The 57,671-nt window shown below is 73.2% G+C and carries 48 protein-coding genes (1 of these 48 running past the window's edge); 28 read left to right on the top strand and 20 right to left on the bottom strand.

The window, feature by feature from the left end:
- Positions 1–699 carry the 3' portion of a hypothetical protein gene (locus NYZ98_RS06420; protein WP_262841608.1) on the top strand. Its footprint begins 510 nt before the window's first position, so the window shows 699 of its 1,209 coding nt (coding positions 511–1,209); its start codon lies beyond the left edge, outside the window; the stop codon is at positions 697–699.
- Between the two features lie 70 nt (positions 700–769).
- Here NYZ98_RS06420 and NYZ98_RS06415 read toward each other — a convergent pair whose 3' ends face one another.
- From NYZ98_RS06415 to NYZ98_RS06405, 3 genes are read right to left on the bottom strand one after another with little or no spacing between them, the layout of a single operon-like run.
- Entirely contained in the window at positions 770–1,546 is a 777-nt protein-coding gene (locus tag NYZ98_RS06415) for an ABC transporter permease subunit (RefSeq protein WP_262841607.1), read from the bottom strand.
- On the bottom strand, positions 1,543–3,111 hold the full coding sequence (locus NYZ98_RS06410) for a DUF1349 domain-containing protein (protein ID WP_262841606.1): 1,569 nt from the start codon (positions 3,109–3,111) through the stop codon (positions 1,543–1,545). The genes NYZ98_RS06415 and NYZ98_RS06410 overlap by 4 nt, the downstream gene beginning before the upstream one ends.
- Positions 3,108–4,037: an ATP-binding cassette domain-containing protein gene (locus tag NYZ98_RS06405; RefSeq protein WP_262841605.1), complete on the bottom strand. Its 930-nt coding sequence runs from the start codon at positions 4,035–4,037 to the stop codon at positions 3,108–3,110. Before NYZ98_RS06405 ends, NYZ98_RS06410 begins: the two co-directional genes overlap by 4 nt.
- A gap of 237 nt (positions 4,038–4,274) precedes the next feature.
- On the opposite strand from NYZ98_RS06405, the gene NYZ98_RS06400 reads away from it, so the two are divergent.
- Complete coding sequence (locus NYZ98_RS06400; protein WP_262841604.1) at positions 4,275–5,561, top strand: sensor histidine kinase; 1,287 nt, start codon at positions 4,275–4,277, stop codon at positions 5,559–5,561.
- Complete coding sequence (locus tag NYZ98_RS06395) at positions 5,558–6,250, top strand: response regulator (protein ID WP_262841603.1); 693 nt, start codon at positions 5,558–5,560, stop codon at positions 6,248–6,250. Before NYZ98_RS06400 ends, NYZ98_RS06395 begins: the two co-directional genes overlap by 4 nt.
- Positions 6,251–6,266: 16 nt before the next feature.
- Here the strand turns inward: NYZ98_RS06395 and NYZ98_RS06390 are convergent, their stop codons facing one another.
- The 5 genes from NYZ98_RS06390 to NYZ98_RS06370 all read right to left on the bottom strand — a co-directional run bounded on the left by NYZ98_RS06390 (position 6,267) and on the right by NYZ98_RS06370 (position 13,969).
- The gene (locus tag NYZ98_RS06390; protein ID WP_262841602.1) at positions 6,267–8,900 is read right to left on the bottom strand and encodes a LuxR C-terminal-related transcriptional regulator; all 2,634 of its coding nucleotides are present in this window, start codon (positions 8,898–8,900) and stop codon (positions 6,267–6,269) included.
- Between the two features lie 378 nt (positions 8,901–9,278).
- A complete protein-coding gene (locus tag NYZ98_RS06385) occupies positions 9,279–9,881 on the bottom strand; it encodes a GAF domain-containing protein (RefSeq protein WP_262841601.1) in 603 nt (200 codons plus the stop codon).
- Positions 9,871–10,761 (bottom strand): S8 family serine peptidase, encoded by an 891-nt coding sequence (locus tag NYZ98_RS06380; RefSeq protein ID WP_262841600.1) that lies wholly within the window; start codon positions 10,759–10,761, stop codon positions 9,871–9,873. Before NYZ98_RS06380 ends, NYZ98_RS06385 begins: the two co-directional genes overlap by 11 nt.
- Positions 10,752–13,772, bottom strand: a complete 3,021-nt coding sequence (locus NYZ98_RS06375; protein ID WP_262841599.1) for an AAA family ATPase — start codon at positions 13,770–13,772, stop codon at positions 10,752–10,754. Before NYZ98_RS06375 ends, NYZ98_RS06380 begins: the two co-directional genes overlap by 10 nt.
- Positions 13,769–13,969: an aroma-sacti cluster domain-containing protein gene (locus tag NYZ98_RS06370; protein WP_262841598.1), complete on the bottom strand. Its 201-nt coding sequence runs from the start codon at positions 13,967–13,969 to the stop codon at positions 13,769–13,771. Before NYZ98_RS06370 ends, NYZ98_RS06375 begins: the two co-directional genes overlap by 4 nt.
- Positions 13,970–14,238: 269 nt before the next feature.
- Here NYZ98_RS06370 and NYZ98_RS06365 point away from each other — a divergent pair, with 269 nt between their 5' ends.
- The 4 genes from NYZ98_RS06365 (at position 14,239) to NYZ98_RS06350 (ending at position 17,935) form a co-directional block, all read left to right on the top strand.
- Positions 14,239–14,511 carry a StsA-related sactipeptide RiPP gene (locus NYZ98_RS06365; RefSeq protein ID WP_262841597.1) on the top strand — a complete coding sequence of 91 codons (273 nt, stop codon included), beginning with the start codon at positions 14,239–14,241 and terminating at the stop codon, positions 14,509–14,511.
- A gap of 207 nt (positions 14,512–14,718) precedes the next feature.
- On the top strand, positions 14,719–16,179 hold the full coding sequence (stsB, locus tag NYZ98_RS06360) for a StsB family radical SAM/SPASM domain sactipeptide maturase (RefSeq protein ID WP_262841596.1): 1,461 nt from the start codon (positions 14,719–14,721) through the stop codon (positions 16,177–16,179).
- 12 nt (positions 16,180–16,191) lie between these two features.
- Complete coding sequence (locus tag NYZ98_RS06355; protein WP_262841595.1) at positions 16,192–16,470, top strand: PqqD family protein; 279 nt, start codon at positions 16,192–16,194, stop codon at positions 16,468–16,470.
- A 40-nt stretch (positions 16,471–16,510) separates the two neighbouring features.
- Positions 16,511–17,935 carry an NAD(P)/FAD-dependent oxidoreductase gene (locus tag NYZ98_RS06350; protein ID WP_262841594.1) on the top strand — a complete coding sequence of 475 codons (1,425 nt, stop codon included), beginning with the start codon at positions 16,511–16,513 and terminating at the stop codon, positions 17,933–17,935.
- Here NYZ98_RS06350 and NYZ98_RS06345 read toward each other — a convergent pair.
- The 7 genes from NYZ98_RS06345 to NYZ98_RS06315 all read right to left on the bottom strand — a co-directional run bounded on the left by NYZ98_RS06345 (position 17,892) and on the right by NYZ98_RS06315 (position 25,573).
- Positions 17,892–18,575 (bottom strand): response regulator transcription factor, encoded by a 684-nt coding sequence (locus NYZ98_RS06345; protein ID WP_262841593.1) that lies wholly within the window; start codon positions 18,573–18,575, stop codon positions 17,892–17,894. The two genes, NYZ98_RS06350 and NYZ98_RS06345, sit on opposite strands and share 44 nt — an antisense overlap.
- 195 nt (positions 18,576–18,770) lie before the next feature.
- The gene (locus NYZ98_RS06340) at positions 18,771–19,805 is read right to left on the bottom strand and encodes an acetylserotonin O-methyltransferase (RefSeq protein WP_262841592.1); all 1,035 of its coding nucleotides are present in this window, start codon (positions 19,803–19,805) and stop codon (positions 18,771–18,773) included.
- Complete coding sequence (locus NYZ98_RS06335; RefSeq protein ID WP_262841591.1) at positions 19,802–21,178, bottom strand: cytochrome P450 family protein; 1,377 nt, start codon at positions 21,176–21,178, stop codon at positions 19,802–19,804. Before NYZ98_RS06335 ends, NYZ98_RS06340 begins: the two co-directional genes overlap by 4 nt.
- 16 nt (positions 21,179–21,194) lie before the next feature.
- Entirely contained in the window at positions 21,195–22,637 is a 1,443-nt protein-coding gene (locus NYZ98_RS06330) for a TfuA-like protein (protein ID WP_262841590.1), read from the bottom strand.
- Entirely contained in the window at positions 22,637–23,767 is a 1,131-nt protein-coding gene (locus NYZ98_RS06325) for a YcaO-like family protein (RefSeq protein ID WP_262841589.1), read from the bottom strand. Before NYZ98_RS06325 ends, NYZ98_RS06330 begins: the two co-directional genes overlap by 1 nt.
- A gap of 49 nt (positions 23,768–23,816) precedes the next feature.
- Entirely contained in the window at positions 23,817–24,629 is an 813-nt protein-coding gene (locus tag NYZ98_RS06320; protein ID WP_262841588.1) for an ABC transporter permease, read from the bottom strand.
- A 2-nt stretch (positions 24,630–24,631) separates the two neighbouring features.
- A complete protein-coding gene (locus tag NYZ98_RS06315) occupies positions 24,632–25,573 on the bottom strand; it encodes an ABC transporter ATP-binding protein (RefSeq protein WP_262841587.1) in 942 nt (313 codons plus the stop codon).
- A 377-nt stretch (positions 25,574–25,950) separates the two neighbouring features.
- On the opposite strand from NYZ98_RS06315, the gene NYZ98_RS06310 reads away from it, so the two are divergent.
- The 5 genes from NYZ98_RS06310 (at position 25,951) to NYZ98_RS06290 (ending at position 31,699) form a co-directional block, all read left to right on the top strand.
- Positions 25,951–27,861, top strand: coding sequence for a BTAD domain-containing putative transcriptional regulator (locus NYZ98_RS06310; RefSeq protein ID WP_262841586.1), 1,911 nt, complete (start codon positions 25,951–25,953; stop codon positions 27,859–27,861).
- A 110-nt stretch (positions 27,862–27,971) separates the two neighbouring features.
- Positions 27,972–28,223, top strand: coding sequence for a LuxR C-terminal-related transcriptional regulator (locus NYZ98_RS06305; RefSeq protein ID WP_262841585.1), 252 nt, complete (start codon positions 27,972–27,974; stop codon positions 28,221–28,223).
- A gap of 81 nt (positions 28,224–28,304) precedes the next feature.
- A complete protein-coding gene (locus tag NYZ98_RS06300) occupies positions 28,305–29,492 on the top strand; it encodes an acyl-CoA dehydrogenase family protein (protein WP_262841584.1) in 1,188 nt (395 codons plus the stop codon).
- 7 nt (positions 29,493–29,499) lie between these two features.
- The gene (locus NYZ98_RS06295; protein ID WP_262841583.1) at positions 29,500–30,705 is read left to right on the top strand and encodes an acyl-CoA dehydrogenase family protein; all 1,206 of its coding nucleotides are present in this window, start codon (positions 29,500–29,502) and stop codon (positions 30,703–30,705) included.
- Between the two features lie 610 nt (positions 30,706–31,315).
- Positions 31,316–31,699: a hypothetical protein gene (locus tag NYZ98_RS06290; protein ID WP_262841582.1), complete on the top strand. Its 384-nt coding sequence runs from the start codon at positions 31,316–31,318 to the stop codon at positions 31,697–31,699.
- Positions 31,700–31,701: 2 nt separating this feature from the next.
- On the opposite strand, the gene NYZ98_RS06285 is transcribed toward NYZ98_RS06290, so the two are convergent.
- Positions 31,702–32,805: a glycosyltransferase family 4 protein gene (locus NYZ98_RS06285; protein ID WP_262841581.1), complete on the bottom strand. Its 1,104-nt coding sequence runs from the start codon at positions 32,803–32,805 to the stop codon at positions 31,702–31,704.
- Between the two features lie 190 nt (positions 32,806–32,995).
- Between NYZ98_RS06285 and NYZ98_RS06280 the strand changes: the two genes are divergently transcribed.
- The 3 genes from NYZ98_RS06280 to NYZ98_RS06270 all read left to right on the top strand — a co-directional run bounded on the left by NYZ98_RS06280 (position 32,996) and on the right by NYZ98_RS06270 (position 38,573).
- On the top strand, positions 32,996–33,820 hold the full coding sequence (locus tag NYZ98_RS06280; RefSeq protein WP_262841580.1) for a PIG-L deacetylase family protein: 825 nt from the start codon (positions 32,996–32,998) through the stop codon (positions 33,818–33,820).
- A gap of 163 nt (positions 33,821–33,983) precedes the next feature.
- Entirely contained in the window at positions 33,984–35,048 is a 1,065-nt protein-coding gene (locus NYZ98_RS06275) for a lysylphosphatidylglycerol synthase transmembrane domain-containing protein (protein WP_262841579.1), read from the top strand.
- 159 nt (positions 35,049–35,207) lie between these two features.
- Positions 35,208–38,573 carry an AfsR/SARP family transcriptional regulator gene (locus NYZ98_RS06270; protein WP_262841578.1) on the top strand — a complete coding sequence of 1,122 codons (3,366 nt, stop codon included), beginning with the start codon at positions 35,208–35,210 and terminating at the stop codon, positions 38,571–38,573.
- A 63-nt stretch (positions 38,574–38,636) separates the two neighbouring features.
- Here NYZ98_RS06270 and NYZ98_RS06265 read toward each other — a convergent pair whose 3' ends face one another.
- Positions 38,637–39,140, bottom strand: a complete 504-nt coding sequence (locus NYZ98_RS06265; protein WP_262841577.1) for a hypothetical protein — start codon at positions 39,138–39,140, stop codon at positions 38,637–38,639.
- 250 nt (positions 39,141–39,390) lie between these two features.
- Here NYZ98_RS06265 and NYZ98_RS06260 point away from each other — a divergent pair, with 250 nt between their 5' ends.
- The 5 genes from NYZ98_RS06260 (at position 39,391) to atzF (ending at position 45,105) form a co-directional block, all read left to right on the top strand.
- On the top strand, positions 39,391–40,230 hold the full coding sequence (locus tag NYZ98_RS06260; RefSeq protein WP_262841576.1) for a D-alanyl-D-alanine carboxypeptidase family protein: 840 nt from the start codon (positions 39,391–39,393) through the stop codon (positions 40,228–40,230).
- A gap of 35 nt (positions 40,231–40,265) precedes the next feature.
- Complete coding sequence (locus NYZ98_RS06255) at positions 40,266–40,916, top strand: GntR family transcriptional regulator (protein ID WP_262841575.1); 651 nt, start codon at positions 40,266–40,268, stop codon at positions 40,914–40,916.
- A gap of 116 nt (positions 40,917–41,032) precedes the next feature.
- Positions 41,033–41,713, top strand: coding sequence for a cysteine hydrolase family protein (locus NYZ98_RS06250; RefSeq protein ID WP_262841574.1), 681 nt, complete (start codon positions 41,033–41,035; stop codon positions 41,711–41,713).
- Between the two features lie 3 nt (positions 41,714–41,716).
- Positions 41,717–43,309 carry a SulP family inorganic anion transporter gene (locus NYZ98_RS06245; protein WP_262841573.1) on the top strand — a complete coding sequence of 531 codons (1,593 nt, stop codon included), beginning with the start codon at positions 41,717–41,719 and terminating at the stop codon, positions 43,307–43,309.
- Positions 43,306–45,105 (top strand): allophanate hydrolase, encoded by a 1,800-nt coding sequence (gene atzF / locus NYZ98_RS06240; protein WP_262841572.1) that lies wholly within the window; start codon positions 43,306–43,308, stop codon positions 45,103–45,105. Before NYZ98_RS06245 ends, atzF begins: the two co-directional genes overlap by 4 nt.
- On the opposite strand, the gene NYZ98_RS06235 is transcribed toward atzF, so the two are convergent.
- The 3 genes from NYZ98_RS06235 to NYZ98_RS06225 all read right to left on the bottom strand — a co-directional run bounded on the left by NYZ98_RS06235 (position 45,026) and on the right by NYZ98_RS06225 (position 47,220).
- A complete protein-coding gene (locus tag NYZ98_RS06235) occupies positions 45,026–45,895 on the bottom strand; it encodes a TrmH family RNA methyltransferase (protein WP_262841571.1) in 870 nt (289 codons plus the stop codon). The two genes, atzF and NYZ98_RS06235, sit on opposite strands and share 80 nt — an antisense overlap.
- The gene (locus NYZ98_RS06230) at positions 45,888–46,673 is read right to left on the bottom strand and encodes a DUF4184 family protein (RefSeq protein WP_262841570.1); all 786 of its coding nucleotides are present in this window, start codon (positions 46,671–46,673) and stop codon (positions 45,888–45,890) included. Before NYZ98_RS06230 ends, NYZ98_RS06235 begins: the two co-directional genes overlap by 8 nt.
- A 133-nt stretch (positions 46,674–46,806) precedes the next feature.
- Complete coding sequence (locus NYZ98_RS06225; protein ID WP_262841569.1) at positions 46,807–47,220, bottom strand: hypothetical protein; 414 nt, start codon at positions 47,218–47,220, stop codon at positions 46,807–46,809.
- Between the two features lie 275 nt (positions 47,221–47,495).
- Here NYZ98_RS06225 and NYZ98_RS06220 point away from each other — a divergent pair, with 275 nt between their 5' ends.
- The 8 genes from NYZ98_RS06220 (at position 47,496) to NYZ98_RS06185 (ending at position 57,535) form a co-directional block, all read left to right on the top strand.
- The gene (locus tag NYZ98_RS06220; RefSeq protein ID WP_262841568.1) at positions 47,496–49,301 is read left to right on the top strand and encodes a substrate-binding and VWA domain-containing protein; all 1,806 of its coding nucleotides are present in this window, start codon (positions 47,496–47,498) and stop codon (positions 49,299–49,301) included.
- 377 nt (positions 49,302–49,678) lie between these two features.
- On the top strand, positions 49,679–51,586 hold the full coding sequence (locus NYZ98_RS06215; RefSeq protein WP_262841567.1) for an RNA polymerase sigma factor: 1,908 nt from the start codon (positions 49,679–49,681) through the stop codon (positions 51,584–51,586).
- Positions 51,587–51,845: 259 nt separating this feature from the next.
- Complete coding sequence (locus tag NYZ98_RS06210) at positions 51,846–52,217, top strand: hypothetical protein (protein ID WP_262841566.1); 372 nt, start codon at positions 51,846–51,848, stop codon at positions 52,215–52,217.
- A complete protein-coding gene (locus tag NYZ98_RS06205) occupies positions 52,214–53,332 on the top strand; it encodes a GNAT family N-acetyltransferase (RefSeq protein WP_262841565.1) in 1,119 nt (372 codons plus the stop codon). Before NYZ98_RS06210 ends, NYZ98_RS06205 begins: the two co-directional genes overlap by 4 nt.
- A gap of 196 nt (positions 53,333–53,528) precedes the next feature.
- On the top strand, positions 53,529–54,296 hold the full coding sequence (locus NYZ98_RS06200) for a glycosyltransferase family 2 protein (protein WP_262841564.1): 768 nt from the start codon (positions 53,529–53,531) through the stop codon (positions 54,294–54,296).
- Between the two features lie 5 nt (positions 54,297–54,301).
- Positions 54,302–55,288 (top strand): glycosyltransferase family 2 protein, encoded by a 987-nt coding sequence (locus NYZ98_RS06195; RefSeq protein ID WP_262841563.1) that lies wholly within the window; start codon positions 54,302–54,304, stop codon positions 55,286–55,288.
- A 5-nt stretch (positions 55,289–55,293) separates the two neighbouring features.
- Entirely contained in the window at positions 55,294–56,094 is an 801-nt protein-coding gene (locus tag NYZ98_RS06190; protein ID WP_262841562.1) for a polysaccharide deacetylase family protein, read from the top strand.
- Positions 56,095–56,143: 49 nt separating this feature from the next.
- Positions 56,144–57,535, top strand: coding sequence for a lipopolysaccharide biosynthesis protein (locus NYZ98_RS06185; protein WP_262841561.1), 1,392 nt, complete (start codon positions 56,144–56,146; stop codon positions 57,533–57,535).
- Positions 57,536–57,671 lie beyond the last annotated feature (136 nt).

The raw sequence follows: 57,671 nt of genomic DNA, 5'->3' as shown, positions 1-57,671 counted from the left end.
ACCACGGGGGGCCACGCCTGGCTCGTCGGCCGCAACGCCTCCCAGGGGATGATCACCGAATGGCGGGGCGGCGGGTTCCGCAACGCGCTGCGCGCCGACGGCTACTTCACGGCGGTCACCGCCGGGCGCGGCCACGTATGGGCGGTGGGCACCGACGCCCCGGCCGGTTCCGGGAAGCGCGGCACCCCGATGATCTGGCACGGCAGCGCCGTCTCCGGGCCGGACGTCCAGTCGTGGGAGCGGGGACGCACGCCGGAGATCGCGGGCGGGGTGCTGCGCAAGGTCTGGATGGTCTCGCCGTCGGACGTGTGGGCGGTGGGCGGGGTGACGGCGTCCGGCGACTCGGCCGAGGCGCCGCTCGTGCTCCACTGGGACGGCGCCGCCTGGAGGCGGGTGCCGGTCCCGGTGCCGCGCGGCCGGCTCGACGGGCTGACGGCCCTGGCGGCGGACGACGTGTGGGTCAGCGGCGTCGACGCCGACCATTCCGGCCAGGTCCTGTTCCTGCACTACGACGGCCAGGGCTTCACCCCCTCCTACGGCCCGCTGCTGCGGCGTGAGGAGGAGGGCCAGCAGTACCCCGAGTCCGACGACATCGGCAGGACCGGCATCGCCCGGGTGCCCGGCACCTCCCGGCTGTGGGCGGTGGGCTCGGTGGGCTGGGGCGACGCCGAGGCCCCCTTCGTCCTCCGCCACGACTGACCCGCCCTCCCGGATCGGCCCGCCCGGGGTCCCGGACGGCTCCCCCGACCGCCCGCCCGCGCCGGGGCGGTCAGGCGTCGCGGGCCCGGAGCATCAGGCCGCCGCACAGCAGCGCCCCCGCGGCCCAGGCGGCCAGGACGCCGAGGCCCGTCCACGGCCCGATGGGCAGCTCGCGCAGGCCGGTGGTCACCTGGACGGTGAGCCCGGCGGTCGACGGCCCGATCGCGTACAGCAGGTGCCGCCAGCCCTCGTCGGCGAACATGCCGATGACGATCGGGAACAGGTAGAGCAGGCCGAGCACGACCCCGATGGCCACCGCGGACTCCCGCACGGCGGTGGCGACGCCGAGGCCGAGCAGCGCGACCAGGGCGAGGTAGAGCACCGACCCGGCCGCCGCGCGGAGCGTGGGCCCGTCGCCCAGCGACAGGAGCGCCTGCCCGGGCGCGGGCACGAACCCGTTGCCGGGCAGGATGAGCCGCCCGGCGAGCATGCTCGCGAGCACGGCGGCGGTCCCGGCGGCCAGCGTCGCGCCGGTGAGCACCGCCGCCTTGGCGGCGAGGACGGCGGCCCGGCGGGGCATCGCGGTGAGGGTGGTGCGGATCATGCCGGTGCCGTACTCGCCCCCGATCACCAGGACGGCGAGGATCGCGACGACCGCCTGGCCGAGCTGGACGCCGACGAGGCCGAGCTTGGGGACGTCGTAGGCGCAGCCGGCCGGCGGGCAGGTCACGGTCGCGGCCACCCCCGCGCTTGCGGCCGCCGTCAGCGCGACGACCGCGAGCAGCAGCCACCCGGGGGCCGCGACGGTGCGCAGCTTGGTCCACTCGGCGTGCAGTTCCCGCCTCACGCGTCCCTCCGCCGCAGCCGGGTCACGGCCAGCCCGAGGGCGAGCGCGGCGTACAGGCACAGCACGGCCATGCCCGCCCACGGCGCCAGGGGGTAGTAGCCGTCCGACGGCGTGTAGTGGCCGGTGACGTGCGCGTACTCCGGGATGCTCTGCAGGATCGCGAAGCCGGCCGCCGGGCTGAGCCGCGTCAGCCACTCCGACGCGGCATCGGGCAGGACCGAGGCGGTCGCGATGACGTAGGGGACGACGAGCAGCACGATGCCGGTGGTCACCGCCGCGACGCTCCGCCGGTACAGGGCGCCGAGGGCGACGGCGAGCACGGCGGTGGCGGCGAACAGCGCGGCGACCCCGGCCACGACGCGCACCTCGGTGAGCGGGGACACCGGGAGGACGTGGTTGCCGCCCGCGCGCAGGACCGCGACGCTGAGCGGGACCGCGACGGCCCCGGCGGTGAGCCCGGTGACGAAGGCGACCGCGCCGGCCACGGCGGCCTTCGCCGCCAGGACCCGGCCGCGTCGGGGTTCGGCGAGCAGGGTGGTGCGGATCAGGCCGCGCCGGTACTCGGCGGTGACGAACATGACCGCCACGACGATCACCAGGATCAGCCCGAGCACCACGCCGGTGAGGGTGCTCTCGACGCGCACGCCGTCCCTGCTCGGCGCGATGTCGCCGCTTCCGGTCACGGTGAGGGTGCCGCCGGCCTGGAGGAGCCCGCTCGGGCGGTGGTACCGCTCCCAGTCGGTCTTTCCCCCGTCGTCCCCCACGTCGTCGCCGCGCCAGGCGCCGGACGCCCGGCCTCGCACCTCGACCCGGTCGAAGACGGCGCTGGCCTGGGTGAAGCGTGCTTGGACGATGCTCCCGCCCATGGTGTTCGCCTTCACCGTCATGTCGCTGGGCGATGTGACGAACAGCCCGGCCCGCACCGTAGCCGGCAGAGCGGCCGGCCGGGCGGTGCCGATCTCGGTCCACCGCGTGCCGTCGGGCGACTCGTACCCGGTGAGCGTGCCGCCGGAGCGGGTCAGCCGCAGCCAGCGCGGGGCGGCGGCCGTGACGCCGCCCGGGCGGCCCGCGGTGTCGTGGGTGAAGTCGTCCTGCATCCGCACCCCGTGCCGGCCGGTGAGCGTCACCGCCGCGTACGACGACCCCGGCGCGGCGCTCGCCTTGATCATGATCCCGGCCTTCGCCCACGGCACCAGGCCGGAGACGAGCTTGTCGTGGTCCGGCGGGGGGTAGGTGATGACGCCGGTCATGGAGGTCACCCGGGCGGTGATGGAGCCGTCCCCGGTCAGCGTCTGGTTCGCGAAGAAGAACCGGTCCTGCACCGCCTCGCCGCCCGGACCGAGCGGCACCGCCGGGCAGGCGACCTCGACCGGGCCCACGCTGCACGAGGTCCGGCTGCCGACCGCGAACAGCAACCCGAGCAGCATGGTGACCAGCGCCGCGGCAACCGTGGTGATCATCCAGCCGCGTACCGTCCTGAACTTGGTCCATTCGGCGCGCAGCGTGCGCGTGATGCCGTCCCGGCCGGCGGGCAGGGCGGAGCGGTAGGGGGCGGTGACGGTCATCGCGCCGCCTCCTGACCGGCGGCGCGGAAATCGACCGCGTCCCGCGTGAGGTCCATGTAGGCCTCCTCCAGGGTGGCGCGGTGCGCCGCCACCTCCGAGAACGGCACCGCGTCCTCCGCCAGGAGCGTCACGACCCGTTCGGCCGGCAGCCCGGAGACGGTGAGGGTGTCGCTGCCGGTGGCGGCCACGGTGGCGCCAGCGCGGGCCAGCGCCGTCATCGCCTCAGGCCGCGCCGTGGTGCGCAGCGTGACCCGCCCGCCGGACGCGGTCTCGATCAGGTCGGCCACACTGGTGTCGGCGACGACCCGGCCCCGGCCGACGACCACCAGGTGGCCCGCGGTGTCCTGGAGCTCGCTCATCAGGTGGCTGGACACCAGGACGGCGCGCCCCTCGGCGGCCAGCGAGCGCAGCAGGCCGCGGATCCACACGATGCCCTCGGGGTCGAGGCCGTTGGACGGCTCGTCCAGCATGAGGATCGGCGGGTCGCCGATCAGGGCCGCGGCGATCCCGAGCCGCTGGCGCATGCCGAGGGAGAAGCCGCCCGCCTTCCGCCGGGCCACCGACCGCAGGCCGACCAGTTCGATCACCTCGTCGACCCGCCTGGCCGTCAGGCCCTGGGAGTGGGCCAGCCACAGCAGGTGGTCACGCGCCTTGCGGCTCGGCTGCAGGGCGGCGGCGTCCAGCAGGGCGCCGACGTGGCCGAGCGGGTTGCGCAGGCTCGCGTACGGACGGCCGCCGACCAGGGCGGTGCCCTCGTCGGCCATGTCCAGGCCGAGGATCACCCGCATCGTGGTGGACTTGCCCGCGCCGTTGGGGCCGACGAAGCCGGTCACCCGCCCCGGCGTGACGGTGAACGTCATCCCGTCCAGGGCCGTGGTCCGGCCGAACCGCTTGCGCAGCCCGTCGACTTCGATGATTGCTTCCATGCCAGGCACAGTAGGCAGCGGCCCGGGGCGTGGTCGTCACGGCGTGGAGCCATCTTGGCCGTCACCGGCGCGGGGGACGCCCGCGGCCGGCCGTCCCTCACGTGAGGGACGGCCGAATCACGGGGCCGGGGGATGCCGGGGCCTCGACCAGCGACGACAATGACCCGTGTGAACCGAGCGGACGACCGGCGCGACAGATGGACACGACGCACCCCGGCGCCTCCGCACGGCTCCTTGTTGTCCGCCCCTTCGCCGGGGCTGCTGGTGGCCGCCGCGGCGCCCGCCCTGTTCGCGGTGGCCGAGTCGCTGGGGCGGTCCGCGGGTGTCCCGGCCGTGGCGGGGCCGGGCAGGGGGCCGCTGATGCTGGTGCTGGCCCTGGTCGCCCTGGCCACCACGCTGCCGTTCGCCCTGCTGTGGGCGCAGCCGGCCGTGGCCGCCGTGGTCGTCACCGCCGCGAGCGTGCTGTCCCTCACGGCCTTCGAGACGCTGACCGTCGCCGGCGTGGGCGTCCAGCTCGCCGTGGGGTACCGGCTCGGCCGCGCCGGCTCGCAACGGCTGGCCGTGCTCCTCGCCGTGCCGTTCCCCGTGCTGGCGCTGGCGGGGACGCCCGCCGGCGAGACCCGGGTCCTCACGCTGCTGCTGGCCTCCCTGGCCCCGGCCTGCGCCCTGGCCGGGATCGCGCGGCGGGCGCGCGGCGAGGCGATGGAGAGCGGCGCCGCCCGGCGGGTCGTGGACGGGACCCTGCTGGAGTACACGGCGCGCGGCGAGCGGGCGCGCATCGCCCGCGAGCTGCACGACGTCGTGGCCCACCACATCTCCATGGTCGCGGTGCAGGCGGAGACGGCCCGGCTGACCACCCCGGGGATGCCGGCCGCGGGCGCGGAGCGGCTGTCGGCCATCGGCGACACCGCGCGGGCGGCGCTGACCGAGATGCGGCGCCTACTCGGCGTGCTGCGGGAGGACGCGCGGGCGGAGCCGGCGGACCGGCGGCCCCAGCCGGGCCTGAGCCTGCGGGAGCTGAACGAGCTGCTGGACGAGTCACGGGACGCGTCCGGGACGGGCACCCGCCTGATCCTCAGGGGCCCGCCGGTCGCGCTCGGCCCCGGCGTGGAGCTCGCGGCGTACCGCATCGTCCAGGAGGCCCTCACCAACGCCCGCCGGCACGCGCCCGGCGCCGCCGTCGACGTGGAACTGCACTACACCGAGGACGCCCTGACACTCCTGATCCGCGACAACGGCCCCGGCACGCCCCCACCGGCGGCCCCGGACCGGGAACGCCCGCCCGCCTCGGCACCGCGTGAGAGAGGCTGTCCGGGCGCCTCGGCACCGCGTGAGAGAGGCGGGCCGGGCGCTTCGGCACCGCCGGAAGGGCCGGACGCCTGGTCGCCGGCCGGAGGGCATGGTCTGGCCGGGATGCGGGAGCGTGCCTCAGCCGTCGGCGGACGGCTGCGCGCCGGACCCGGCGCCGGCGGCGGCTTCCTCGTCGAGGCCCGCCTGCCGGGGAAGGACGAGGCGGCCGGATGAGCTCCCCGCCCCCGGCGATCAGGATCGTCGTCGCCGACGACCACCCCGTGGTGCGTACGGGGTTCGCCGAGCTGCTCGGCACCCAGCCGGACTTCACCGTCGTCGGCACGGCCTCCGACGGCGCCGAGGCCGTACGCGCCTGCCGTGAGCTGTCCCCCGACGTCGTCCTGATGGACGTCCGCATGCCGGGCATGGACGGCATTGAGGCCACCCGGCGCCTCGCCGGCGCGGCGGGCACCGGGCCGCGCGTCCTGATCCTGACGACGTTCGACCTGGACGAGTACATCTACGACGCGCTGCGCGCCGGGGCCAGCGGGTTCCTGCTCAAGGACGTCACCGCCGAGCGGCTCTTCGACGCGGTCCGCGTGATCGCCGCCGGGGAGGCGCTGCTGGCCCCGGCGGTCACCCGCCGGCTGATCAGCGAGTTCGCCCTGCTGCGCCCGAGGCCCGGCGCCCCGGCCGCGCCGGCGCTCGCCACGCTCACCCCGCGCGAGACCCAGGTCCTGCGCCTGGTGGCGGAAGGCCTGTCCAACCCCGAGATCGCGGCCCGGCTGACGGTCACCGAGGAGACCGTCAAGACGCACGTCAGTCGGGTACTCGGCAAGCTGGGCCTGCGCGACCGCACCCAGGCGGTCGTCACCGCCTACGAGTCCGGCCTGGTCACCCCCCGCTCCCACGGCCCCGCCTAGCGGTGGTGGCGCGTGCTCAGCCCTTCGCCTGTGCGGGCGCGCGGTCCAGGACCTGGGCGAGGGTGTGGCGGCCGGAGACGCCGAGCTTGGTGTACACGCGGCCGAGGTGGTTGTTGACGGTGCGGAGCGAGAGGCCGAGGCGGTTGGCGACGGCGCGTCCGGACAGCCCGGTCGCGATCAGCTTCGCCACCTGCAGTTCCCTGGGGGTCAGCGACGCCTCGCTGCCGGTCAGGTCCGTCAGCGGCGTGCGCGCGCCGCCGCACTCGGCCAGCAGCTCACGGGCGAACACGAGCGCGTTCTTGGCCGAGGTGTGCCGGCCCGCCCCGGCGTGCAGGCGGTAGGCGGTCGCGGCCGCCTCGGCGGCGAACAGCAGGTGGCCCATGGTGTGCAGCGTCTCGGCCGCCTCCGCCAGCAGCTGGGCGTCGTCGGTGGCGAGCGCGGTGGCCGCCAGGGCGAACGCCCGCGTCGCGGGGGTGGCGGTGTCCCTGGCGAGCTCGCCCAGCCGGTCGCGCACCTCCTTGGCGGCGCCGAACCTCGCGGCGTCGGACAGCGCCAGTGCCTCGACCAGCGGCGCTCCGGCCTCGCGGGCGACCTTCGCGGCCCCGGTGGCCAGGCACGCCGCGAGGGGAAGGTCCAGCGCGGCGGCGGCGGCCCAGGCGCGGTTGCGCTCGATCAGCGGGTCGAACAGCGCCCCCGGCGTCGCGGGAGAGGCGTCCATCCGGCCGAGCCACGCGTCCGCCTGGACGGTGTCCCCCGCCATCGCGTGCGCGCCGGCCAGCTCGGCCAGGTAGACGCGCCGCAACCGGAGCGGGTCGTGCCCCTCCAGCAGCACGACCGCCTCCAGCAGCGCCTGCTGTGCCGGCCGTACCCGCCCCTGGGCCTTGGCCACGATGCCCCGCGCGGCGGTCCACACGCCGACCAGGGGGGCCATCTGGGTCTCGACGACCTCGCGGTACATGTCCTCCGCGGTCTCGGACGCGGCGGTGAGCGCCCCGCCCAGCAGGTCGGCGAGGCACCTGGCGCCGCGGACCTGGGTCCGCGCCCAGGGCAGCGCCGCGCGGTGCTCCGAGGCGACCGCCAGGCCCGTGGCGCTGCGCCGCCCGACCAGAGCGAGGTCCCCGGCGAGGCCGGCGGCGACCGTGACGGCGGTGGTCGCGCAGATCGCCGCCCGCGCGGGCAGCGTGCACGGCCGGGCCAGCAGCGCCTCGCCGGCCGTGAGGGTCTCCGTGACGTGCCCGGCGAGCAGCGTCGTCCAGGTCCGCACGGCCGCCGCGGCCCGATCGCCCGCCGGTCGCCGCCGGGCGGGCGCGGCGTCGTGGTGCCAGTGGCCGATGCGCTCGGTGAGCATCGCCCGCCGGTCGGCGCGTTCCTGGCCGTCGCACTCCTCCGGGGCCGGGAGCGTGCCGGCCGCGTCGACGTAACGCCCCTGCCAGGCCAGCACCTCGGCCAGGGTCAGCTCGGCGTCCACCCCGCCCTGGGCGTCACGGGAGGCGACCGCCAGCCGCTCGGCCAGGTCGAGCTCCAGCCGTTCGGCGGCGCGCCGGGCGGCGGCCAGCAGCTCCTGCGCCGACGAGCCGAGCCCCGCCTCCAGCCGCCACACGGCCAGTTCGAGCGCGTCGTCCGCGCGGCGGCGCGGCGACCCGGCGAGGGACTCGGCGAGCCGCTCCCAGATCGCGAGGGCACGCGCGCGCGGCATCCGGGCCCTGACCACCTCCCCGTACGCGGGGATCGCGAGCCGTGCCTGGTCGCGCGATCCGGATCGTTCCACCACGACCAGGCCGCGCCGTTCCGCCTGCACGACGGCGGCGTGGCCGGTGATGCGTTCGAGCACGAGCCGGCAGAGGGGTTCCTTGCAGGCGAGCACCTCCAGCACGGCCAGCACGCCCGGGTCGTCGACCTGCATCTGCGCCTCGATCAGGTCACCGAGCCTCGGGGTGATCTGCAGCCGGCCGACCAGGTGCCACAGGCCGTCGACGCGGCGCAGCGCCGATCCCTCCAGCCCCGACCGCACGAGCTCGCGCAGCACCAGCGGGTTGCCGACGGACAGGCGGCGCAGCGTGCGGCGGGTGACGGCGTCCAGCGGGCTGTCCAGGCCGCGTTCGAGCAGCGTGTCGACGTCGCCGTCGCTCAGCGGCTGCAGGTCGACGCGCCGGGCCACCCGTTCCTTCCACAGCGCCGTCACCGCGTCGGGCGCGGGGTGGCCCTGGCGTGCCGTGAGGAGCACGAAGGTCCTGGTGTGCACGGCGAGCCGGTGGACGAGCGCGGCCGAGGCGCTGTCGAGCAGGTGGGCGTCGTCCACGACGAGCACCGGCCGCCTGCCGCCGGGAACGCTGAACCGTTCCACGATCTTGGCGAAGGTGTGCCCCGCCACGAGGACCGGCGAGTCGCCCGGGGGGACCAGGTGGAGCAGCGCGCCCAGCGCCATCGTCCCGGCGGCGCGGGTCCCGGTCGCCCAGGCCGTCGGGTGGCCCGCCGCGGCGAGCCGCGCGACCGCCTCCTCGGCCAGGCGCGTCCTGCCCACTCCCGGCGGTCCCGCGATCACCACGCCGTGGGCGTCGGCCAGCGTCACGGCCTCGGTGATGGTGCGCAGCGCGGCGGCGCGGCCGACGAGCGGCCATGAGTCGCCGGGGCGCGGACCGCTCTCTGCCATGTCACCCCTTCAGGAAATCGGCGACCACGGCGCCGCGCGCTCCCCGGCCGCGCGACTCTCCTTGGTCCACTGTTCTGCCCAATGCCAAGAATCGAACCTCATTCGATGATTGTCGAGTCGCAGGCGGGACATCGCCTCACTCCGGCCCTTATGGCGGCCGGGGCGAAACCGCGACCCGCACCCGCGCCCAGCAGGCGCCCATGGTTTATAAACCTCGTTGTCCCGTCGAATGGACCGTCCTTTTCCCGATTCCGGGTGCGGGCCACCGGGGCGCCGCATTCGATCGGCCGGCCATAAAGCGGGCCGGCCGCATAAAGGAATTCCCGCCGGGCGGCCCGTTCAGGGGCGCGAGGAGCCGTCGGCGATCGGGCGGCCCGTTCAGGGGGCGAGGAGCTCGTCGGCGATGGCGAGCAGGCGGACGGCCGCCGTGTCCGACGGACGGGCCCGGCCCGGCAGCCGCTCGGCGATCCGCCGCAGGAGCGCCTGCGGGTCGTGGGCCGGCTCCCTGCCCTCGCCCCGCCGCAGCCTGAGCAGGAACTCCAGGCCGCACGCGGCCTGCATGGCGAACAGCCCCAGGAGCTCGATGTCGTCCAGCTCGCTGCGGGAGGCGGTGCGGTCCAGCACCTCAAGGACGCCGATGCACTCCTCGAACCGGATCAGCGGCGCGGCCATGATGACGCGCGGGACGTAGCCGGTGGACTCGGCGGCGTGCTGGGCGAACTGCTCCACGGTCGACACGTCGTCGGCGACCATCGGCTGCCCGCTCGCCGCGACCCAGCCGACGATCCCGGTCCCCGCGGGGAAGCGGCTCCCGACGAGTTCCTTCTCCCCCTCGCCCGAGACGGCTTCGAAGACCAGCTCACCGGTGTCGGGGTCCACCAGGAAGATGGAGGATGCGGCGGCGCCGAACATGTGGCGCGCCACCTCGACGATGGACTGCAGCAACCTGTGCTCGGTGCCGTCGAAGTCGTCAGGGGCCATGTACCTCTCCGTTCTGCGTCGTGGTGTTGTCCGCGGCCAGATAGAGGACCGTCTTGAGCTGGAACGGCGTGAGCCAGGGGTGCTTGCTCAGGATGAGCGCGCAGATGCCGGTGATGTGCGGTGCCGCGAAGCTGTTGCCGGTGCTGCGGATCTCCCGGCCGCCGGGCCAGGCGACCGACACCTTCACCCCGCGCGCGTGGAACTCCGCGGGCGGCGCGGGGTTGTAGTAGTACCTCATCGGGTCGGCCTCGTCGTGGGCGGCCACCGACACCACCGAGGAGAACGTCCACGGGAAGCTGAGCACGGGCATGTTGTGCGCGGCGGCGACCAGCAGGCAGCGCCGGAAGTACGCGCGGTCGGCGAGCTCCTGCAAGGACTGCCGGAAGTCCGACCTCGTGGTGGAGAGGCTGAGGTTGACCAGGTCGAAGCCCGCGTCGATGGCCCAGGCCAGCCCGGTCATGAGGGCGTCGCCCGAGCCGGTCTTCCCGTCGGTGAGCACCCGCAGCGAGGTGAGCGACACCCCCGGGGCGATCGACCTGATCACCCCGGCGCAGGCCGTGCCGTGCCCGGCCGGGTCGACCGGGTCGCACGAGGCCACCGCCAGCCCGCCCCCCTCCACGCTGACGACGCCGAAGGACCGTTCGAGGGCGCCGACCCTCGGGTGCGCCGCGTCCACGCCGGTGTCCACCACGCACACGCGCACACCCGTGCCGTCGGCGCCGCCCCACGCCCACTCCTTGGTCACCTCCGCCAGCGGGCTGACCTGGAAGCGCTCCGGGGCCTGCCGCGTGGTGGCCAGCCCCCACGCGGGCACCCCGGGGAAGTGGGCGCGTTTCTCCCGCCGCCAGGGTGGCGGCGTGTTCGCGGGCGTCAGGGACACGGCTCCCCCATCCAGTCACGTACTCCGCGCGCGAGCAGGCTCGCGCCCTTGCTCAGGTAGGCGTCGGCCGCGCGCCGCGCGGCGTCGGCCGGGTCGCGTCCGGCGGCCCGGTGGACCTCGGCGATGGCGAAGAGGATGTCGCCTCGCAGGCACGGGTCGTCGGTCGACTCGATCAGCTCGGCCGCGCGCACGGCGGCGCCCAGCGCCTCGGCGTGCTCGCCGTCGGACGACGCGATCGCGGCCCGTACCGCGATGGCGGCCAGCTCGCCGCGGAACTGGCGCGGCGTGGCCTCGTCCCGCGCCAGCTCCAGGTCCGCCTGCCGGACGTCTCCCTGCCGGAGCGTCTCGCGGGCCGCGTAGACCTCCAGCGTGGCGGCGGGCGCTCCGTGCCCCACGGTGCGGAGCGCGGCGGCGGCCCGGCGGAACAGGGTCTTCGCGGCCTGGTGGTCCCCGGCCAGGGACTCCACCAGTCCGCGCACCTGGACGACCACGATCGCCGACAGCTCGAGGTGCAGTTCCTCCGCGTAGCGGGCGGCCGTGTCGAGCGACCTGCGGGCGGTGGCGAGGTCGCCGGACAGCGCCAGCAGGCGGGCCCGGGTGACGAGCACCGGCACCAGCAGGGCGCGGTCGCCGGCGAACCGGGCCAGCAGGTCGGCGCAGAGCGCGAGCCCGTCCGCCACCGGGGTGAGCGACCACTGCACCAGCTCGCACAGCCCGCCCAGCAGGCGGTCCTCCTCGTAGCGGTCGCCCATCGACCTGGCCCGGTCGAGCCCGTCACGGAACGCCAGGTCGGCGGCGCCGAACCGGCCGCCGTCGATGTGGATCCAGGCTTCGAGCTGGTGGAACCGGCACCAGCCGAGGTCGTCACGCGGGTCGGCCGCCAGCCGTTCCCGCAGGGGTCCGAGCGCCGGGCCCCTGGCGCCCGACCGCAGGTCGAGGACCTCCCGCTGGATCGCGCAGGTGAGCAGGTTGCGCGGGTCGGCCGGCAGCAGCTCCTCGGCGTGGTCCAGCGCGGCCACCGCACGCGCGCCCTCCCCCCGTGCCAGCTCCGCGTCACTGATGCGGACGGCCAGCCAGCGGTGCTCGCCCCTGCCCGCCGGGAGCAGCTCCCGCCCCAGCTCCAGCAGCGCGATCGCGGCCGGCAGGTCCTTGCGGTGCAACGCCTCGCCGCCGTCCCGCATGAGCGACGCGGCGGCCCGGTCGGTCAGCTCGCGCAGGAGTGGGTCGCCGGGGCGCACCTCACGGGTGAGCCGGCAGGCCGCGAGCAGGTGCCGGCTGACGTCCCCCGACGACGACCCCGCGAACGGGGCGTCGTCCGAGGCGCCGGCGGCCCGGTCGCCGAACCAGTCGGCCAGCGTCCGGTGCCAGTCCGCGCGCAGCTCCTTGCTCGTCAGCGCGTAGACGGTCTCGCGGGTGAGGGTCTGGGTGAACTCGAACGACCCGGGAAGCGCGCCGCGCCGGATCAGGCGGTCGCGCTGGAGCCGCCGCAGCGGCGCCACCGGCTCGGGGGCGCCGGCGGTGAGCAGGGCCGCCACCTGTTCCACCGTGAAGGCCTGCCCGACGGTCGCGGCCCTTTCGAGCACCTCGCGCTCGGCCTCGCCCAGCCGGTCCAGCCGGGCGCCCAGCAGCGCCTGGATGGTGGGCGGCAGGGTGGCGGCCCCCTCGGCGAGGGTCTCCAGCAGCAGCTCGGCGAACAGCGGGTTGCCGTCCGAGCCGTAGGCGACCCTGCGGTACAGGGTGTCGTCGTCGTGGGCGACGACGTCGGCACGCGCGGCGCACAGCTCGGCGACCAGCCGTGCCATGTTCGGCCGGCTCAGCGGGCCGAGCTCCAGCGACATGGCGCAGGCCATGCCCCCTCCCCACGAGGGACGGATCTCGTACAGTTCCGGCCGGGCCACGCAGACCAGGAGCACGGGCACGTCGGCGAGCCACGCCGCGCAGTCCTCGATCAGGTCCAGCAGGGTCGGCTCGGCCCACTGCAGGTTGTCCAGCACCACCACCAGCGGCCGGCGCTGGGCGACCACCTCGAAGAACGACCGCACGGCCTGCGCGATCTCCGCGATCCCCGGGGCCTCGGCGTCGTCCGCCGCGGCCGGGCCCGCCAGCCCGCGCAACGCCCGCTCGCTCTCGGGACCGAGTGCCTCGGCGATGGCGGGCCAGTCCCCGTTGACGGCCTCCAGCATCTCCGCGATGGGCCGGTAGGTGGCGCCGATGCCGTAGGAGGGGCACCGGCCGGTGAGCACGGCCACCTCGGCGGGCAGGTCGTTCAGGAACTCCCTGACCAGCCGGGACTTGCCGATGCCGGGGACGCCGAGAAGCGTCGCCATGCCGCACTGGCGGTGGCGCAGGGCCCGGTCGTGGATCTGGGTGAGCTGGCGCAGCTCCTCGGATCTGCCGATCAGCGGGATCGTGCCGGTCTCCGGCTCGTCCCGGTCCGGCTTCACGCCGACCAGCAGCCACGCGCGCACCGGGTCCTTCTTGCCCTTGAGCCGGAGCGGGGGGACCTCCTCCAGCACCGCGCGGTGCCGGACCAGCCGGGCGACCTCGCCGCCCAGCAGGATCTCGCCGGCCGCCGCCGCGGACTGCAGGCGGCTCGCGGTGTTGACCGTGTCCCCGATCACGCGCACGTCCGGGCCGGGCGCGCCGACGACCATCACCTCACCGAAGGCGATGCCGCAGTGGGCGTCCAGCCGGACCCCGTGGGTCGGGGCCAGTTCGGCGCCCAGCCGGTGGACGGCCGACATCGCCGCGTGCGCGGTGAGGACCGCACGCAGCGCGTCGTCCTCCCGGGCGGCGGGCACGCCGAAAACCGCCATGATCGCGTCGCCGATGTACTTCTCCACGACGCCGCCGTGCTCGGAGATCTCCGTCCGGCAGGCTGCGTAGTAGCGCTCCAGGATGTGCAGCAGCAGCTCAGGGTCGAGGCGCTCGGCGAGTTCGGTGGACCCGACGATGTCGATGAACAGGACCACGATGTGACGACGGGCGGGTCTCGGGCCCTTGCCGGTCATACGAGCTTGAGCTCCTGTCCTTCCACTTCGCCCGCCGTGTCGTCCAGGCGCTTCTTGATCGAGTTCAGCAGCGCGACCTCGGTCTCGGAGAGCTCGGCGAAGACCCTTCGCTGCCGCTCGTCGAGCAGGTCGATGGGGTGCCCCGCCGCGCGCAGCTTGGCCAGGGCGTCGAACGTGCCCGATCCGGTTCTGTTCATCGACTCTCCCTTTCGTCGGCGACCGGTCCGGGGCGCGGGAAACCTGCCGTTTGGATTTCGTCCTGCGCGATAAGCCTGAAACGGCCGATCGGCGACCACAAGTGGTCCGGGCACCCACGTTCGTGTGGTTGCCGTCCGGCCTTTCACGCGTTTCCGCATCGCTTTTGAAAATGCCGATGGCGAGCCCACGTTTGTGGGGTTGTGCCACCTTGTCGCCGTCGGCCCATACTCGACCTGCAACGCATCTCACCAGATAGAGAGGTGAAGGCATGGCCTTCGATCCGAGGCAAACTCTGCGCGATGCCGGAGTCCTGAGCAGCTCGACCCGCCCGGAGATCGAGGAGGCGTTCGCCACCTTGACCCGCGAGGAGACCGACCTGCTCGTCTCCCTGAAGTCCCGGCTTCCCGCCGTCCTGCCTGAGGTGATGGCGCACTCCGGGGACGGGCAGTGGACCACCCCCGAGGTCGAGGCGCACGACCTCGACGCGGCGGCGTCCTGCCTGTGTGGAGCCTGGTCCGGATCCGGATCGGGAGCTAACTAGTCCGAACGGCTCGCAGGCGCGGGGCCCGCCCCGGGCCCCCCCCCCCCCCCCCCGGGCCCCGACCGCCCCCGGGGCGGGGGGGGGCCCCGGGGCCGTATCGGGATCGGGAGCTAACGCGTCCGAACGGCTCGCAGGCGCGGCCCCGGCCGCGTGCCCCCCGGCAACGGTCCGGGGCCGCGCCTGCCGCTGGAGCGTGAAGGGGAACGGATGCCTGGGAAGCTGGCCGGAAACCGCGCGTTGTTCGACGTGCCCGAAGGCCTCACCTACTTCGTGCACGACGACGACCACCTGGTGGTCAATCCGCATGTGGGCGGTCGGTGCGTCCTCAATCCGCGTGAGTTCGGCGTCCTTTCCGCCCTGGCCCGGCCGCGGGCCGGCGGGGAGCCGGCGCCGCTGGAGCAGACCGACGAGACCGAACGGGCGCTCGCCAAACTCATTCTGAGCTGGATCGTCTATTACAACGGGAAACACCCGACGGTACGGATAAAGGAGCCGCCGCTCCGCCAGGTCTACTACGCCATCACCGACGGCTGTAACCTCCGTTGCCCCTACTGCTACGCCTCGTCGGAGAAATGCCTGCCGGGTGAGCTCAATACCGCGGAATCGCTCGACCTGGTCTCCCAGATCGCCGACTTCGGGGCCGAGATCCTGGTGTTCACCGGCGGCGAGCCGATGCTCAGAAAAGATTTGTTCCAGATCGTGGAGTACTCCGATTCCCGGGGCCTGAAGTCGAACATCGTCACCAACGCCACGATGATCAGGAAGCCGGAGGTGGCACAGCGGTTCGCCGAGCTGTTCAACTCCGTGACGGTGAGCGTCGACGGCGGCACGGCCGAGACGCACGACCGCACCCGGGGCGCCGGCTCGTTCGACAAGACCTACCGCGCCCTCCAGCTCCTCAACGAGGCCGGCGTCGTACCGAAGATCAACCACATCGTCACCTCGGACAACATCGACGAGCTCGAGGACTTCGCGACGTTCATCGAGGGGCTCGACGTCCACAGCATCCGGCTGATGTACCACAACAACCTGGGCCGGGGGGTGAGCGACGAGTACGACTTCGGCTGGCAGGACCACATGCGGATCCAGGAGATCGCCTGGACCTCGCCCGCCGCCGGCAAGCTGAGCCCCGACGGCCCCAAGGCGATGTCGCCGTGCTCGGTGCGGGCCAACTGCGGGATGGGCGGCAACGAGATCTACATCAACTCGCTGGGCGACGTCTACCCGTGCAAGCTCGTCACCGGCCGGCCGCACCACGCGGGCAACCTGCGGCGGCAGTCGCTGGCCGAGACCTTCGCCAGCCCGGTCCTGCGTGACATGCGCAACAGCTCGGTGTTCGGCGGCGACTTCCACGCCGACTGCGCCAAGTGCTACATCAAGTCGTCCTGCGGCGGCGGGTGCCGCGCCGCCCACATGGCGGAGTCGGGCGACCTGCGGCGCAACAGCCGGCACCAGTGCAGGATCCTGCGGCACGGCCTGGCCACGCAGCTCTGGCTGGAGGCGGGGATCAGCCCCGCCGAGCTCGCCAAGAAGAACGTCGAGATGACTACGCCCCTCCTGGTCGCCAACGGTGACGTGCACCCGGTCTTCGACGACTGGAAGACCTATGTCCCGCCCTCGCCGAACGTCGTCAAGCTCGGCGAACTGCTCCCCATAACGCCGGTATAGCGGAGGTGAAGTGTGTCGCTCCGAATCAACGACGCAGTGATATGGCAGGAGACCGCCGAAGGCATCTCGCTGTACCACACCGAGACCGGGGATTTCCGCACTCTGAACTCGACGGGCTCCCGCATCTGGATGCTCGTCGAGAGCGACGGGGAGCGTGAGCCGATCGTCTCGAAGCTGTCCCACGAGTTCGCCGGCAGCAACACCGCCGTGAGCAGGCGCATCCGGACGGACGTGCACGACTTCATCGGCACCATGATCGAGAGCGAGCTGATCGAAGAGCGCCCGGCATGAGGCGGTCACCTGCCCGGGACGCCCCGCCGTCCCCGCGTCCATGACCAGGGCGGTCGTCCTGGGCGGGGGGTTCGCGGGGGTGCTGGCCGCCGCCGTGCTCGCGAGGCACGCCGACGACGTCGTGCTGATCGAGAACGACCACTACCCGTCCGGCCCGCGTCCCCGGCGGGGGGTGCCCCAGTCGCACCACAACCACGTGCTGGTGACCGGCGGGGTGACGGCGCTGCGCGCGCTGCTTCCCGGCGCCGTCGAGGAGCTCTTCGCTCGGGGCGCGCAGCCGCGCGGTCTCCCCGGCGACGCGCTGATCCTCGCCCCCGAGGGATGGTTCCGGCGCCTGGACACCGGCGCCGGCCTCATCGCCTGCAGCCGGGGCCTGCTGGACCAGGTGGTGCGGACGCGCGCGCTGGGCGACGACACCATCTCCACGTGGCAGGGCGCGCGGGCGCTGGGGCTGACGGGGGACGCGACCCGGGTCACCGGGGTCCGCGTCGTCCGTGAGAACGGCCCGGTGGAGACGGTCGGGGCCGATCTGGTCGTCGACGCGACCGGGCGCAGGTCGAAGGCGCCACGGTGGCTGGCCGAGATCGGCGCGCCGGAGGTCGAGGAGGTGACCGTCTCCTCGGGGCTGGCCTACTCCACATGGGTCTACCAGGCGCCCGCGGAGCTCGCCGCCGACCTTCCGGCGATCATGCTGCACCCGCGTCCGTCCGGCGGGCGGCCGGGCCAGGGGGCGACGTTGTTCCCGATCGAGGACGGCCGGTGGATCGTCACCCTGACCGGCACGCGGGGTGGCGAGCCGCCGGCCGACGAGCGGGGCTTCCTGGACTTCGCGCGCTCGCTGCGCGACCCGATCGTGGCCGACCTCATGGCGGCGGCCACCCCGCTCGGCCGCATCCGGCCCTACCGCGACACCTCCAACCGGCGGCGGTTCTTCGAGCGGGCGGCCCTGCCTGACGGGTTCGTGGCGCTCGGCGACGCGGTCGTGGCGGTGAACCCCGTGTACTCGCACGGGATGTCGGTCGCCGCGCTGGGCGCGCTCCGCCTGGACCGGGAGCTGAGGCGGGGCGGGTACGCGCCGTCCCGTTCCTCCCGTCTGCGGGCGGCCATGGCGGCCGAGGCGGAGAGGTCGTGGCTGATGGCGATCCGGCAGGACGGCGGGCATCCGGAGGAGGGCCGGCGTGAGGTGTCCCCGGCCGAGCGCCAGGTCCGCACCCGGCTGACCCGGGCCGCGCTGAGCAATCGGGAGCTGGCCGCCGACCTGTTCCGCGCCCAGACGCTGATGGCCACCGACGCGGGGAAGGACCGTTCGGCGCTGTTCCTGGCGCTCTCGGGGAGGCCGGAGACCCTGCTGACGACGGAGGAGGCGGTCACGCAGTACCCCGCTCTGCACAAGTGGTGGCTCTCCGGGCCGCCCGCGCAGGTCAGGCCCGACCGGGAGCCCGAGGGTGGGGAGAGGCGCTCGTGATGTAGCCGGACTCGTAGGCGATGCCGACCGCGTGCGCGCGGTTGGTCGCCTGCAATTTGGTCAGGATGCGGGCCAGATGGGAACGGACCGTTCCAGTGCCGATGCCGAGTTTCTCGGCGATGCCGGCGTTCGACAGCCCGGTCGCGACCAGGGTCAGCACCTCGGCCTCGCGCCGGGTGAGCGCGGCGAGCTCGTGGTCGACCCCGGTGACCACGGCGGCGACGCGGTCGCGCAGCCGCGTGATCATGGAGCCGGAGATGAACGTGTGGCCGGCGGCGACCGTCCGGATCGCGTGCACGATCTCCTCGGACAGCGACTCCCGGTGCAGGAAGCCGCCGACGCCCTCGCGCAGCGCGCGGCCGAGCAGCTCCTCGTCCGGCGTCTCCGAGACCAGCAGCACCTGCGTCCTGTTCCTGGCCAGCGCCGCGACGATCGGCGCGAACTCGGCGCCGGCCGCCTGCCGCAGGGCCGCGTTCACCACCGCCACCCTCGGCCTGCGCCGGACGACCAGGTCGGTCAGCCGGTGCGTGCCGCTGGCCTCCCCCACCACGCACACGCCGGTGCCGACGTGCAGCACGCTCCTGAGCCGGGCACGCACGGCGCGGTCCGGCTCGCCGACGACGACCCGCACAGCGGGCATCACCTCACCTGTGGACCCCAATTCGCCCCGTTTTGTCACCTGGAAATCTCAATTGAGCGAGTTTGCGCCACCGGCACACTATGCGCGCCCGCCCACCGGACCACCAGAGCAGGGACGTTACTCAAGCCGCCCGGCCACGTGCGCGGGTACTCATCCGGGCCCGCGCCCGTGCTCAGACCGCGCCCGCGTCCGTGCTCAGACCGGGTCGGCGACCAGGATCCTGATCGCCGAGCCCGCCAGCGGCGGCGTGACGCCGGCCAGGTGGAACCCGCTCGCCGCGAACAGGTACCGGAACTCGTCCCCGCCGCGCTCCCGGCCGCCGGTGTAGACGAGCATGGCGATGTCGCTCATGACGACCCCGGACGCCTCGGGGGTGTCGAGCCGGGGCGGCAGCACCGGCTCCAGCACCAGCAGGCGCCCGCCGGGCGCGATCGACGCGCGGCAGCCGCGCAGCAGAGTGGCGCACCGCTCGTCGTCCCAGTCGTGCAGGACGCCCTTCACCACCAGCACGTCGCCCTCCGGCACGCCCTGGAAGAAGTCGCCCGTCTCGATCGAGCACCGGTCGGCCACCCCCGCCCGCCGGAACGTCCCGGCGGCGCCCGCCGCCCCCTCGGCGGTGTCGAACAGGATCCCCCGGGCGCCGGGCGCGGCCGACAGGATCGCGGCCAGCACCGTGCCGTTGCCGCCGCCGATGTCGACCACCGTGCGGGCGCCACCGAAGTCGTACGCCTTGGGCACCTCGGGCGCGATCTGCTCGGCGCCCTCGCGCATCGCCGTGTTGAAGATCTCCGACAGGCCGGGATGGCGGGCGAGATGGTCGAAGAGCGGCCGGCCGTGTACGTGGTCGAACGCCGCCTCGCCGGTCCGCACGCCGTGCGTCAGCGCCCCCCACGCCCCCCACGTGGCGGGGTCGCCGAGCAGCAGCACGCTGGAGCGGATCGACAGCGGGTGAACGGCGAGCAGCGGCCGGCCGAGTTCGGCCAGGGCGAAACCCCCGGCGCCGTCCTCCTCGGCCACGCCCAGCACGACCAGCGCGCGCAACAGCCGGCGCAGCGCCCCCGGGTCGCACCCGAGGGCGCGCGCCAGCTCCTCCACCGGCCGCGCGCCGGCGGCCAGCCCCTCCAGCACGCACAGGCGGACGGCCGCGTACAGGATCTGCGAGGTGGCGTACCCGAACGCCATTTGGGACAGCTTCGCGTACCCCTCGTGGCTCGTCACGTGGTCGGTCATCGGCGGGACCCTTTCACCGGGGGGCGCTGCCGGAGCAGCAGGGGCAGGCGGCGCACACCGTGCAGGAACAGGTCCGGCGTCCACTCAAGGCCGGCCGGGTCGGCGGCCAGGGCCATACCGGGGAAGCGGCGCACCAGCGCGCCGATCGCGGCCCTGGCCTGCAGCCGCGCCAGCGCCGCGCCGAGGCAGAAGTGAATCCCGTGGCCGAAGCCCAGGTGCCGGTTCGGGTCGCGGCCGATGTCGAAGACGTCCGGCCGGGGGAACACCGCGGGGTCGCGGTTGGCCGCCAGCAGCACCGGCAGGACGATGTCGCCCCGGGGGATCACGGCGTCCCCGAACCGCACGTCGGCCAGCGCGTACAGCGGCCGGGAGTGCCCGACGGGCCCGTTGAACCGCATCGCCTCCTCGACCATGGAGCCGATCATCTCCGGCCGCGCGCGCAGCCGGTCGAGCTGGTCGGGGTGGCGCAGCAGTTCCAGCACGCCGTTGCCGATGAGGTTGACCGTCGTCTCGTCGCCGGCGAGCAGCAACTGGAACACACTGGACACCAGCTCCTCATGGCTGATCCCCGCACCGTCGCGCTCCGCCCGCACGAGCCGCGACAACAGGTCCTCGCCGGCCCCGCCAGGCCGCCCGTCGTCGTCCGTACCCGGCCCGGCCCGCCGTCCGTCCGCGTCCGGCCCGGCTTGCCGTTCACCGGTGTACGTGTCCGGGCGGGCCCGCCGTTCGTCGATCCGTTCGTTGACGTACGCGACGAACTCCAGCCCGGCGCGGCGCACCTGGGCCGCGTCCCGGCCGCGCAGCATGGCGTCGCTCCACCGGCGGAGCCGCGGCAGGTCGGCGGCGGGGAAGCCGACCAGCTCGGCGACGACCATGATCGGCAGCGGCAGGGCCAGCGCCTCGATCAGGTCGACCTCTACCTCGGCCTCGCCCCCGGTCTCGGCCCCGGTCTCGGCCCCGGCGGCCAGGCCGCCGGCCAGCTCGCCGACGACCTGGTGAACGCGCCGTTCGAGCGCCGCCACGGTACGCGGGCCGAACGCGGGCGCCATCAGCCGCCGCAGCCGGGTGTGGTCGGGTGGGTCGAGGTTGAACATGTTCCGCCTGACCATCGCCAGCGGGTCGCGGTCCCACCTGCGGTGCACCGCCGCGAGCTCGGGCGGCAGCCGGTCCAGTTCCCGCCCGAGGTCCGGGTGCAGGAGCGCCCGCTGCACGTCGGCGTACCGGGTCAGGTACCAGAACGCGCGTCCGGACGGGCTCACGTGCCGGTGGACCGGCGCCTGCTCGCGCATCCGGTGGAAGAGCGGATGCGGGTCGGGCCGATGCTCGGGCCCGGCCGGATCGAACACCCGGCCGACCGTGGTCGCGCTCGTCATGAGTGCGGGGCCATGTTCAGCGGGTCCTGGCGGCGCGGGCGTTCTGGACGTCCATGGCGAAGAACCTGGTCACGGTCCGGCCCAGGTCCTCCATGCCGAAGAACCCCCGCCGGGCCATCTCGACCTCCGCCGAGGTCCCGCCCCGCTTCCAGTGCCGCAGGAAGAGCTTCGCGCAGACCTCCGGTGGCGGGACGACCACCCGGCCGCGCGTCTTCTCCGCGACCTCGTCGGCGTGGGCGACCAGGCCCGTCCACTCGGCCCACCGGCTCGACTCCTTGACCCGCGCGAGGACGTCCGGCCGCCAGTCGGCCGACTGCCAGACCGGCCACACCCGCACCATGACCAGCCGCAGCCGCTCGGCGACCGGAAGCGTGGCCGCTTCGGCGCCGGTGAGCCAGGAGGCGAGGGCGGGCGGCAGATCGGGGTCCTCGCCGGCCCCGAGCCGGGCGCGGGCGTACGCGTCCACCTCCAGGCCCTGGGCCTCGGCGAAGCCCGCGAGGAGTCCGGTGAGGACCTCCTCGTGCAGCCGGGGGTAGTCCTCGCCGAACAGCCGCGCCGCGTTCAGCACGTCGAGGTCGGACATCCACCTGCCCGGCGCGTACTCGCGGGTCGACCGCCACCTGAGCGCCTCGTAGTGGATGACCCCCGTCAGCGCCTCGTCGGCGACCCACCCACCGGCTGGGGCCTCGTCAGCGGCCCACGCATCGGCCGGGGCCTCGTCAGCGGCCCGCGCATCGGCCGGGTCAGCGGCCCGCGTACCGGACACACCGTGCAGGACCTCGCCGCCCGCCCGCGTACCGGACACATCGGCCCGGCGGGTGGCGGTTCGCAGGGCCGACAGCGCGTCCAGGCGCTTCAGGTCCCACGCGCCCGTCCCGATCATCCGCTCCAGCGTGCGCAGCGCGTCGTGGTCGCCGCAGCCCAGCTCGCCCGCCAGCTCGTCCCACGTCCGGTGGGTGAACGGCCTGGCCTTGGCCACCTCGACGATGCGCTCACCGGCCGCCGCCGGGACCAGGTCCGTCCTGGCCCCCTCCTGGCAGCCGTAGCGGAGGTTGACCATGGCCACCGTGCCGGCGGGGTACCCCCGTTCGGCGGGCCCGTGCAGGATCGCGACCTCGTCGTCCCCGTCGACCTCGCCGGTCGCGTACATGCGGTACACCGACCCGACGCCGGTCATGCCGTAGGGGCTCAGCTCGGCAGCGCGGAGCGCGCCCATGCTCGCGGCGCCGATGACGTTCACGCCCGCGTCGAGCAGCCAGAGGATCTCCTTGTGGCCCACCGACAGCCGCTCGCGGTAGTAGCCGTCGATGATGACGGCGGTGTCGTCCCGGCCCCACTCCTCCTTGAGCAGGTCGCCCCGTGCGGCGGGCGGGCGCACCCGCGCCTGCGGGACCACGCCGAGCACCTCCTCGCGGGAGATCGTCGGCCCGGCGTACACGACCACCTTCGCGGGGCTCACTAGAACACCTCCGGGATGACGCGGCTGCCGGGCGCCACGACTCTGACGACGGGCACCCCGATGTCGTCCCTGGTCAGGTCGACGACGAGCGGGGCGTGGGAGAACGCGACGGCGGCGCGCTTGACCACGTCCTCCAGGTCGTCGACCAGGCTGCCGTGCGCTGGCGCCTCCTGGATCGCCTCGCCGTCCGCCGCCGGGACCGGCGCACGCCTCGGGCCCGGGTCCTTGTGGACCTCCGGCCGCAGGTCGTCACGCGCCCCGGAGACGTAGCCCAGCCTGGACTGCGCGGCCTCGGTGATCGCCCGGGTGAGCGCGATCTCGGAGCTGAGGTGGCAGCCGTAGCCGAGGAACGGCGGGGGGTAGTCCTCGCAGGTGATCCGGGCCAGGAAGCACGGCACCCCCGTGGCCGACGGCAGGGACCTGACCTCCAGGGCGACCCCGGCCCGCGCGAGCATCGCGCACAGCTCGTCGACGACCGGCGACCCCAGCGTGGCCGGTCCGACGCGGACGCCCCGGTCGCCGCCGGTGAGCGACGCCGTCACGGCGTCCCGCTCGATCACCTCGTAAAGGGCGTGCAGTATGCCCTCCACGAGCGTGTTCCCGCTGGCCAGGCCGTTGGTGGACTCGAAGAACACCGGCGGGTTCCAGCCCTGCCTGCGCGCGAGCGTGAACGCCACCGCGTCGCGGGGCACGAGCGTCTCGGCGCCGTCGACCAGCGACCAGCCGGCGACCCAGTCCAGCGGCAGCCCGTCGTGCAGCACGGTCGGCGTGGAGAGCGGCAGGTCGCGGACGTCGTACCCGAGGTGCCCCGCGACCTCGCGCGGGGAGGCCGTCGCGATCGCGGGCATGGGCTGCTCGGCGTGCCAGAGCTCGACGGCCTCCATCGTCGCCGACAGTTTCGCCAGCTCGGGGGTGACCCCCTTGCCCTGCGACACGGCCAGCGTCCTGGAGGTCGGTCTGATGGCCTGGTAGGTGGGGATGCCGATGGTGTCGAGCCTGGTGATGTCCGCGACCCGGGTGATGCCCACCTTCCGCGCGGCGCGGCGGGCCATCTCCGAGGTCGCCGCCGGGTCGCGGGCCCTGTCGGTGCCCGGCAGCCGGACCTTGGACTGGTCGGAGTCAGAGAGCATCCAGGAAAGAGAATTGTCTGTCCGCATCGTCCCTCGCCCTTGTACGGGATCAGATGTTGCGTGCGCGGTTGAGCAGGCCACGGCCGCCCACGGTGTAGCCCACGACCGCCATGACGACCAGCACGAGCATGTTCCCCCACGCGTCGGCGAAGCCGAACAGCGCGGCGTCCCGCATCCCGTTGATCGCGTACGTCAGCGGGTTGACCGCCGCCACCCACTGCAGCACCGTCGGCATGCTGTCGACGGTGTAGAGCGACGGGGCGCTGAAGACGAGCACGGGGATCGACACGTTCGACAGCACCATGAAGGCCTGGAAGTCGGTGATCGTGATCGCCACCGCCAGGTACAGGCCGTTGAAGGCCAGGGCGGCCAGCGTGAGCGCCGTCAGCAGGCCGAGCCAGCCTTCCAGGTCGAAGGGGAAGTCGAAGATGAGCACCGCCACGCCGAGGCCCAGCAGGCTCTGCGCCAGCACCAGCGACACCCCGGCGATAACCTTGCCGAGCAGGAACCGCGACCTGCGCAGCGGGTAGGACCACAGTTGCGTCGCCACCCCGCTCAGCTCCTCCTGGAACAGCGCCATGCTGGAGGTCCCCGCCGCGCTGACCACCGACATCGCCAGCGTCATGGGCAGCAGGAAGACCGCGAACCGCACCTCGACGCCCCGGTAGCCGACGACGGTGACGAGGTTGCTCAGCGAGGTGTTCACCAGCAGCAGGTACACCAGCATCGGCGTCAGGCCGAGGATGAGGTACACCCGGTTGCGGGCGAGCAGCGCGTACTCCCGGTAGAGCACCGCCGACAGATCGGCCGCCTTCGCGGTACCGGCCGGGGGGGCGTTGTCGAACCGCAGCGTCTCGGTCATGGTCACCCCTCGTTCTCGGTCATCCGGAGGAAGGCCCGTTCCAGCGAGTCCGAGGCGGTGGAGACCCCGCTGATCGCGACCCCGTGGTCCTGGCAGTGCCGCGACAGCTCCGGCAGCACGTCCCGCACCTTCGCGCCGTGGACGCGCACCTCGAACTCGGCGGCCGTGGCCGTCAGCCCGGCCTTCTCGGCCCAGGCCGCCACGACGCGCGCCGCCTCGGGGTCCTCGACGGTCACCAGCATGTGGGTGCTGCCGAACTCCTCGACGATCTCGCGCGGCTTGGCGAAGCGCAGCACGCGCCCCCGGTCGATGACCAGGACGCGCTGGCTGTTGCGCTCAAGCTCGTCGATGTGGTGGCTGGTCCACAGGATGGTCACCCCGTGCTCCTCGCGCAGCCAGGTCACGAAGCGCTCGACCTGGCGGCGCCCCGCCACGTCCAGCCCGGCGGACGGCTCGTCCAGGATCAGCAGCCGCGGGATGGTGAGCAGCGCCCGCACCAGTTGCAGCCGCTGCCGCTGGCCGCCGGAGAGCTGGAAGCACAGCCGCTGCAGCGCGTCGGTCAGGCCGAGGAAATCGGCCACCTCCAGCGCCCACGGCCGGGCGTCGCGCCACTTCAGGCCGCGGAAGCGGGCGGCGATCCGCAGGTTGTCGAGCGCGGGCAGCATCATGTCGAACGGGCCCGACTGGTGCATCGCCCCGATGCCGCTCTTGGCCTCGACCGGCTGGCGCACCGGGTCGGCGCCGAAGACGCGCACCTGGCCTGAGGTGGGGGCGGTGACCCCGCAGATCATCTTGATCAGGGTGGTCTTGCCGGCGCCGTTGGGCCCGAGGAGGCCGATGGTCTCCCCCTGCGCGATCTCGAACGAGACGTCGTCCACGGCCGGCCTGGCGCTTCGCCGATAGCGTTTGGTCAGCCCTTCGGCCGTCACCACGTCACCCGACACGGTCCCACCCTTCACTTCGCCGTCCGTCACGTCCCTGCCGGTCCACCGAGCGCCCGCCGATGGTCGAGTATCGCCTCGTGACAAGGAGGTGGCACAACCCCACGAACGTGGGCTACCGATCCCGATCGGGCGGAGATCGCGGGACGGCGCCTCTGCCGAACGACAGGTGGTTCATCTGCCGAACGACAGAGGGGCGATTGTGCGTCCCGGCCGGTCCGATGACCATCGGCGCATGGACGACGTCACCACGAGCGGCGGCTACGAGCCGCCGTCCCTCCCCGGCCCGCCCCTCGCCCCTGGTGCGCGCGTGGTTCGGAGCTGAGCCGCCGCCGAAGCGAGTCTGTATGGGATACCCGAGGCGAGGCGGTGGATTCTCAGTGAACTTCAATCGGGGACCCGGCGATGTTCCGTACACCCTGCGGATGCCGTCCGGCCCTCCCGGCGTGACCTGGCACCTTCCGGAGGAGATCGTCGACCCCACGGTCCCCCTGCCCTGCGTGGTCCTGGCGGATCGCGCGGGGCTCGCCGAGTTCGCCGTGCTCCAGCGGGGGCTGCGCACCCTCGGCGTGCCGAGCGTGCGGATCGACGCCGGGTCGGTCGCCGACCTGCGGATCCTCACCCTGCACGAGGACGGGTCGCTGACGGTGGACGGGCGGCGCGTCATCCCCACGGTCACCTGGGTACGGCACTTCTCGGCGCGGGCCATCCCCGAGGGGGACGGTTCGGCGCCGTCGCTGTTCCGGGCCGACTCCTGGTGCGCCCTGGTCGACCAGATCTCGTCGCTGTCGGCGGTCCGGCTGCCCGGCGGCGCCGACCCGGGACGGCTGGTCCAGCTCGACGGCGCGGCGCGGGCGGGGATCCGCACGCCGCGGACGATCGTCACGACCGACCCGGGGGCGGCGAGCGCGGCCCTGTCGAGCGACCGGATCATCGTCAAGGCGCTCAACCGGCACTTCGTGGAGACCGAGCCCGGCACCATGGAGGGGATCTTCCCGGAGATCATGGACGGCGCCCGGGCCAGGTACCTGGCCGTACGGGACACGCCGATGATCGTCCAGGAGTACGTGGACCACCGGGCGGAGCTTCGCGTGTACTACGTGAACGGCGAGATCCGGGCCTTCCAGGTCGGCAAGTCCTCGCCGGAGGCGATCTGGCGCGACGCGGCGTCGGTGGCGGTGCGCCCGGTGGCGGTCCCCGAGGCGGTCGAGGAGGCGGTGCACAAGCTCGCCGAGCTGTGGGGGCTGCGCTACGGCGCCTTCGACTTCCTGCTGACCGAGGACGGGCCGGTCTTCCTCGAGGTCAACCCGGACGGCGACTGGCGGTGGTTCGAGTCCAAGGCCGGCGTTGACGACGTCTCCATCTCCGCGTTGTCCATGGTGCGCACGCTGCACCGCCAGGCGACCCGGCAGGGGTCCTCCACGATCGACCTGGCCGGGTTCCTGATGCTGGGCACCGACAGGACCGGGCTGGCGCGGGACAGGACGCCGAGCATGGACGCCTGCGTGCTCGGGGCGCTGGAGATCCGGGTGGACGGCGCGATGGTGCACATCAGCGCGCGCAAGGCCCGGCTGCTGGCCGCCATCCTGCTGTCGAGCTCGAACCAGGTGGTCCCGACCGACCAGCTGATCGACTCCCTGTGGGGCGAGCGTCCGCCGCCCACGGCGCGCAAGAACCTCCAGGTGTACGTCTCGGCGTTGCGCAGGAAGATCGGTGACCGGATCTCCTACGAGGGCTGGGGGTACCGGCTCGACGCCGGGCCCGACGACCTCGACCTGCTGAAGTTCCGGCACCTCGCCGGGGCCGGTCGCGACATGCGGCGCAGGGGGGACGCCGAGACGGCGCTCGCCCTGCTCGACTACGCCACGCGCCTGTGGCGGGGCCGGCCGCTCGCGGAGTTCTCCGGTGTCCCGCTGATCGACGAGGCGGTCGCCAGGTTCACCGAGCTGTATCTCACGATCAACGAGGACTGGGCGGAGCTGGAGATCGAGCGGGGCAGGCACGTGGAGGTCCTGACCGGGCTCGACGACCTGGTGCCGTTCTTCCCGGCGCGTGAGCGGCTGGTGGCGGCCAGGATGACGGCGCTGGCCGGCTGCGGGCGCGCGCCCGAGGCGCTGTCGCAGTTCGAGACCGTGCGCCGGTACCTCGCGGCGGAGCTCGGCATCGACCCGAGCCCGGTGCTCCGGAGGCTGTACGAGGAGATCCTCCAGGGCAAGGCGCCCCGGGGGACGGACACCCCGGCGCGCCCGTGGGACTCCCTGATCACGGGAGGGCGGGGCCACGCCCGATAACCGGCCGCATGGTCACGCCATACCGGTGGTTAAGCGGGCCTGCCTAGAGTCGGTGACGAGGCACCTCCCCACAGCGCTTGCGGCGAAGTCGATCCGACCAAGGGACACTCATGGATCTTGCTTCCGACGACCGGGTAAATGATCGCGACAGATGGTTGATCGTCATGCTGGCTCGGGGGTACACGACGACGAGGATCGCCCGCGAGATGCATCTCAGCAGGTACACGGTGGCGGAGCGGATCGGCAAGCTCCTCGACCAGTTCGCCTGCAGCAACCGCAGCCAGCTCGTGGCGTACTCCTACGCCCACGAGCTCCTGCACGTGGGCATCTGGCCGCCCGGCACGCCCGGGGCCGTCCGCTGAACCCACCAAGCGATTGCTGGAGTCGCGGCCACGTGGCACGATACCTCCGCCGGGAGGGGATACGACCATGAGCGTGCGACCATGAAGATCGCCTACACGCCAGAGCAGGAGAGGCTCCGCGCGGAGCTTCGGGACTACTTCACCGAGATCATGACACCCGCCCTCCGCGAGGAGATGTCCGGGGGCGAGTCCGCCACGATGGGCAAGGACAGCGCCTACTGCCGGATCATCCGCCGCCTGGGCCAGGACGGCTGGCTCGGCATCGGGTGGCCGAAGGAGTACGGCGGGCAGAACCGCACCATGGTCGAGCAGCTGATCTTCGCGGACGAGGCGATGGCCGCCGGGGTCCCGATCCCCCTGCTGACCCTCGGCAGCGTCGGGCCGGCCCTGATGGAGTACGGCACGCCGGAGCAGAAGGACTTCTTCCTGCCGAGGATCCTGGCCGGGGAGATGCACTTCGCCATCGGCTACTCCGAACCCGAGGCCGGCACCGACCTCGCGGCGCTCCGCACGCGGGCCGAGCGCGACGGCGACGAATGGGTGATCATTGGGCAGAAGATGTGGACGAGCGTCATCAGCGCCGCCGACTACGTGTGGCTCGCCGTCCGCACCGACCCCGAGGCCGCGCGGCACAAGGGCCTGTCGGTGTTCCTGGTGCCGACCGGCACCCCCGGGTTCGGCTGGTCCCCGGTGCCGACGATGGCCGGTCAGGTCACCAGCCAGACCTTCTACGACAACGTCCGGGTGCCGGACGGCGCGCTGGTGGGCCGCCCCGGCGACGGCTGGAAACTGATCACCGGCCAGCTCAACCACGAACGCGTCGCGCTGTGCTCGGCGGCCGGGATCCAGGCCGTGCTCGCGGGCACCCGCGACTGGGCGGCGGCCACCCGCCTCGGCGACGGGCGCAGGGTCCTGGACCAGGAGTGGGTCCAGGCCAACCTCGGCCGGGTGCACGCCAAGGTCGAGTTCCTCAAGCTGGTCAACTGGAAGATCGCGTGGGGTCTGGACCACGGGGTCAAGGTGGGCCCGGCGGACGCCTCGGTCACCAAGATCTTCGGAACCGAGTTCGCGATCGAGGCCTACCGCCTGCTCATGGAGTGCTTCGGCGAGGACGCCCACCTGACCGACACCCCCGGCGCCGTGCTGCACGGGCGGATCGAGCGGATGTACCGCACGATCCTGATGCTCACCTTCGGCGGCGGCACCAACGAGATCCAGCGGGACATGATCGCGATGATCGGTCTCGGCATGCCACGCCCGCCACGCTGAGGACGACATGGACTTCGCCTACACAGAGGACCAGCGCGAGCTCGTACGGCTCGCCGGCCGCATCCTGACCGACCGGGTCACCCACGACTCCCTCACCGAGCTGGAGGGCCGGGGCGCCGAACGGTTCGACCCCGGCCTGTGGTCCACGCTCGCCGACGCGGGGCTGGTGGGCATCGCGCTGCCCGCCGATCTGGGCGGGGGCGGGTACGGCACGCTGGAGCAGTGCCTGGTGCTGGAGCAGGCCGGCCGCGTGCTCGCCCCGGTGCCGCTGCTCGCGACGGCGGTGCTCGGCGCCTGGCCCATCGCGGCCTTCGGCACCTCCGAGCAGCGGGAGAGGTGGGTGCGCCCCGCCGTACGGGGCGAGCTCGTCCTGACCGCGGCGCTCGCGGGCCCGGCCGGCGCGCCCGGGGTGACGGCCCGGCGGACCGGCGGCGGCTGGCGGCTCGAAGGCGTCAGGACCGGGGTCCCGTACGCGACCGTGGCCGACCTGATCCTGGTCCCGGCCGGGGAACGGATCTTCCTGGTCCCGGCCGGCACGGCGGGCCTGACGGTCACCCCGCAGCGGACGACGGCCAAGGAGGTCACCGGCCTGCTCCACCTGGACCTCACGCTGCCCGACGACGCGCTGCTCGGCCCCGGCGCGGACGCCCAGGACGGGACGGGCGCGGAGCCGGACGCCCAGGACGGGACGGGCGCGGAGCCGGGCGGCCAGGGGATGGCAGGACGGCTGCGGGAGATGGCCACGCTCGGGCTGTGCGCGGTCCAGCTCGGCGTCACCGCCCGCGCGCTGGAGGCCGCCGCCGAGTACACCGGCAAGCGCCACCAGTTCAACCGCCCCATCGGCTCGTTCCAGGCCGTCGGCCACCGGCTCGCCGACGCCCACATCGACGTCGAGGCCATCCGGCTCACGATGTGGCAGGCCGCCTGGCTGCTGTCGGAGGAGGCGCGGGCCGAGGCGGCGGCTCAGGGCACGACGGCGGACCAGGAAAGGCGGGCGGCCGAGGCGGTGGCCACGGCCAAGTTCTGGGCGGCCGACGGCGGGCACCGCGTGGCCCACGCGGTCGTGCACGTCCACGGCGGCATGGGCATCGCCGAGGAGTACTTCGTGCACCGCTACTTCCTGCACGCCAAGCAGGCCGAGTTCACCCTGGGCGGCGCCACCGAGCAGGCGCTTCGCCTCGGCGCCATGCTGGCCGCCCCCGGGCCGGCGTGACGCCTCCCCCGGCGCCTTCGGCGTACCCGTGCCGGCCCCCTCGGCGCCCGGCGCGGAGGGGGCGGTCGCGGGAGCTTGCAACAAAACAGGTTGCCAGCGGAAACATTGCGTTTTTAGCCTTCAGCTATGTCCACCCCCGTCACGGACCCGCGAACGCCCCGCCCGCCGGGGTGCGAGCCCTCCCCCGCGAGGGGTTCGTTAGGGGTTCCGTGGCCTATCAAGATCAGAGAAACTGAGGTCGGAAGCGTCTGCGGCGGCCCAAGAAAGGGTAAACAGGAGGTGAGGTCGGGTCCACGCACCTCGCCCGGCCGTTGAAATACCCATTGGGGAAAAGGACCTGTCCGCCGACGAGCGACGAGGGAAGTGTGAGCCCGTACCGAAGGAGAAGGTCATGAAGCGGATTCTCATCACACCACGGCCCAAGCCAGTACGTCGTCCCAGCCCTCTGGACCTGCGCAGCCCCTCAGGCCGAGTACTCCCCTTCTAGCGCGTACCTTCTCCGGACCGGCTCCTCCAAGCCCGTTCCCGCCCGTGCAGGCACGGTGAAAGTGATCCGCAAGTTGCCGTCCCTAGCCTGTCCATCGCGACAGACCACTAGGAAAGGCACACAATGAACGTCACCGTCACCCGCCGGATCCTCGCCGTCTCCTCGGCGGCCGTCCTCGTCTCACTCGCCTCGGCGTGCGGCGGCGGTAGCGCCAAGGCCTCCTGCGAAGGCGCGATGAAGGCGTTCCAGGACTACACCACCCAGATGTCGGCGGCCACCGGCGACCTGGGCGGCATCAACAAGGCCGGCGCCGCGCTGGCGACCAGGCTCAACGAACTGTCCGGCCAGGCCGACGGTGAGCTGAAGACGACGCTCGCGGACCTGTCGACCACCTGGAGCGGTCTCAAGATCGACGCTTCCGACCCCGCCGCGGCCGCGGCCAAGCTCCCGCAGTTCGCCACCAAGGCCTCCGAGGCCACCCAGAAGCTGGCCTCCGCCTGCTCCTGACGTCAGACCCTGGCCGCCGCCAGCTCGTACGAGCGCTCGAACCCTTCGAGGACGGCCGGCCAGGCGCACCGGGTGAGCTCGGTCTCCCGGTTGTGCCGGGCGATCAGCTCGCGCAGCTCCCGGTCGCGCGCCAGCCGCGCGACCGAGCGCACCAGCTCGTCGAAGGTGCCGCCGAGCAGGCCCTCCTTGCCCGGCCGGACGAAGTCGGCGACCCCGCTCTGCGCGCGGGCCACCACCGGCACCCCGGCGGCCCGCGCCTCCAGGGCGGCGATGCCGAACGACTCCCTCGGCGCCGGCGCGACGAACACGTCCGCCGAGGCCAGCAGCTCGCGGATCTGGTCGCGGGAGTAGCGGCCCGGCAGCGACACCCACCCCTCCATGTCGTGGGCGCGCAGGAAACGCACCATCGAACCGCGCGCGGGCCCGTCCCCCACCAGGGTGGCCCGCATCGCGACCTCCTTCGGCACGCGGCGCCTGGCCTCCAGCAGGAGCCTGAGCAACCGCACCGGCTGCTTGCGCGGGGCCAGCCGTCCCACGGCCACGATGTGCACCTCGCCCGTCCCCTCGGGGCGCGCGAGGTCCGCCGGGCGCCACGCCGAGACGTCCAGCCCGTTGGACACCACGTCCACGGGCACCCGCCGCCCGGCGACGGCGCGGATCGGCACAGCGGCGGCCTGGCTGACGGCGGTGCCCACGATGCGCCACCGGCTCCACCCGAACACCCCGTCGAGCCCCCGGTAGACCGCGCGCGTGACCGGGTCCCACATGCTGTGCACGGTCACCACCACCGGCAGCCCGGCCCGCACGGCGGCGCGCACGCCCATCCAGGCGAACGGCGACACCGCGCCGGTGTGGACGTGCACGACGTCCGGGCGCCGTGCCGTCATCAGGCGGAGCAGGTGGCGTCCTCCGAAAGGGTGGACCGGCAGGTCGAAGGGCATCCGGGCGACGACGCGGTGGACGCCGGCGACGCGCTCGCCCGGGGTCGCCGTGGCCACCTCGACGTGGTGACCGGCGTCGGACTGCGCTCGAACCAGATCGGCCACCTGCACCTCGATGCCCCCGAGCCGGGGCAGGTAGCAGTCACTGACGTGAAGGATCCGCACCCCGCCAGCCTGGCAGAGCCCGCGACCCGCTTCAAACGCGGCCGTACCGCCCCCGTGAGCGGCCCGGCCCGGCCCTCCTGGGCGCCGTGACCGGTGACGACCGTTTTGACGGAGTTCAACCGGACTTCTGGACCCCCGCCCGGGGGAGGCGCCGGGGACGCGGGGAACGGCGCCGTGGAATCATTGCGGCGTGGCACGTACCGCGGTCTTCTTCCACGCCCATCCCGATGACGAAGCGCTGCTGACCGCCGGGACCATGGCGATGCTGGCGGCCGAGGGGCATCGGGTCATCCTCGTCGTGGCCACCGCCGGCGAGCGCGGGCTCGCCGACCTGCCCCACGGCGACCGGCTCGCCGAGGCGCGCACGGCCGAGCTGTACGAGTCGGCCGCCGCGCTGGGGGTGGCCCGCGTGGTGCTGCTCGGCTACGGCGACTCCGGGCTCGGCGAGGGCACCGGCGAGAGCGACGACCGCCCGGAGAACTCCTTCATCGACGCCGACATCGAGGAGGCCGCCCAGCGGCTGGCCGCGGTGCTCAAGGAGGAGAGCGCCGACCTGCTGACGATCTACGACCCGGCCGGCGGCTACGGCCACCCCGACCACGTCCAGGTCTACCGGGTCGGGCAGCGCGCGGCCGAGATCGCCGGGACGCCCATCCTGCTGGAGGCCACCGTCAACCGCGACCCCCTGCTCAGGGGGCTCCGGCTCGCCCAGCGCTTCTACCGCTTCCCCCCCGAGTTCGACGTGCGCTCGTTCGAGCGGGCGTACTCCCCCGGCGAGGTGATCACCCACCGGATCAACGTCCGCAGGTTCGCCAAGGTCAAACGGGCCAGCATGGCCGCCCACGCCTCCCAGGCGACCGGCGGCGACACCGACCGCACGCTCGCGGTCATGCTGAGGATCCCCGGCCCGCTGTACCGGCTGATCTTCGGCACCGAGTGGTACGTGCGCCGCGACCTGCCGCCGGGCACCCGGCGGACCCACCCGTTCGACGACCTCCCCCCGCAGACCGGATGAGGGGGACGGCAGGGCGCGGACCCGGTTCCCGCTCAGGGTCGGATCTCCTCCGCGAGGATGAGATCGGCCCGGCGGCCGCTGGGCAGACTGGGAGCCGCCCGCACCACCGGCCGCGGGAGAGGCGGCGCGCGAGAACGACACCGGACGAGGCAGGGGGCACCCGATGAGGAACAAATGGGTTCAGGCAGGCCTTTCCGTGGCCTCCCTCGCCCTGGCCGTCCTACTCGTGGTGTTCCTGCCGCAGATCGTGCACGGGCTCACCGGCGCCAACGTGAGCTGGACCGAGATCGGCGCGCAGTTCGCCGCGCTGAGCTGGCGGACGATCCTTCTGATGGGCGTGCTGTGGCTGGCCAGCCTGTACGCCTACACGTTCGTGATGACCTCGGCCCTGCCGGGGCTCTCCCACCTCCAGGCCCTGACGCTGAACGCCGCCGGGAGCGCCGTCAGCAACCTGCTGCCCTTCGGCGGCGCGGCCGGGGTGGCGCTGACCTTCGGGATGACCAAGGGATGGGGCTTCGCCACCCGCCCGGTCGTGGTCTACACCCTGGTCACCGGCATCTGGAACACCCTGTTCCGCTTCATCCTGCCCGCGGCCGGCATCATCGCCCTGCTCGTCGCCGGGCGCATCCCCGACTCCCGGGTGACCAACGCCGCGTGGGGCGGCGCGGTGTCCATCCTGGTCCTGGTCGCGGTCGTGGCCGCCGCGCTCTACTGGGAGCGGGCCGCCACCCTGCTCGGCCGCGCCGTGGACGGGCTGCTCGGCCTGCTGCCGCGCCGGATCCGCCCGCCCGCGCGGTTCGCCTCTGACGCGATCCACCGGCTGCGCGCCGACACCGCCGAAATCGTCCACCGGCGGTGGCCTGGCCTGTCGCTCGGCATGTTCGCCTTCCTGGCCCTGCAGTGCCTGATCATGGCGTGCTGCCTGGTGGCGACCGGCTCCTACCCCGGCCCCGCCGAGACCGTGGCCGTCTTCGCGGTCAGCCGCGTGCTCACCAGCGCGCTGATCACCCCGAGCGGCGCGGGGATCATGGAGGGCGGCACCGCCGCGCTGCTGATCGCCTTCGGCCAGCCCGCCGGCCCGGCGACCGCCGCCGCGATCCTGTTCGGGTTCTGGACGTACACGATCGAGATCCCTTGGGGCGCCCTCGCCCTCGGCGCGTGGTCCCTGCTGCGGCGACGCGGCGCCGCCGGCGACCACCGCTCCCCGCAGCCCGCCTCGCACTCCTAGTCCCGGTGCGCACATCGTCAACGAGCGGACGCCGGTACCTGTAGCCTCGTGACACCCGTGGCCGTGTCGAGGCCCCGTTACGGGCGGGCATATAAGGAGGGCGGGCCTTGTCGAACACCTTGTGCGTCCTTGACGGGCCCGCATAGCGTGGCGGCTGAAATGGTGACGTTCCGCGTTCTTGGGCCAGTCGAGGCGTACGACGAGGCCGAGGTCGACCTCGGCGGTCTGCGACAGCGAGCCGTGCTCGCGCGATTACTCGTCGCACGCGGCCAGGTCGTGCCCGTCGACACCCTGCTCTTCGACCTGTGGACCGACGAGGGCGCCAAGGGCGCGCAGTCCGGCCTCCAGGTGTACATCTCGCGCCTGCGGCGGGTCCTCGAACCCGGCCGCCCGCGCGGCGGCCCCAACCGGCTGCTGGTGACCGTCGCCTCGGGGTACGCCCTGCGCACCGCGCCCGACCAGGTCGACGCGCTGCGGTTCGAGGCCATGGTCAGGTCGGCCGGCAAGTACCTGGAGAACGACGACTTCGAGCCGGCGCGCTCGGGCCTGGAGACCGCGCTCGGGCTGTGGCGCGGCACGCCCTACTCCGACTTCGCCGAGCAGCAGTGGGCCGAGGCCGAGGTCAGCAGGCTCTCCGAGCTGCGGCTGGTGGCCAGGGAGCGGCACTCCGACGCGGGGCTGCGCCTCGGCCTGCACGCCGAGACCGTGCCCGACCTGGAGGCGCTCACCGGCGAGCATCCCCTCCGCGAGGAGGGCTGGCGGCTGCTCGCCCTGGGCCTGTACCGCTGCGGGCGGCAGGGCGACGCCCTGGCCGCGCTGCGCCGGGCCCGCACGACCTTGGCCGACGAGCTCGGCATCGACCCGGGGCCCGCGCTGCGGAAGATGGAGTCGGACATCCTGTCGCAGGACCCGGCCCTGGAGCTGACGGTCCCCCAGCGTCCCCGGCACACCGAGATCGCCGGCACCTGGCCGCCGCGCCCGGAGAACCAGGCCGCCGACATGCCCCCGCTGTCGCCCGAGCCGTTCGTCGGCCGCGACGCCGAGCTCGCCCGGCTCACCGGCGCCGCGCCGCACGCCCTGTCGGGCCGGTTCACCGCCGCCGTGGTCGGCGGCGACCCGGGCGCCGGCAAGACGACGCTGGTGCGCCAGCTCGGCCTTGAGCTGTCGCGGCAGGGCTGGATCTCCGCGTCCGGCGGCTGCCCCGACAGCAGCGCCACCCCGCCCGGCTGGGCGTGGGTCGAGGTGCTGCGCTCGCTGGTCTCCGTCCGTGGCACCGGCGAGTACGGCTCGCTGCTGGCCCCGCTGCTGGACGACGCCGCCCCCACCGACGAGGACGACCAGGCCTCGGGCGGCTTCCGGCTGCACCGCGCCGTCGGCGGGTACATCGCGGGGATCGCCCGCGACGCCCCCGTGCTGCTCACTCTTGAGGACCTGCACTGGGCCGACGACCAGACGCTGGCCCTGCTGCGCGCCCTGCCCAGCCTGCTGGCGACCAGCCGGGTGCTGCTCGTGGTGACCTGCCGGGACGGCGAGCTCAACGACCAGCAGTCCGACGTGCTCGCCGCGCTCGCCCGGCTCGGCCCGGTGCGCGTCGGCCTTGAGGGGCTCGACCAGGAGGCGGTGGCCGAGCTGGTCCGGGCGACCTGCGTCCGCGAGGTCGACGAGGACGCCGTCAGCACCATCATCGAGCGCACCGGCGGCAACCCGTTCTTCGTCCGCGAGACGGTCCGGCTGCTGGACTCCGAGGCCACCGGCGGGCGGGCGACCGCCGCCGAGGTCATCTCCGAGGTCCCATCGGGCGTGCGCGACGTGCTGCGCCGCCGCATCACCCGGCTGCCGGTGACCGCCCAGCAGATCCTGCTGCAGGCGGCGGTGATCGGCCGCGACGTCGACATCGACACCCTGGTCGACATCTCGGGCGACGAGGAGGCCGTGGTCGACGCGGTGGAGGCCGGGCTGCTGGCCGGGCTGGTCACCGAACCGGGCCCGGGAATGCTCCGCTTCGACCACGACCTGGTCCGCGACACCCTCTACTCCGACGCCTCGCGACTACGCCGGTCGCGGCTGCACGCCGCCGTCGCGTCGGTCGTGGAGAGCCGGTCGCCGTCCGACGTCGCGGCCCTGGCCCACCACTACGACGCCGCCGGCACGGTGGAGACCGCGACGAAGGCCGTCCACTACGCGGGCCTGGCCGCCGAGCAGGCCGAACGCCGTTACGCCCACCGCGAGGCGGCGACGCTCTGGGAGCGGGCCATCGCCGCCTTCGACCGGGGTCACCCCTCGGGCGGGCCCCCCAAGGAGCGGCTGCTGCTGCAGCTCCGCCTGATCAAGGCCCTCGCGCTGTGCGGGGACATGACGGCCGCGCGCGCCCGCCGCCGCGAGGCGATGGACGCCGCGCTGCCGCTGGGCGACCTGGAGATGACCGCGCGCATCGCCGCGTCGGTCGCCGTGCCGTACAAGGGCATCGCCCGCGACCTCACCCGCACCGCCTGGGAGATCGTGGACGTCACCGAGCGGGCGCTCATCGAACTGCCCCCCGGCGAGCAGTCGCTGCGCGCCAGCCTGCTGGCGACCCTGGCCCTGGAGCTGGAGGGCTCGGCGACCGGCCGCGGGTACGAGGCTTCATTGGAGGCCGAGGAGCTGGCGCGGCAGAGCGGCGACCCCGCGCTGCTCGCCGTCGCGCTGAGCGGCCGGCTGCGCCAGTCGTACGTCATCACGGTCGTGGACGAGCGGGAGGCCATCGGCCGCGAGCTGCTGGAGGTCGGCGCCGCGTCCGGGCAGATCGCCGTGCAGGCGCTGGCCCACCTGGTGCTCATGGAGTGCGCGGCGGCGCGCGGCGACTTCGCCGAGGCCGACGCCCAGATCAGCGCCGCCGAACGGCTCGCCAAGCAGTACGACCTGCCGGCGCCGTCGGCGGTCGGCGCCTGGTACGCCGGCATGCGCATGATGATCACCGGCGACTACACCGGCGCGGAGAAGGCCTACCGCAACGCCGCACGGCTCACCGCTCGCGCGGGCATGCTGGAGGGCCGCCAGGACCTGCCGCTGATCACCACGTTCTGCCTCCACCTGGTCGACGGCAAGGCCGCCGACATGGTGGATCCGCTGGAGGAGGCGCACCGGCGCGGAGCCAAGTGGACCCTGGACGCCTACGCCGTCGCCCTCGCCTCGGCGGGCCACACCAAGGACGCCCGCGCGGTCGCGGCGACCAGGACCGCCGTGCGTCCCGACTTCCTGTACGAGCTGGCCATGACGTGGCGGGCGCTGGCGGGGATGCTGCTGGGCGACCGCGATCGCATGCAGGACGCGTACTCCACGCTCGGCCCGTTCTCCGACCGCATCGCGGGCGCGGGCACCGGCGTGGTGGCGCTGTGGCCGGTGGCGCAGACGCTCGGCGACCTCGCGATGCATCTGGGGCAGCCCGACGAGGGGCGCAGGCACTTCGAGAAGGCGCTGGCGGTCGGGGAGCGTGTCGGCATCCCCCGGTGGGTGTCGGCGGCGCGTAAGGCCCTCGGCAACCTGTGACCCTCGGCCCCGTGCGGGCCGGACCACGGGCGTCCCTCGCGGGCGGGCCCGGGGTGCCGCCGTTCAGCAGGTGATCTGGAACTTCTCGCTGAGCACGCCGCCCTTGCCGGCGACGGTCAGCTCGACGCGGTACCAGCCGGGGTTGTCCACGACGCGCGGGTACCACTCGACGGTGCGCTGGGCGCCCATGAACCCGTCGGTCCCGGAGAACAGGTAGGACCGCCACTCGTGCGCGGAGACGCTCCAACGCTGCAGGCGCCAGCCGTACACGACGGGGTCGCCGGAGGGGCCGGGGTCGATGACGGCCTGGGCGTGGTAGGTCCGCCCGCAGGAGGCGGTGGCGGTGGCGGCGGCCACGGTGACCATGCCGGCCTGGGGGATGTGCCTGGCCTCGACCGGCATCGACCGCGCCGACAGCACGACGGTCCTGACCGGGGTGCCGGCGACGAGGGTCGTTCCGTGGTCGGGCTCGGCCGCGCTGCGCGTGGTCGTCACTCCGAAGTAGGCGCCGGCGAAGGCCAGCGTGGCGACCAGTAGCTTGAACGCGGTGGCCGTACCACTAGTCATGATCGGTACCAGATCGCCTACCGGCGTCCGGCCGCCTCGCGTTCTCATGGCTGTCCCCTTTCGTCCACTCATAGGTGTACGCCGCTGTGGTTGCTCCCCACTTGCCGTCTGGTTGCATCCCCAGTGCGCGAAAAACGAAGTTTCGGGCATCAGGCTCTTTGGCCGTCCCACCTGGCATTTGTCGCAAATACCGCCATAGTCCGCGCGTCCTTCACCATGTCCGAGATGGCGGACATGGGATCATTACCGAATGCGCATGGTGACCGTCCTTCTCCTGGCCGCGCTCCTGACGGCCGCCGGCCTCACCGGCCCGGCCCTCGCGCGGACCGCTCCGCTGGTCACGGCGAAGGAGGTCTACCTCGTCGACGTCACATCGGGAACGGTCCAGTTCGCCAAGCGCGAGACGCGGCGCGCGCCCGTCGCCAGCCTCACCAAGATCATGACCGCCTACGTCGTGCGGCACTCGGCGTCACTGGACGACGTCGTCACCGTCTCCCGCGCCGACGTCCGGCACGCCGCGTCCTCCGGCGCCACCCGGGCGGGCCTGCGGGCCGGCGAACGGCTCACCGTGCGGGACCTCCTGTACGCCCTCCTGCTGCCGTCGGGGGCCGACGCCTCCAACGCGCTCGCGCGGCGTTACGGCCCCGGCGTCCAGCGCTTCGTGGCCAAGATGAACCGCGCGGCGGCCGCCCTCGGCCTGCGCGACACGGTGTACACCAACCCCGACGGGCTCCCGCAGACCGGCGGCGACCACTCCACCGCGCGGGACCAGGTCGCCCTGGCCAGGATCGTCCTGAAGGACCCGGTCATCGCCGCGGTCGTCCGCACCCCCCGGCACGCGGTGACCCGTACGGGTGCGCACCGCGCGCACGCCTGGCACAACACCAACCGGCTGCTGCCGGGCGAGGCCGAGGGCCTGAAGACCGGGTACACCCGTGCCGCCGGGTACTGCCTGATGTTCGTCTCGGTCGTCGGCGGGCACACCATGGTCGGCGTGCTGCTCGGCGACACCAGCGACGCCGCCCGCTACCGCACCGCCCGCAGGCTCCTCACCACCGCCACCGCCCGCGCCGCGCCCCGCGACGTCTGACAGAGTTGATCGCAACGGCGAGAGGAGGTGGACGGGTGGAGCCGGACGACGGGATCCTGGAGCCTCCCAGCCTCGTCGAGCTCTCGATGCGGCGCATCCGCCACGAGATTCTCAGCGGGGCGCTCGCACCGGGCGAGCGGCTGATCGAGGAGCAGCTCACCCAGCGGTTCGGCACCAGCAGGGCGCCGCTGCGCGAAGCGCTCCGGTCGCTCGGGCAGCAGGGCCTGGTGGAGCATTCGCCCCGCCGCGGGGTCCGCGTCGCCGAGCTGTCCCCCGAGGACGTGAACGAGCTGTTCGGCCTGCGCGACGTGCTGGAGCGCTACGCGGTCGAGACCGCGCTGCCGCCCGACGGCGCGCACGACCTCACCGCGCTCGCCGGAGCGCTGGACGGCATGGCGGCGGCGGTCGCGGCCGACGACCCGCTCAGCGAGAACGAGGCGCACCGGCGGTTCCACGTCGCGCTCGTCGCGCTGGCCGGCCACCGCCAGCTCCAGCTCGTCTACGAGCCGGTCATCCTCAAGCTGCAGCTCTACATGGCGGCCAACCTGCGCAGGGAGGCCGAGCAGCGCGCCCCCTCCCTGGGAGTGGAGCGCCACCAGCGGCTCTTCGACGCCATCGCCTCCGGCGACCCGGCCACCGCCCTGTCCGCGCTGGCCCGGCACGGCGCCCGCACCTACATCGGCTGATCACCCAAACGATCCGGACGATCACCGGGCTAACAGAAGCGTAACCGGAGCGACCAGCGCGCGACACAATTCTGTCGACAATCGACAAAAGGAGGATCTGAGGGACGGAGCCACCCATGTCCGATCCGCTTCTCGTCGAGGCCGAACCCTACGCCTACGCGTTCGACCCCCGGCACACCGCACTTCTTCTCATCGACATGCAACGGGACTTCGTCGAACCCGGGGGCTTCGGGGAGACCCTCGGCAATGACGTCACCCTGCTCCGGCAGGTGATCCCGCCGCTCGCCGCCGTGCTGGCCGCCACCCGCGCCGCCGGGATGACCGTCATCCACACCCGCGAGGGGCACCTGCCCGACCTGTCCGACTGCCCGCCCGCCAAGCTCGGCCGAGGCGCGCCCTCGCTGCGCATCGGGGATCCCGGCCCCAAGGGACGGATCCTGATCCGCGGCGAGTACGGCCACGACATCATCGACGAACTGGCCCCCGCCGACGGCGAACTCGTCGTCGACAAGCCCGGCAAGGGCGCGTTCTACGCCACCGGCCTCGACGAGGTCCTGCACGAGGGCGGGATCCGCAGCCTGGTCGTGACCGGGGTCACCACCGAGGTGTGCGTGCACACCACCGTCCGCGAGGCCAACGACCGCGGTTACGAGTGCCTGGTCCTGTCGGACTGCGTGGGCTCGTACTTCGCCGAGTTCCAGCGGTACGGGCTCGAAATGATCGCCGCCCAGGGCGGCATCTTCGGCTGGGTCGCCCCCTCCGGCGGCTATCTCAAGGCACTAGAAGCGCGGAGCTGACCGATGACCACGACAACCTCCCCGGCCGGTCTCAAGCTCCCCTGGTGGGTGAGCGGCGACACCAACGCCTTCTTCGGGCTCGGCTTCAACGTGATGGTGAACGTGCTGGTGCTGAGCGGCCTGTGCCTCGGGGTCGTCCACCTGCCCGGCTCCGACGTGTTCGGCGTCATCCTGCCGGCGATGGGCATCCAGCTCCTCATCGGCAACGTGTACTACACCTACCTCGCCCGCCGGCTGGCCCGCCGCGAGAACCGGGCCGACGTGTGCGCGATGCCGTACGGGCCGAGCGTGCCGCACATGTTCATCGTCGTCTTCGTCATCATGCTGCCCACCTACCTCGCCACCAAGAACCCTCTCCAGGCGTGGGCGGCCGGGCTGGCCTGGTGCTTCATCATCGGCGTCATCGTGCTCATCGGCGCGTTCGTCGGCCCCTACATCCGCCGCTTCACGCCGCGCGCGGCCATGCTCGGCACGCTGGCGGGCATCTCCATCGCGTTCATCTCGATGCGGCCCGCCGCGCAGATGTGGGAGGCCGCCTGGATCGCGCTGCCGGTCCTGGTGATCATCCTGGTCGGGTTCTTCACCGGCCTGCGCCTGCCGGGCAACATCCCCGTCGGCCTGGCCGCGCTGCTCGCCGGCACGGCCATCGCCTGGATCGGCGGGTACATGGACCCCGCCGACGTGGGCGCCGCCGCAGAGAACATCGCCGTGAGCCTGCCGACACTCAACCTCGACCGGCTGGTCGACGGGCTCAGGGAGGTCGCGCCGCTGCTCGCCACCGCCATCCCGCTGGGCATCTACAACTTCACCGAGGGCATGAGCAACGTCGAGAGCGCCGCCGCGGCGGGCGACTCCTACAACCTGCGGTCGGTACTGCTGGCCGACGGCGCGGGCGCGGTCGTCGGCTCGATGCTGGGCTCCCCGTTCCCGCCCGCCGTCTACATCGGGCACCCGGGCTGGAAGTCGGCGGGCGGGCGCAGCAGCTACTCGATGGCCAGCGGCGTCGTCATCGCGCTGTTCTGCTTCCTCGGGATGTTCGCGCTGCTCGGCGCCGTGCTGCCCACCCCGGCGATCGTGCCGATCCTGCTCTACATCGGCCTGCTCATCGGCGCCCAGGCGTTCCAGTCGGTGCCGAAGGCGCACGCGGTGGCCGTGGTGATGGCCATCATCCCCAACATCGCCGCCTGGGCGCAGGGCTACATGGACAACGTGCTGGCCGCGGCCGGGACCAGCGCCCAGAAGGTCGGGTACGACGCCATCGCGCAGAACGGCACGGTCTACGAGGGGACGGCGCTGCTCGGCGGCGGCGCGGTGCTCGCCGGGCTGATGCTCGGCTCCATCACCGCCTTCATCATCGACCGCTCGTTCGTGTGGGCCGCCGGGTACGCCCTGATCGCGGCGGCGCTGGCGTTCGTCGGCCTGATCCACGGCGTCAAGGTCGAGTGGAACGCCAACGGCCAGGTCTCCCTGGGGTACCTGTTCGCGGGGCTGGCCTTGATCGGCTTCCACTTCCTCAAGCCCGGCTCCGCGGCGGCGGACGACGGGCCAGGGACCAGCAGCGCGCCCGCCGAGGCGGAGGTGCCCGCCACCTCATGACCACTCCCCTCGACCTGGACGGTCTGGCCCGCCGCTACCGTGACGGGCGGGCCCGCCCGTCCGACGTCGCCGAGGACGTGCTCGGGCGGATCGCCGCGCGCGGCGACGACCACGTGTGGATCACCCTGCGACCGGCCGCCGACGTGCTCGCCGACGCGGCCGGGCTGGCGTCCCGCTGGCCCGACCCCGCCGCACGGCCGGCCCTGTACGGGGTCCCGTTCGCGGTCAAGGACAACGTGGACGTCGCCGGGCTGCCGACCACGGCGGCCTGCCCCGCGTACGCCTACGTTCCGGACCGGAGCGCGCCGCTGGTGGACCGGCTGCTCGCGGCCGGCGCCCTGCTGGTCGGCAAGACCAACCTCGACCAGTTCGCCACCGGCCTGTCCGGCACCCGCAGCCCGTACGGCGCCTGCGAGTCGCCGCTGGTGCCGGGGCTGATCTCCGGCGGGTCCAGCTCGGGGTCGGCGGTGGCGGTGGCCGCCGGGCTGGTCTCCTTCGCGATCGGCACCGACACGGCGGGCTCTGGTCGCGTGCCCGCCGCGCTCACCGGCACCGTCGGGATCAAGCCCAGCCGTGGCCTGGTCAGCACGCTCGGCCTGGTGCCCGCGTGCGCGTCGCTGGACTGCCCGAGCGTCTTCGCCGCGTCGGTCGCCGACGGGCTCGCCGTCCTCTCGGTCATCGCGGGGCCGGAGCCGGGCGACCCCTGGTCGCGCCCGCTTCCGGTGCCGTGCCCGGTGCCGCCGGCCGCCGGGCCGCTCACCATCGGCGTGCCCGCCCGCCCCGGCTTCTTCGGCGACGACGCCGCCGCCTCGGCCTTCGCCGAGGTGACCGAGAGGCTCTCCGCGCTGGGTCACCGGGTCGTCCCGGTCGACCTGGACCCGTTCCTCGCTGCGGGGCGGCTGCTGTACGAGGGGCCGTGGATCGCCGAACGGCTCGCGGCCGTCGGCGGCTTCGCCGCCCGTAACCCCGGCGAGCTGCACCCGGTCACCCGGCGCGTCCTCGGCGGCGGCACGGGGCTCAGCGCGGTGGACGCCTTCGAGGGGCTGTACCGGCTGCGGGCGCTGAGCGCCGAGACCAGGGCGGCCTGGGCGTCGATGGACGTCCTCGCGGTCCCCACCGTGCCCACGACCTTCACCATCGCCGAGATGGAGGAGAGCCCGCTCGACCGCAACACCGTGCTCGGCCACTACACGACGTTCACCAACCTGCTCGACCTCGCGGCCGTCGCCGTCCCCGCCGGGACCACGGCGGCCGGCCGCCCGCACGGCGTCACCTTCCAGGGCCCGGCGGGCTCCGACGGGCTGCTGGCCGGTCTGGCCGCCGCCTTCACGACCGGGACCACGGCCACCGCGCCGCCCGACACGCCGCCGGACACGCTGCCTGTGCTCGCCGTCGTCGGCGCGCACCGGTCGGGGCAGCCGCTGAACGGGCAGCTCACCGCGCTCGGGGCCACCGCGCTCGGCACCGCACAGACCGCCCCGCTCTACCGGCTGTTCGCCCTCGACGGCGGCGAACCGCCGCGCCCGGGGCTGGTGCGGTCGGCCGAGGAGGGGGTGCGGGTGGAGGTGGAGCTGTTCGGGCTGACCACGGCCGCGCTCGGCACCCTGCTGACCCAGATCGCGCCGCCGCTCGGCCTCGGCTGGGTGCGGCTGGCCGACGGGCGCGAGGTGCACGGCTTCCTCTGCGAGTCCTACGCCACGCGGGACGCCCCCGACATCAGCCGGCACGGGAGCTGGCCGGGCTACCTTCTCTCATCAGACCATGACAGGCGATGGCCGCCGCCGCGACCACGTTGAGCGAGTCGACCCCGAGGCCCATCGCCGCCGGGCTCATCGGGATGCACACCGGCTCGTCGGCCGTGCGCAGCCACCGTGAGGACAACCCGTCCCCCTCCGACCCGAGCAGCAGGGCCACCCGGTCGCCCATGGCCACCTCGTCCATCGGCGTGGCCGACTGATCGGGGGTGAGCGCCAGCGTGCGAAACCCCGCCTCGCGCAGCTCCGCGAGCCCGGCGTGCCAGTTCGTCATCCGGGCGTACGGGACCGCGAAGACCGCGCCCATGGAGACCTTCACCGACCTGCGGTACAGCGGGTCGGCGCAGCGGGGGGACAGGACCAGCGCCTGGACGCCGAGCGCGGCGGCGCACCGGAAGATCGCGCCGACGTTGCCGTGGTCGGTCAGGTCCTCAAGGACCAGGACGCGGCGGGGCGGCCCGTTCAGGGCGAACCGGGCGCCGGACTCCCCGGCGAGCAGCCCCGCCACGGCCGGGAGCTCCAGGCGGGCCATGGAGGCGAGGGCGCCGCGGTGGACGGGGAAGCCGGCGATGCCCTCCATCAGCTCCTCGGCGGCGACGTACACCCGGGCCCCGCCCAGCACGTCCTCCAGCCCGGGGAGCCACCGGGGGGTGGTCAGCACCGACCTGATCGGGAACCCGGCCGCGACCGCGCGGCGGATGACCTTCTCGCCCTCGGCGATGAACAGGCCGCGCTCGGCCTCCACGCTCTTGCGCAGCTCGACGTCGCGCAGCCGCGCGTAGTCGGCCAGCCGGGGGTCGGCGGCGTCGTCCACCGGAATGAGCTCAGGCACGTGACAAGCGTAGGACCCGGCCGAGCTGCCAGAGCAGGGCGTAGGCGGTGAGCACCGCGCAGAACCCCACGACCAGGCCGACGCCGGTCTTGGTGAGGACCCCCGCCCAGCCGAGCAGGGGGTTGGGCGGGTCGACCAGGGTCCAGACGCCCGAGGCCATGAACGCGCCCGCGCACGTGCACACCAGCACGCCCAGCCGCATCGCCACGGGCAACGCGCGACGCCCGGCGGTCACGACGCCCGGCGGGCCGGTGGCGGAGGGGCGGAGCCGCCGGAACAGCCACCAGGCGGTCAGGGCGAGGCCGACCACCGACGAGAGGTACTGCATCACGCGGTAGCCGGTGAGCCAGCCGTGCACCGGGGTGGTCATCCAGGACCAGCCCCACACGGCGGCGCCCCACTCGTGGGTGAAGGAGTCCCAGAGCACGTGGGTGGCGGCGCCGGCCGCCGCGCCGAGGGCGATGGCGGGGAACCGCCGCCAGCCGGGACCGGGCACGGCGGCGACCCGGGCCGCGACCCCGTCAGGCAGCAGCGCGGTCAGCGGGTCGCGGAACACGAACTGCAGGAGGGCGAGCAGCACGAACACCGCGACGACGTCGTTGGTGACGACGCCCACGGGCGAGTGCCACCGGGAGTAGGCGTCGAGGTAGGGCAGGAAGAGCGGCAGGTCGGGCACCATCGCGCCGACGGCGAGCGCCCACGGGTCGAGCACCTTGCGCACCCGCGCCGAGGAGATGAGCGGGATCACCGCGGCGACGTGACTCGGCGTGAAAGGCACGGCTCTCCCCCACAGCTTCCCGCGACGTGAATGCGACACCCTGTGACGGACAGGCTACCCACCACCACCCGGCCGCCACGCCGACGACGGCCCATGCTGCCAGATCACGACCCGGCCCGCGCCGCCCCGGCGGTCAGCGGGTGGTGCCCGCGAGGCCGGGCATCGTGGTCACCACGATGAGCCTGGTCAGCATCGCGGCGCCCGGACGACGGGCCGGCATCCGCACAGGGGCCGTGGCCACGACGGGCGCGGGCACCGAGAAACCGCCGCGCGCGGGGGTGACCGCCATCCACTGGAGGATGACCACGGCCAGGTCGAGTCCCTGGGCGCGCAGCGCGCCCGCCACCTGGGGGGCGGTGCCCGGGTCGGCGAGCGCGCGGCAGGCCCGCCCGGCGACGACGACCTCGCGGACGCAGACCGACTCCCGCAGCGCCCGCCGTACCGCGTCGGGGCAGCCGTGCCCGTCCAGCTCGATCAGCAGCAGGTCGGGGCGCGTCTCCCTGCGCGCGGCGGGCGACGCCTCGCGGGCCTCCATGACCATCGACACGAGCCGCTCCCTGCCCCCAGCCGACATCCGCGCTCACGCCCATAAAGCGTGAAATATCGCGATCTATTCGGTCACGATACATCGCGTTATACGAGTGTCAAGATGTATCGCGAGAATGGAGCGCGACATCACCCAGGGTAATCACCGCACTAAAAGATCGGTTTTGCCGCATTAGGCCTTGCCGCTATGGTTCCGTAAGCATTACCCAGGATCTCCCTATATGGTCGCTGGACAGCGAGCCACGTTCGAAAAGATCGACACCCGAAGAGGACACCGTGGGCGGACGCCACCGCACAGACGAGCTTGAGGGCGGCTACAACCCTTACCAAGAGCCGTCGGGCCGCCGTCGCGCGGGCCGGGGGAAGGTGCTGGTACCGCTCGCGGGCGCCGTCGCGCTCGCCGTTCTGCTGGGCGTCGCGGCTTACGTGATCATGAGCAGGGACCAGGGCTGCGGCGACGGCAAGGTGGCACTCCAGGTCGTCGCGTCGCCCGACATCGAGCCCGCCATCGCCAAGATCGCGGCCGGTCTCACCAAGAACGGGACCCCCGTCGGGGGCAAGTGCCTCGCGATCACCGTGAAGAGCGGCGACTCCGCGAACGTCACCAACGCCATCGCCGGATCGGGCGCGACCGCCGGCAGGTTCGACGCCGACATGTGGATCCCCGACTCCAGCCTGTGGGTCGCCAAGCTGCGGTCCACGCCCAAGGGGTCGGGCGTGTCCGCGCCGCTCGCCTCGATCGCCCGCTCGCCCGTGGTGCTCGCCGCCCCCAAACCCGCCGTCGAGAAGCTGCGGAGCGCCTTCGGCGAGCCGAGCTGGAGCGGGCTGATGTCGGCCGCCAACGCCGCCACCCCCGACGGCCTCGGGCGCAAGATCCGCGTCCTGCCCCTGGACCCCACGGTCAGCGCCGCCGGGCTCGGCGCCCTGCTCGCCGGTTCCGGCGTGCTCAAAGCGTCGGGCGCCGGCGAGGACCAGCTCGTGGGCGTGCTCAGGCAGCTCTCGGAGAACGCGGTGACCAGCCCGGCGAACATGTTCGCCACCATGGCCAAGCAGTCGTCGCGCGTCCCGATCGGCATCGCCACCGAACAGGGCATCTGGGCCTTCAACGCCAAGACCAAGCCGGGCGAGGTCGTGGCGCTGTACCCGGCCGAGGGCACGATCAGCCTGGACTACCCCGTCGTCGTCACGGCCAAGGACCAGGCCACCCGCGACGCGGCCAAGGGCTTCGCCACCGCGCTCTCCGGCGCGACGGCCAAGAAGACCATCCGCGACCACGGCTTCCGCACCCCGGACGGCAAGGGCGGCGGCGCCATCAGCCAGGCCAACGGCCTCAACCCGGCGACGCCGCGAGCGATCAAGATCCCGGACGCGGCCTCGGTGACCAAGCTCTCGCAGGCGTGGTCGCGCCTCAAGCTCGGCGGGCGGCTCCTCGCCCTGCTGGACATCTCGGGCACCATGGCGCTGCCGGCCGTCGGCGCACCCGGTGACCGCATGAAGCTGATCGCGGCGACCGCGATCGAGGGCCTGAAGCTCTTCCCGGACAAGACCGAGGTCGGCACCTGGGTCTTCTCCACCAACCTGAACGGCAAGGGCGTCGACTACCGCGAGGCCGTGCCCGTCGGCCCCCTCGGCGCCAAGGTCAACAGCGCCACCCGCCGCGACGTCATCAGCCAGTCGCTCACCCAGATCAAGGCCAAGCCCACGGGCGACACCGGACTGAACGACACCCTGGCGGCCGCCTACGACAAGATGAAGGCGGAGTACGAGGCCGACAAGATCAACACGATCCTGGTCTTCACCGACGGCGTCGGCAACGACGACCCCGACGGCGGGATCTCCAACGCCGCGATACTCAAGAAGCTGCAGACGGAGTTCGACGAGACCCAGCCCATCAGCGTCATCGTCGTCGCCCTCGGCGCCAAGGACGCGGCCGGGCGGCGCCAGATGCAGGCGATCGCCAACGCCACCCAAGGCCAGGCGTTCTTCCCCAACAACGCCCTGGAGATCCGGAAGGTCTTCCTCGAGGGCATCTCCCGCCGGCTCTGCGCCCCCAACTGCAATGGCAGCGGGTCAGCCCAGTAGGACCCCGCCGCGCGCGGGCGCCCGATCCCGGCCCCACACGGGCCCGGGATCGGGCGTTTTGCCGTCCGGGCCCGGACGACGGCGCGCCCGGCGGGCGCGCGGCCGCCGGCCATCCGGAGATCACCATCCGTTACCGGCGGCGCCCGCCCGCGTAACCGATCATCACCTCACGGCTGCCGCGAAGAAACACCCGTTTCACCAGCCTCTCCCGGCCCTGTTTTCCCAGGTCATACCCAATGATTATCAAACAATCACGGGTGAACCGGACGGCCGGAACGGGCGTCCTACGCGTGTGGGGCCTGGCGCGGGCAGGGGAAAAATCTCGCGAACGTGCGCGACCAGATGCCAGGTTCCCGTCCTGCGGGGAGGAAGATTTCGTGCCCGGATGGCCGAGCGTCGGCCGTGCCGACGATCAGCGACTACTGGAGGCTCTGCGCCGAGCGGACAGCCGCGCGGCGGACGGCCTCTACGACACCTATGCCGACCGACTCAACGACTACGCCCGATCACTGCTGCACGACACCGACGCCGCCGCCGACTCCGTGCACGACGCGATCGTCATCGGCCACGGCCGCCCGGACGTGCTGCGCGAGCCGGGGCGCCTGCGCGCCTGGCTGTACGCGCTGACGCGGTTCGAGTGCACCGCCAGGCGCGGGCGGACGCCCGCGCACGGCATGACGCCCGAACCGCCGCTGGAAGGGGACGAGGAGGACCCGGAACTCGCCGCGATCGTGCGGGAGTCGCTGGCCGAACTCGGGCAGAAGGAGCGGGACATCCTGCTCCTGGCCGTCCGGCACGAGCTGAGCACCTCCGAGATCGGGGCCGTCATCGGCCTGAACTCCCGGCAGACCGGGAGCCGGCTCACCCGTGCCCGCGACCACCTGGAGAACGCCGCCGCCGCGGTGGTGCTCGCCAGGACCGGGCGCGCGCACTGCCCCGACCTGTCCGCGCTGCTCGACTCCATCGAGGGGCCGCTCCCGCAGCAGCTCAGGCGGCGGCTGACCCGGCACATCATCGGGTGCGAGGAGTGCACCGAGGGACGGCACCGCCGGGTGTCGGCCGAGCGTCTGCTCGACACCATCCCGGTGGCCTTCCCGCCGCTGTCGCTGCGCCGCCGGGTCGCGGAGAGCTGCGCCCGGCCCGCGGGCGACCAGGCACGCGCGGCGATCATGACGGTCACCGGCGTGTTCGACAAGAACGGCTTCCCGCCGGTGGGGGCCGAGCGCCGCGCCAAGGGCGACCGCAGGGGCGCGGACCGGGGCACCCCCACCGAGCAGATGGAGACCCCGAGGTACGGGGTCGCGGGAGCGGACCGGTACGGCACCGGAGCGCCGCACGGGGCGACCCCCCGGCACGGAGTGCGGGCCGTGTCGCAGGAGACCCTCAGACAGGAGATCACGGCCGCCCACGGTGAGGCGGGCCTGCCACCGGCCACCGGAGACGGGGGACAGGGCGGGCACGGGACGCCACCCCGGCGGGAGTACGGGCGCGGCGACACGGGCGGGCACGGGACGCCGGCCCGCCGGGAGTACGGGCGGGGCGAGGCGGGCAGGCGCGGCGGCAGAGGGCTGCGCAAGGCCTCCCGCCGGTCGACCCCGGTCTTCGCGACGATCGCGTGCGTGCTGGTCGCGACCGGTGCCATGGTCGTGGCGACCGGCCAGGACGCCTCCAAGCCCGGCGGGACGACGCAGACCCTCCAGTTCCCCACGCGCACCCCCGGCGAACTGGAGATCAGCTACGGGCCGGAGCCCACCGACGCGCCGCCCTCCTCCGACCCGCCGCCCAAACCGTCCCCCACGGCCACGCCGAAGAAGGCCCCCACCCCCGCCGGCGGGGGCTCGCAGGGCCCGGCCGCGTCCTCGGCCGTCCCGCGCCCGCGCCCGTCGCGCACCCCCACGCGGGCCGCCCCCGCGCCCGCGGCCAAGCTCGTCGTCTCCTGCCCCGGCGGGCTGGACGAGGACGGGGCCGGTGTGATCCTCGTCTCGGCGCGCAACGCCACCGTCTCCTGGACGGCGTCCGCGACGGGCGGCCTGGCCGTCTCGCCCGGACAGGGCGTGCTCAGGACGGGTGTCAAGGTGCGGCTCTCGATCGCGGCCGACGAGCCGGGAGAGGCGGGGCAGGGCACCGTGACCTTGCGTTCCACGACGGGTTCCTCGACCTGTCAGGTGTCGTGGGAGGCGCAGGACCCCCCGCCGGCCTCCGATCCGCCGCCGGACGATCAGCCGACGTCCGACCCCACAGCGTCCGGGACGCCGAGCGAGGAATCGGACGCGGAATCCAGTTGATTCCCCCTTCGACTCCACATCCGGGGCAAACCGGGGGTACCTTTTGATGACCCCCGATCCCTGGAGTCCCACTGGTATCGGGGGCATCAGTCGTTGGCGTGACCGGCGTGATTGACTACACAACGGTTCTTGCCCTCGTGGAGGTAAACCAGTGACCGGGTTAGGGCGTCGGCATTGACGATCGCATAGCGTGGTTGGTCCTATGAGAGCAGCGATCAACCATGTCGTTAGTCGGCCTTGACCAGCGGAGCCAGGAGAGATGCGGACCAACAGGACGGTGCTCACATGGGTGCTGGCGATCGCGTGCGCCGCGGGAGCGGTGATCGCGCTGGCCGACATCCAGACTCCGGCACGACTGATTCTGACCCCGCTGTTCCTTTTGGTGGTGCCTGGCGCCTCGGTCGTCGGACTGTTGCGTGATCGTGACCCTCTCGCGGCTCTAACGGTGGGCGCCGCCGCGAGTCTCGTTATAAACGTTCTGTTAGCCGAGGCCATGCTTATGTTTGACGCTTGGTCCCCGCGCGCCGGTGTGGCCACCGTCGCCGTGCTCGGTGGATTCATGTGGGTGCTCCGGTCGCTGTACCGGGGCAACGGCAGTGTGCACACCGAACAGGGGGCCGGGTCAAGGTGAAGGTCACGGTCGTCCGGCCGGGCGAGCTCCAGGAACCGGAGCTCACCCGGTGGCGCGAACTCCAGCACGCCTCCGCGTCGCTGGACAACCCGTTCCTCTCCGTCGAGTTCGCCCTGGCCCTCGGCCGGCTCCGCTCCTACGTGCGCGTGGCCGTCGTCGAGGACGGCGGCAAGGTGGTGGGCTTCCTGCCGTTCGAACGGCACGCCTTCGGAATCGGCAAGCCGCTCGGCAGCTGGCTGACCACCTGCCACGGCCTCATCTCGGTCCCGGACCTCGACCTGCCCGCGCGTGAGCTCCTGCGGGGCTGCGGCCTGTCGGTCTTCGACTTCGACCACATGGTCGCGGGCCAGCCCACCTGGGCGCCGCACGAGTCGGCGGTGCGCCCGGTGCCGATGATGGACCTCACCGCCGGATTCGAGTCCTACATCGGCCTGGTCAGGGAGAACTCCCCCAAGAACTACAAGACGGTTCGCTACAAGGAGCGCAAGCTCGCCCGCGAGCACGGGGAGATCCGCCTCGCATGGGCCGCGGCCGACGCCGAGTCCATGCGCGTCCTGACAGGGTGGAAGTCCGACCAGTACCGCAGGACCGGACGGGTCGACCGGTTCGCACAGCCGTGGATCGTCGAGCTGATCGACGAGATGCACGCCAGCGGGTCGCCGTCCTTCGGCGGCGTGCTGACGATGCTCTACGCCGGGGACACCCCGGTCGCGGGCCACTTCGGCCTGCGCACCCACAACACCCTGGTCGGCTGGTTCCCCGCCTACGACCCCGAGTTCGCCCGGTACTCCCCCGGGATAATGCACCACTTGCACATGGCGGAGCAGGCCGCTTCACACGGTCTGGGCCAGGTCGACATGGGCAAGGGGGGCCGGGAGTACAAGGGCTGGCTGAAGAACGGCGTCATCCACGTCTCCGAGGGACGGGTCTCCCGCCCGTCGGCGACGGCCGCCGTGCACTGGATGGGGCGGACGCCGGTCAACAAGGCCCGCAACATCGTGGTCGACCGCCCATCGCTCTATCGGCTGGCCGACCGGCTGCTGAAGGGCTTCGGACGGGTCCGCACCTCCCTCCAGCCCGAATCAATCGAAAAGGAACCCTCGGGGGCCCGCTGAAGCGCCCCCGACAACGAGCCCGCACCTCTACTGCTCTGACCGGGGCGGAGAAACCCCTCTCCGTCCAGTCGCGCCGGTCCTGTTGGCAGTCGCCGCCGATGTCAGACCGCCCGGAAGGACATCCCTCAAAATGAGTCCCGAGATCACCAAGCACAACGGGAAACCTCAGCTTCACAGCCTGAGGCCACTGCCGACAGTGGACCGTTTCACACCCCTCACCCCGCACCTGGCCATATCCCCGACCGTCAGCGTGGTCGTACCGGCCATGAACGAAGCGGAGAACCTTCCGCACGTTTTCGCCACGCTGCCCCACTGGATCCACGAGATCGTCCTGGTCGACGGCAACTCCACCGACGACACCGTCGCCGTCGCCCGCCGCCTGCGCCCGAACCTGCGCGTCATCCAGCAGCGTGGCAAGGGCAAGGGCGACGCCCTGCGCACCGGCTTCGCCGAGTGCACCGGCGACATCATCGTGATGATCGACGCCGACGGCTCGACCGACGGCAGGGAGATCATCCACTTCGTCGGCGCGCTGGTCACCGGCGCCGACTTCGTCAAGGGCTCGCGCTACGCCAGCGGTGGCGGCAGCGACGACCTCACGTTCGGCCGCCGCCTGGGCAACAGCGTCCTGCGCGGCCTGGTCAACGTGATCTACGGCACGCAGTACACCGACCTGTGCTACGGCTACAACGCCTTCTGGGCGCGGCACCTCGCCGTCCTCGACCTCGACTGCGAGGGGTTCGAGGTGGAGACGCTGCTGAACATCCGCGCGGCCAAGGCCGGCCTGCGGGTCCACGAGGTGCCGAGCCACGAGCGGTGCCGCATCCACGGCGAGAGCAACCTGCGCGTGGTGCGGGACGGCTGGCGCGTGCTCAAGACGATCATGCGCGAGTGGCGTCGTCCCCCGACCGAGGTCGGGCTGTCCCCGGCGGCCCAGCCGGCCGCCGACCAGGGCGCGGCATAACGGAAATGAACATCTCCGTCGTCATATGCGTCTACACCGAGGACCGGTGGGACGACATCAGGGCCGCCGTGCAATCGGTGCGCAGCCAGAGGCGTCAGCCGCATGAACTGATCCTCGTCGTCGACTACAACCCTGACCTGCACCTCAGGCTCAAGCGGGAGTACGCCGACGCGATCGTGGTGGAGAACGGCCACGAGCGGGGTCTGTCCGGCGGCAAGAACACCGGCGTGGCCACCGCCACCGGTGACGTCGTGGCGTTCCTGGACGACGACGCGGTGGCGGACGCCGAGTGGCTGGAGGCGTTCGCGGAGGCCATGCGAGTCGAGCCCGGTACCGCCCCGGCCGTCGTGGGGGTCGGCGGGTTGACCAGGCCGATGTGGGACAGCGGTGACCGGCCGCGGTGGTTCCCCGAGGAGTTCGACTGGACCATCGGGTGCACCTATCGCGGCCTTCCCGCCGAGCGCAAGCCCATCCGCAACGTGATGGGGGGGAACGCCGCCTTCCGCCGGGAGGTCGTGGGCGAGGTCGGAGGGTTCCACTCCGGCATCGGCCGCAGCGTCCAGGGCCGTAAGAGCCGCCCGCTGGGCTGCGAGGAGACCGAGTTCTGCATCCGGCTCTCCCAGCGCAGGCCGGGCTCGATCATGATGTTCGAGCCCCGGGCGGTCATCGGCCACCGCGTCCCCGCCTCGCGGGCCACCTTCCGCTACTTCCGCTCCCGGTGCTACGCCGAAGGGCTGTCGAAGGCGCTGGTCGCCCAGAGCGTCGGCGCCGGCGACGGGCTGTCCAGCGAGCGTGCCCACGCCATGAAGACGCTGCCCGCCGGCGCCCTGCGCGGCGTGGGGGACGCCCTGCGGGGCGATCTCGCCGGGCTGGCCAGGGCCGGGGCGATCGTCGCCGGCCTGGCCTGGACGACCTGGGGGTACGCCGTGGGCTCCGCCCGGCTGCGCATGCGCGGGAACCGGGCGGGACGAACCATCGAACACGAACGGTGACCATCATGCGCGTGCCGATCCTGATGTACCACTCCGTGACCGATCGCCCGAACGGCGCGACCCGGCCGCTGGCGGTGCGTCCTTCGGTGTTCGAGTCGCAGATGACCTACCTGAAGGACCGCGGCTTCACCCCGCTCACCCTGGCCGACCTGGTCGCCTCCCTGTACGGCACCGGAGGCGGCCCGGCGCCCGAACGGCCCGTGGTCGTGACCTTCGACGACGGGTACGCCGACTTCCACGCCGAGGCGCTGCCGGTGCTGTCGCGCCTCGGGTTCCCCGCGACGGTGTTCCTGACCAGCGGGTGGGTCGGCGACGCCGGCGACGACGCCGCGGGCAGACCGCTCGACCGCATGCTCTGCTGGAGCCAGGCGCGCGAGGCCGTGACCTGCGGCATCGAGATCGCCGGGCACAGCCACAGCCACCCGCAGCTCGACCAGCTACCCGACGCGGCGCTGCGCCAGGAGCTGCGGCGCAACAAGGCCCTGATCGAGGACAAGGTGGGACGCCCGGTCGCCACCATGGCCTACCCGTACGGGTACTCCAGCGCCCGCGTGCGCAAGGAGGTGCGCAAGGCCGGCTACTGGGCCGCCTGCGCGGTGGCCAACTCGCTCGCGGGCGACGCGGACGACGTGCTGGCGCTGCCCCGGCTCACCGTGGGGCGGTCCACCACCATGAGCCGGTTCCGCCGGGCCGTCGAGGGCCAGGGCGTTCCGATGATCTACCTCAAGGAGCACGCGCTGACCAAGGGTTACGCGGTGGTGCGCCGCACGCGGTACGGCCTGCGCCACGTGGTCGGGCGTGAGTGAGGTAACCGCGGGGGCGACTTCGCGCGTCGACGAGGGGGGTGACGCGACCTTGAGCACGACAGTGGCCGACGGCCGGCCGAAGGAGCCGGACGCCGGAGAGGCCGGCGGGAGGTGGGCCGTACTGCGGCGGCGCCTCATGCGCGACCTGCGCAACCCGCTCTTCCTCAACGGCTACGCCCTGATGGCCAACACCGGCGTCACGGCGGTCCTCGGCATGGGCTACTGGCTGCTCGCCGCGCGGCTGTACACCCCGGAGGACTTCGGGCGCAGCCAGGCGCTGATCACCGCCATGCGGCTGTTCGCCGGGCTCACCGCGCTCGGCCTGACCGGCGCCCTGGCCCGGTTCATCCCCGTCGCCGGGCGCCGCACCGGCGGGCTGATCGGCCGGGGATACCTCATCGCCACGGTCACGGCCGTGGTGGCGGCGGTGGCGTTCCTGCTCACGCTGCCGTTCTGGGGCGCCAACTACGCCTCGCTGGCCGGCCTCGGCCCTGGGCTGTTCTTCCTCGCCTCGGTGGCCATCTGGTCGGTGTTCACCCTCCAGGACGTGGCGCTCGCCGGGATGCGGCAGGCCGTCTGGGTGCCGGTCAACAGCCTGTGCTTCGGCCTGGTCAAGATGGGCCTGCTGGTCGCGGTGGCCGGGGCACTGCCCGACGACGGCATCTACGTCTCCTGGATCGTCCCCACCGCGCTCGCGCTGATCCCGATCAACCTGTTCATCTTCGGCGTGCTGGTCCCCCGGCACGCCCGTCGGGCGCCGGCGGGCACGCGGCCGGCCCGGCTGCGGGAGATCGGCCGCTTCCTGGCCGGGGACTACCCCGGCGCGTTCTCCATCCTGGCGATCGTCTACTTCCTCCCGGTGTACGTCGCGTCGCGGGTCAGCGGGGAGATGTTCGGCTACTTCGCCATGGCGCAGACCCTGGGCGCGATGATCGAGCTGCTGGCCATCAACATGGCCACGTCCCTCACCGTGACGGGGTCCACCGACCAGGCGCACCTGGCCGCCAACTCGCGCCAGGCGTTACGCCGCTCGTATCTGATCATCGCGCCGGTGTCGGCGGTGACGTTCCTCGCGGCGCCGCTGATCCTCTCGGTGTTCGGGCCGGGGTTCGCCGAGCACGGCACCCCGTTGCTGCGCCTGATGGCCCTCGCCGTCCTCCCCCGCGTGCTCATCGAGATCTATCTGAGCGGGCTGCGGGCCCGGAGCCAGGCGCGCCTGCTCGCCCTGGTCCAGATCGGGCTGGCGGTCCTCGTGCTGTCGTCCTCGCTCATCCTGTTGCCGGTCACCGGCATCTCCTCGGTAGGGTACGGGCTGCTGTTCAGCGAGGCGCTGGTCGCGTTGCTGATCTTCGGCGGGCTGCGAAAGATCCTGGATCAACCGGAAACGCCGCAGTCGGCAAGCGCGCGGGAGGCGCCTGACGCCGCATCATGGTCTACGTGAGTCAACGGACGGGCAACGAGGTGACCGACAAGGCGGCGGCGAAGGTCGCCGACGACGACATGGATGTGGACGTGGAAACGGACGTCACATCCGAGCTGACCCGCCCGGTGTCCCTGCCGACCCCCCCCGCCCCCCG

It is taken from the genome of Sphaerisporangium corydalis (genome assembly GCF_025506355.1).
Taxonomy (GTDB): Bacteria; Actinomycetota; Actinomycetes; order Streptosporangiales; family Streptosporangiaceae; genus Sphaerisporangium; species Sphaerisporangium corydalis.
The sequence above is the reverse complement of the archived record's forward strand: the minus strand, read 5'-3'. Positions and strand labels throughout refer to the sequence as shown.

What these genes read in the sequence shown, in the direction of transcription:
- atzF (WP_262841572.1), top strand. Translation starts at nt 43,306, where the DNA reads ATGACCACTCCCCTCGACCTGGACGGTCTGGCCCGCCGCTACCGTGAC.
- NYZ98_RS06350 (WP_262841594.1), top strand. Translation starts at nt 16,511, where the DNA reads ATGACCAGGGCGGTCGTCCTGGGCGGGGGGTTCGCGGGGGTGCTGGCC.
- NYZ98_RS06345 (WP_262841593.1), bottom strand. Translation starts at nt 18,575, where the DNA reads ATGCCCGCTGTGCGGGTCGTCGTCGGCGAGCCGGACCGCGCCGTGCGT.
- NYZ98_RS06320 (WP_262841588.1), bottom strand. Translation starts at nt 24,629, where the DNA reads ATGACCGAGACGCTGCGGTTCGACAACGCCCCCCCGGCCGGTACCGCG.
- NYZ98_RS06340 (WP_262841592.1), bottom strand. Translation starts at nt 19,805, where the DNA reads ATGACCGACCACGTGACGAGCCACGAGGGGTACGCGAAGCTGTCCCAA.
- NYZ98_RS06375 (WP_262841599.1), bottom strand. Translation starts at nt 13,772, where the DNA reads ATGACCGGCAAGGGCCCGAGACCCGCCCGTCGTCACATCGTGGTCCTG.
- NYZ98_RS06365 (WP_262841597.1), top strand. Translation starts at nt 14,239, where the DNA reads ATGGCCTTCGATCCGAGGCAAACTCTGCGCGATGCCGGAGTCCTGAGC.
- NYZ98_RS06265 (WP_262841577.1), bottom strand. Translation starts at nt 39,140, where the DNA reads ATGACTAGTGGTACGGCCACCGCGTTCAAGCTACTGGTCGCCACGCTG.
- NYZ98_RS06190 (WP_262841562.1), top strand. Translation starts at nt 55,294, where the DNA reads ATGCGCGTGCCGATCCTGATGTACCACTCCGTGACCGATCGCCCGAAC.
- NYZ98_RS06290 (WP_262841582.1), top strand. Translation starts at nt 31,316, where the DNA reads ATGAACGTCACCGTCACCCGCCGGATCCTCGCCGTCTCCTCGGCGGCC.
- NYZ98_RS06270 (WP_262841578.1), top strand. Translation starts at nt 35,208, where the DNA reads ATGGTGACGTTCCGCGTTCTTGGGCCAGTCGAGGCGTACGACGAGGCC.
- NYZ98_RS06210 (WP_262841566.1), top strand. Translation starts at nt 51,846, where the DNA reads ATGCGGACCAACAGGACGGTGCTCACATGGGTGCTGGCGATCGCGTGC.
- NYZ98_RS06245 (WP_262841573.1), top strand. Translation starts at nt 41,717, where the DNA reads ATGACCACGACAACCTCCCCGGCCGGTCTCAAGCTCCCCTGGTGGGTG.
- NYZ98_RS06370 (WP_262841598.1), bottom strand. Translation starts at nt 13,969, where the DNA reads ATGAACAGAACCGGATCGGGCACGTTCGACGCCCTGGCCAAGCTGCGC.
- NYZ98_RS06305 (WP_262841585.1), top strand. Translation starts at nt 27,972, where the DNA reads ATGGATCTTGCTTCCGACGACCGGGTAAATGATCGCGACAGATGGTTG.
- NYZ98_RS06300 (WP_262841584.1), top strand. Translation starts at nt 28,305, where the DNA reads ATGAAGATCGCCTACACGCCAGAGCAGGAGAGGCTCCGCGCGGAGCTT.
- NYZ98_RS06325 (WP_262841589.1), bottom strand. Translation starts at nt 23,767, where the DNA reads ATGCTCTCTGACTCCGACCAGTCCAAGGTCCGGCTGCCGGGCACCGAC.
- NYZ98_RS06250 (WP_262841574.1), top strand. Translation starts at nt 41,033, where the DNA reads ATGTCCGATCCGCTTCTCGTCGAGGCCGAACCCTACGCCTACGCGTTC.
- NYZ98_RS06390 (WP_262841602.1), bottom strand. Translation starts at nt 8,900, where the DNA reads ATGGCAGAGAGCGGTCCGCGCCCCGGCGACTCATGGCCGCTCGTCGGC.
- NYZ98_RS06410 (WP_262841606.1), bottom strand. Translation starts at nt 3,111, where the DNA reads ATGACCGTCACCGCCCCCTACCGCTCCGCCCTGCCCGCCGGCCGGGAC.
- NYZ98_RS06405 (WP_262841605.1), bottom strand. Translation starts at nt 4,037, where the DNA reads ATGGAAGCAATCATCGAAGTCGACGGGCTGCGCAAGCGGTTCGGCCGG.
- stsB (WP_262841596.1), top strand. Translation starts at nt 14,719, where the DNA reads ATGCCTGGGAAGCTGGCCGGAAACCGCGCGTTGTTCGACGTGCCCGAA.
- NYZ98_RS06275 (WP_262841579.1), top strand. Translation starts at nt 33,984, where the DNA reads ATGAGGAACAAATGGGTTCAGGCAGGCCTTTCCGTGGCCTCCCTCGCC.
- NYZ98_RS06195 (WP_262841563.1), top strand. Translation starts at nt 54,302, where the DNA reads ATGAACATCTCCGTCGTCATATGCGTCTACACCGAGGACCGGTGGGAC.
- NYZ98_RS06385 (WP_262841601.1), bottom strand. Translation starts at nt 9,881, where the DNA reads ATGGCCCCTGACGACTTCGACGGCACCGAGCACAGGTTGCTGCAGTCC.
- NYZ98_RS06260 (WP_262841576.1), top strand. Translation starts at nt 39,391, where the DNA reads ATGCGCATGGTGACCGTCCTTCTCCTGGCCGCGCTCCTGACGGCCGCC.
- NYZ98_RS06395 (WP_262841603.1), top strand. Translation starts at nt 5,558, where the DNA reads ATGAGCTCCCCGCCCCCGGCGATCAGGATCGTCGTCGCCGACGACCAC.
- NYZ98_RS06335 (WP_262841591.1), bottom strand. Translation starts at nt 21,178, where the DNA reads ATGACGAGCGCGACCACGGTCGGCCGGGTGTTCGATCCGGCCGGGCCC.
- NYZ98_RS06295 (WP_262841583.1), top strand. Translation starts at nt 29,500, where the DNA reads ATGGACTTCGCCTACACAGAGGACCAGCGCGAGCTCGTACGGCTCGCC.